Annotated in this window: 42 protein-coding genes (1 of these 42 running past the window's edge); 27 read left to right on the top strand and 15 right to left on the bottom strand. The window is 34.6% G+C overall.

Going from position 1 to position 57,671, the window contains the following annotated elements; genetic code table 11:
• Window positions 1-60: 60 nt before the first annotated feature.
• From bioB to RC62_RS07535, 3 genes are all read right to left on the bottom strand, one after another.
• A complete protein-coding gene (bioB, locus tag RC62_RS07545; protein WP_055094536.1) occupies window positions 61-1,149 on the bottom strand; it encodes a biotin synthase BioB in 1,089 nt (362 codons plus the stop codon).
• Between the two features lie 167 nt (window positions 1,150-1,316).
• A complete protein-coding gene (locus RC62_RS07540) occupies window positions 1,317-1,754 on the bottom strand; it encodes a hypothetical protein (protein WP_055094134.1) in 438 nt (145 codons plus the stop codon).
• 448 nt (window positions 1,755-2,202) lie between these two features.
• On the bottom strand, window positions 2,203-3,132 hold the full coding sequence (locus RC62_RS07535) for a bifunctional riboflavin kinase/FAD synthetase (RefSeq protein ID WP_055094132.1): 930 nt from the start codon (window positions 3,130-3,132) through the stop codon (window positions 2,203-2,205).
• 196 nt (window positions 3,133-3,328) lie between these two features.
• On the opposite strand from RC62_RS07535, the gene RC62_RS07530 reads away from it, so the two are divergent.
• Window positions 3,329-6,013 carry a reprolysin-like metallopeptidase gene (locus RC62_RS07530; protein WP_055094130.1) on the top strand — a complete coding sequence of 895 codons (2,685 nt, stop codon included), beginning with the start codon at window positions 3,329-3,331 and terminating at the stop codon, window positions 6,011-6,013.
• A gap of 94 nt (window positions 6,014-6,107) precedes the next feature.
• Here the strand turns inward: RC62_RS07530 and RC62_RS07525 are convergent, their stop codons facing one another.
• Window positions 6,108-6,791: a ComF family protein gene (locus RC62_RS07525; protein WP_055094128.1), complete on the bottom strand. Its 684-nt coding sequence runs from the start codon at window positions 6,789-6,791 to the stop codon at window positions 6,108-6,110.
• Window positions 6,792-6,889: 98 nt separating this feature from the next.
• On the opposite strand from RC62_RS07525, the gene RC62_RS07520 reads away from it, so the two are divergent.
• From RC62_RS07520 to RC62_RS07500, 5 genes are all read left to right on the top strand, one after another.
• Window positions 6,890-8,428 (top strand): glycine--tRNA ligase, encoded by a 1,539-nt coding sequence (locus RC62_RS07520; protein ID WP_055094126.1) that lies wholly within the window; start codon window positions 6,890-6,892, stop codon window positions 8,426-8,428.
• Between the two features lie 260 nt (window positions 8,429-8,688).
• Complete coding sequence (locus RC62_RS07515; RefSeq protein WP_055094124.1) at window positions 8,689-9,498, top strand: LytR/AlgR family response regulator transcription factor; 810 nt, start codon at window positions 8,689-8,691, stop codon at window positions 9,496-9,498.
• Window positions 9,499-9,672: 174 nt separating this feature from the next.
• On the top strand, window positions 9,673-9,924 hold the full coding sequence (locus tag RC62_RS07510) for a hypothetical protein (RefSeq protein WP_055094122.1): 252 nt from the start codon (window positions 9,673-9,675) through the stop codon (window positions 9,922-9,924).
• A gap of 99 nt (window positions 9,925-10,023) precedes the next feature.
• Window positions 10,024-12,084 carry a tetratricopeptide repeat-containing sensor histidine kinase gene (locus RC62_RS07505; RefSeq protein WP_055094120.1) on the top strand — a complete coding sequence of 687 codons (2,061 nt, stop codon included), beginning with the start codon at window positions 10,024-10,026 and terminating at the stop codon, window positions 12,082-12,084.
• Window positions 12,081-12,779: a response regulator gene (locus RC62_RS07500; protein WP_055094118.1), complete on the top strand. Its 699-nt coding sequence runs from the start codon at window positions 12,081-12,083 to the stop codon at window positions 12,777-12,779. Before RC62_RS07505 ends, RC62_RS07500 begins: the two co-directional genes overlap by 4 nt.
• Before the next feature lie 99 nt (window positions 12,780-12,878).
• Here RC62_RS07500 and thiL read toward each other — a convergent pair whose 3' ends face one another.
• Window positions 12,879-13,925, bottom strand: a complete 1,047-nt coding sequence (gene thiL / locus RC62_RS07495) for a thiamine-phosphate kinase (RefSeq protein ID WP_055094116.1) — start codon at window positions 13,923-13,925, stop codon at window positions 12,879-12,881.
• A 187-nt stretch (window positions 13,926-14,112) separates the two neighbouring features.
• Here thiL and RC62_RS07490 point away from each other — a divergent pair, with 187 nt between their 5' ends.
• Both RC62_RS07490 and RC62_RS07485 read left to right on the top strand, forming a co-directional pair.
• Complete coding sequence (locus RC62_RS07490) at window positions 14,113-15,045, top strand: 1-phosphofructokinase family hexose kinase (protein WP_055094114.1); 933 nt, start codon at window positions 14,113-14,115, stop codon at window positions 15,043-15,045.
• A 303-nt stretch (window positions 15,046-15,348) separates the two neighbouring features.
• Entirely contained in the window at window positions 15,349-15,828 is a 480-nt protein-coding gene (locus RC62_RS07485) for a DinB family protein (RefSeq protein ID WP_055094112.1), read from the top strand.
• Window positions 15,829-15,893: 65 nt separating this feature from the next.
• On the opposite strand, the gene RC62_RS07480 is transcribed toward RC62_RS07485, so the two are convergent.
• The 6 genes from RC62_RS07480 to RC62_RS07455 all read right to left on the bottom strand — a co-directional run bounded on the left by RC62_RS07480 (window position 15,894) and on the right by RC62_RS07455 (window position 22,360).
• Window positions 15,894-16,853: a helix-turn-helix transcriptional regulator gene (locus RC62_RS07480; RefSeq protein ID WP_055094111.1), complete on the bottom strand. Its 960-nt coding sequence runs from the start codon at window positions 16,851-16,853 to the stop codon at window positions 15,894-15,896.
• A 122-nt stretch (window positions 16,854-16,975) separates the two neighbouring features.
• A complete protein-coding gene (locus RC62_RS07475; protein WP_055094534.1) occupies window positions 16,976-17,596 on the bottom strand; it encodes an outer membrane beta-barrel protein in 621 nt (206 codons plus the stop codon).
• A gap of 277 nt (window positions 17,597-17,873) precedes the next feature.
• Window positions 17,874-18,488, bottom strand: a complete 615-nt coding sequence (locus tag RC62_RS07470; RefSeq protein ID WP_055094109.1) for an outer membrane beta-barrel protein — start codon at window positions 18,486-18,488, stop codon at window positions 17,874-17,876.
• A 292-nt stretch (window positions 18,489-18,780) separates the two neighbouring features.
• The gene (gene lepA / locus RC62_RS07465) at window positions 18,781-20,577 is read right to left on the bottom strand and encodes a translation elongation factor 4 (RefSeq protein ID WP_055094106.1); all 1,797 of its coding nucleotides are present in this window, start codon (window positions 20,575-20,577) and stop codon (window positions 18,781-18,783) included.
• A gap of 332 nt (window positions 20,578-20,909) precedes the next feature.
• Window positions 20,910-21,644: an NUDIX hydrolase gene (locus tag RC62_RS07460; protein ID WP_055094103.1), complete on the bottom strand. Its 735-nt coding sequence runs from the start codon at window positions 21,642-21,644 to the stop codon at window positions 20,910-20,912.
• Window positions 21,644-22,360 carry an NUDIX hydrolase gene (locus tag RC62_RS07455; protein WP_055094101.1) on the bottom strand — a complete coding sequence of 239 codons (717 nt, stop codon included), beginning with the start codon at window positions 22,358-22,360 and terminating at the stop codon, window positions 21,644-21,646. The genes RC62_RS07460 and RC62_RS07455 overlap by 1 nt, the downstream gene beginning before the upstream one ends.
• 390 nt (window positions 22,361-22,750) lie before the next feature.
• Between RC62_RS07455 and RC62_RS07450 the strand changes: the two genes are divergently transcribed.
• The 13 genes from RC62_RS07450 to RC62_RS07390 all read left to right on the top strand — a co-directional run bounded on the left by RC62_RS07450 (window position 22,751) and on the right by RC62_RS07390 (window position 48,522).
• A complete protein-coding gene (locus RC62_RS07450; protein WP_055094099.1) occupies window positions 22,751-24,244 on the top strand; it encodes a xylulokinase in 1,494 nt (497 codons plus the stop codon).
• Between the two features lie 2 nt (window positions 24,245-24,246).
• Entirely contained in the window at window positions 24,247-25,566 is a 1,320-nt protein-coding gene (gene xylA, locus RC62_RS07445) for a xylose isomerase (RefSeq protein ID WP_055094097.1), read from the top strand.
• 49 nt (window positions 25,567-25,615) lie between these two features.
• Complete coding sequence (locus RC62_RS07440; protein ID WP_055094532.1) at window positions 25,616-28,729, top strand: SusC/RagA family TonB-linked outer membrane protein; 3,114 nt, start codon at window positions 25,616-25,618, stop codon at window positions 28,727-28,729.
• Window positions 28,730-28,741: 12 nt separating this feature from the next.
• The gene (locus RC62_RS07435) at window positions 28,742-30,319 is read left to right on the top strand and encodes a RagB/SusD family nutrient uptake outer membrane protein (protein ID WP_055094530.1); all 1,578 of its coding nucleotides are present in this window, start codon (window positions 28,742-28,744) and stop codon (window positions 30,317-30,319) included.
• 21 nt (window positions 30,320-30,340) lie between these two features.
• Window positions 30,341-31,201: a hypothetical protein gene (locus RC62_RS07430; RefSeq protein ID WP_055094095.1), complete on the top strand. Its 861-nt coding sequence runs from the start codon at window positions 30,341-30,343 to the stop codon at window positions 31,199-31,201.
• Window positions 31,202-31,294: 93 nt separating this feature from the next.
• Window positions 31,295-33,784 (top strand): glycoside hydrolase family 2 TIM barrel-domain containing protein, encoded by a 2,490-nt coding sequence (locus RC62_RS07425; protein WP_082421238.1) that lies wholly within the window; start codon window positions 31,295-31,297, stop codon window positions 33,782-33,784.
• Window positions 33,785-33,814: 30 nt separating this feature from the next.
• The gene (locus RC62_RS07420) at window positions 33,815-36,214 is read left to right on the top strand and encodes an alpha-xylosidase (RefSeq protein ID WP_055094093.1); all 2,400 of its coding nucleotides are present in this window, start codon (window positions 33,815-33,817) and stop codon (window positions 36,212-36,214) included.
• Window positions 36,215-36,477: 263 nt separating this feature from the next.
• Window positions 36,478-38,481 carry a glycoside hydrolase family 97 protein gene (locus RC62_RS07415; RefSeq protein WP_055094091.1) on the top strand — a complete coding sequence of 668 codons (2,004 nt, stop codon included), beginning with the start codon at window positions 36,478-36,480 and terminating at the stop codon, window positions 38,479-38,481.
• Between the two features lie 100 nt (window positions 38,482-38,581).
• On the top strand, window positions 38,582-40,171 hold the full coding sequence (locus RC62_RS07410) for a GH39 family glycosyl hydrolase (RefSeq protein WP_055094089.1): 1,590 nt from the start codon (window positions 38,582-38,584) through the stop codon (window positions 40,169-40,171).
• A 46-nt stretch (window positions 40,172-40,217) separates the two neighbouring features.
• Window positions 40,218-42,455: a glycoside hydrolase family 3 C-terminal domain-containing protein gene (locus RC62_RS07405; protein WP_055094087.1), complete on the top strand. Its 2,238-nt coding sequence runs from the start codon at window positions 40,218-40,220 to the stop codon at window positions 42,453-42,455.
• 122 nt (window positions 42,456-42,577) lie between these two features.
• Window positions 42,578-43,834, top strand: coding sequence for a glycoside hydrolase family 5 protein (locus tag RC62_RS07400; RefSeq protein ID WP_209435096.1), 1,257 nt, complete (start codon window positions 42,578-42,580; stop codon window positions 43,832-43,834).
• Between the two features lie 110 nt (window positions 43,835-43,944).
• On the top strand, window positions 43,945-45,894 hold the full coding sequence (locus tag RC62_RS07395) for a sialate O-acetylesterase (protein WP_055094084.1): 1,950 nt from the start codon (window positions 43,945-43,947) through the stop codon (window positions 45,892-45,894).
• A gap of 219 nt (window positions 45,895-46,113) precedes the next feature.
• Window positions 46,114-48,522: a glycosyl hydrolase family 95 catalytic domain-containing protein gene (locus RC62_RS07390; protein ID WP_055094523.1), complete on the top strand. Its 2,409-nt coding sequence runs from the start codon at window positions 46,114-46,116 to the stop codon at window positions 48,520-48,522.
• Between the two features lie 205 nt (window positions 48,523-48,727).
• On the opposite strand, the gene RC62_RS07385 is transcribed toward RC62_RS07390, so the two are convergent.
• Window positions 48,728-49,276 (bottom strand): CvpA family protein, encoded by a 549-nt coding sequence (locus RC62_RS07385; protein WP_055094082.1) that lies wholly within the window; start codon window positions 49,274-49,276, stop codon window positions 48,728-48,730.
• 361 nt (window positions 49,277-49,637) lie between these two features.
• Between RC62_RS07385 and RC62_RS07380 the strand changes: the two genes are divergently transcribed.
• The 4 genes from RC62_RS07380 (at window position 49,638) to RC62_RS07365 (ending at window position 52,229) form a co-directional block, all read left to right on the top strand.
• Window positions 49,638-49,994 carry a hypothetical protein gene (locus RC62_RS07380; protein ID WP_055094080.1) on the top strand — a complete coding sequence of 119 codons (357 nt, stop codon included), beginning with the start codon at window positions 49,638-49,640 and terminating at the stop codon, window positions 49,992-49,994.
• Between the two features lie 169 nt (window positions 49,995-50,163).
• Window positions 50,164-50,613, top strand: coding sequence for a hypothetical protein (locus RC62_RS07375; RefSeq protein ID WP_245176800.1), 450 nt, complete (start codon window positions 50,164-50,166; stop codon window positions 50,611-50,613).
• 88 nt (window positions 50,614-50,701) lie between these two features.
• Window positions 50,702-51,721 carry a phenylalanine--tRNA ligase subunit alpha gene (pheS, locus tag RC62_RS07370; RefSeq protein ID WP_055094076.1) on the top strand — a complete coding sequence of 340 codons (1,020 nt, stop codon included), beginning with the start codon at window positions 50,702-50,704 and terminating at the stop codon, window positions 51,719-51,721.
• 100 nt (window positions 51,722-51,821) lie between these two features.
• Window positions 51,822-52,229, top strand: coding sequence for a hypothetical protein (locus tag RC62_RS07365; protein ID WP_055094074.1), 408 nt, complete (start codon window positions 51,822-51,824; stop codon window positions 52,227-52,229).
• A gap of 154 nt (window positions 52,230-52,383) precedes the next feature.
• Here the strand turns inward: RC62_RS07365 and RC62_RS07360 are convergent, their stop codons facing one another.
• The 3 genes from RC62_RS07360 to RC62_RS07350 form a co-directional block, all read right to left on the bottom strand.
• The gene (locus tag RC62_RS07360; RefSeq protein ID WP_055094072.1) at window positions 52,384-53,379 is read right to left on the bottom strand and encodes an NAD(P)H-dependent glycerol-3-phosphate dehydrogenase; all 996 of its coding nucleotides are present in this window, start codon (window positions 53,377-53,379) and stop codon (window positions 52,384-52,386) included.
• 447 nt (window positions 53,380-53,826) lie between these two features.
• Window positions 53,827-54,984, bottom strand: a complete 1,158-nt coding sequence (locus RC62_RS07355) for an iron-containing alcohol dehydrogenase (RefSeq protein ID WP_055094071.1) — start codon at window positions 54,982-54,984, stop codon at window positions 53,827-53,829.
• Window positions 54,985-55,144: 160 nt separating this feature from the next.
• Entirely contained in the window at window positions 55,145-55,909 is a 765-nt protein-coding gene (locus tag RC62_RS07350; protein WP_209435095.1) for a type 1 glutamine amidotransferase domain-containing protein, read from the bottom strand.
• A gap of 85 nt (window positions 55,910-55,994) precedes the next feature.
• Between RC62_RS07350 and RC62_RS07345 the strand changes: the two genes are divergently transcribed.
• On the top strand, window positions 55,995-56,900 hold the full coding sequence (locus RC62_RS07345; protein WP_055094069.1) for a LysR family transcriptional regulator: 906 nt from the start codon (window positions 55,995-55,997) through the stop codon (window positions 56,898-56,900).
• A 115-nt stretch (window positions 56,901-57,015) separates the two neighbouring features.
• A protein-coding gene (locus tag RC62_RS07340; RefSeq protein WP_055094067.1) for an NUDIX hydrolase crosses the window boundary here: on the top strand, window positions 57,016-57,671 show its 5' portion. 37 nt of this gene lie beyond the right edge of the window; the window shows 656 of its 693 coding nt (coding positions 1-656); its start codon is at window positions 57,016-57,018; its stop codon lies off the right edge, out of view.

The raw sequence follows: 57,671 nt of genomic DNA, 5'->3' as shown, positions 1-57,671 counted from the left end.
CTTATAACTCTGGTCATAAGCAATTTAAAAATATTTATTGATATTTATTAACTCTATGAATTAAATTTTTGATTTAATCGATGCCTCTAGATTTTTTTCTATCGTATGTCCCGGCCTTGACCATTTAGGTTTTTCTCCTAACGAAGTAAATTGAGAATCTGCCGCTTCAACAGTTTGTGGCTGAGAAACTTTAACAAATGGTTTTTGCGGGATCAATCCTAATAAGTCAAACATTTTCATGTCTTCCTGTACATCAGGATTTGGTGTTGTAAGTAATTTATCTCCGGCAAAGATTGAATTTGCCCCAGCAAAAAAGCACATAGCTTGTCCTTCACGGCTCATATTTGTTCGTCCCGCTGATAAACGTACTTGCGTATCCGGCATTATAATTCTTGTGGTAGCAACCATACGGATCATTTCCCAAATTTCAACTGGTTTTTCTTCCTCCATTGGCGTTCCCTCAACAGCGACCAAAGCATTAATTGGCACAGATTCCGGTTGTGGATTTAAAGTCGAAAGCGCTACAAGCATTCCTGCTCTGTCTTCGATGCTTTCCCCCATTCCAATAATTCCTCCGCTGCAAACCGTAACATTCGTTTTACGAACATTTTCTATTGTTTGCAAACGATCTTCAAAACCACGGGTCGAAATAACATCTTTATAATATTCCTCAGATGTATCTAAATTATGATTGTAGGCATATAAACCGGCTTCGGCCAAACGCTGCGCCTGATTTTCGGTAATCATACCCAAAGTACAGCAAACCTCCATATCCAGTTTATTAATAGTACGAACCATTTCTAAAACCTGATCAAATTCTTCACCATCTTTTACATTTCTCCAGGCTGCTCCCATGCAAACGCGGGATGATCCGCTGGATTTTGCCCGCAAAGCCTGAGCTTTTACCTGACTTACACTCATTAAATCATTGCCTTCAACCCCAGTATTATAACGGGCAGCCTGAGGGCAATAACCGCAATCTTCCGGACAGCCTCCAGTTTTAATAGAGAGTAATGTAGAAACCTGAACTACATTAGGATCGTGTTTTTGTCTGTGTATTGTTGCTGCTTCATACAGCAAGTCCATCATCGGTTTATTATATATAGCGATTATTTCGTCTTTGGTCCAGTTGTGTTTTGTAATGCTCATGGAAAAATTGTTTTTTGATGCTTCAAAAGTAGTTAAATAGTTGTAATCACCAAATGCAGAATTATGCAAATGAATTTGAGGCGGTTTTCCTAAAAATAAAAAACTCTAAAAACATAGAATTTATTTCATATGATTTTAGAGTTTCAAAGAGTTTATGATTTTAAATATTAATCGGCTATGTATTTGTTATTCCAATACAGCATCATCATTAAAGTAACAATTACCGAAGAGGCAAGTCCTTCAAAAAGTAAGCAAATACAATACGTTGGTACTGATGGATTTCCTCCAAACATAAAAGTTTCAGATAATGTTTTTACATAAGCATCACCGCCTCTTGCATAGCTGTAAACCAATAATCCAAAAACACTTAAAGCTACACCAACTACAGAAGTTGCCATTGCAGAAACAGCATTCGATACAAAATTGGTTTCTCCTTCATGAAGATTCATTTTCATTGTCCTGTTTACGCCGTAAAATATAAAGAATACATTAAGAACACGCAAATAGAATAAATGGGCTAAACCCAATACGTTCATCAATAAAAAATAAATTCCTATTCCTAGGAATATCAAAAAACCGTTGGTTATTTCTTTAGGTAATTTCATAGTGGTTATTTTTAAAGAAGTTAATAGTAAATATTTGATAAACAGAGTTCTATATCAAATTTACTAAAAAAATAACTACGATGATTTAAAAATGGTGAAAAGTATGCTGAGTAGTTTTAATTAAAGAATAAAGAAAAAAGAGGAAAGAGTAAAGAGGAAAGAGTAAAGAGTAAAGAATAGAAAATTAAAAAAATATATTACCACAGAAGTTTAGCCCCTACGGGACATTTGTTTAGGCGGATATGGTTTGTTACCAATATTTAACTCCTAGCGTAGTATGTTTTCTTGCATTTTTTATGTTATCAAATGTAATTTCTAAAAAAAATATCTCGTAGAGATTATATCTTGGTAGAAAAAAAAGTGACGAACGTGATATTTTGTCCCGTAGGGACTACACATTTCATAAACAATATTTAAAATATGTTTTGCTAAAAACTAAAAACAAATTTTAAAGGCTGTTCACAAAAGCCAAAGCATCTTCTTTGTCCTGGTTTAATTGTGCTTTAAGCAAATCTAATGATCCAAATTTTTGTTCCCCGCGAAGATATTGTAATAACGAAACTTCAATTTTCTGACCATAAATATCAGCATCAAAGTCAAATAAGTTTACTTCGATAGTTTGGTTTTGTCCATTTACAGTTGGATTAAAACCAATATTCATCATCCCAAAAACTTCTTTTTCGTCTATTAAAGCTTTAACTACATAAACGCCAGTTTTTGGAATTAACTTATACTCTTCTTCAATTTTGATATTCGCCGTAGGAAAACCAATTGTTCGGCCTAATTGTTTTCCTTTTACAACTTCGCCTGATAAAAAATAAGCATAACCCAAATATTCATTGGCTAAAGCCATATTGCCATCATTCAGAGCTTTTCTGATTTTGGTAGAACTTACAGATACATCCTGAATTTCCTGAGCCGAAATTTGCTCGACTTCAAAACCATATTCTGCTCCAAAAGCAATTAAATCATCAATATTGGCAGTTCTGTTTCTTCCAAAACGGTGATCGTGACCAATAATTATTTTTTGAATATGAAATTGGTCCACTAATATCGAATGCACAAATTCTTCAGCAGTTAATCTTGAGAAACTTTCGTTAAACGGATGAATAACAAGATTTTCAATTCCGGTTGCTTCCAGAAGTTTTGTTTTTTCAGAAATGGTATTCAAAAGTTTTATTTCTGATTTTTCCTGTAAAACCATTCTTGGATGCGGGAAAAAAGTAAGTACTAAACTTTCATATTTTCCGTTTTCTGTGTTTTGAGTAATTCGCTCCAGAATTTTTTTGTGACCAATATGTACGCCGTCAAAGGTACCAAGAGTTAAAATCGTTTTCTTGGTTGACTGAAAATCGCTTATAGAATGAAAGAGCTTCAAAACAAATAATTTAAGATGGTGCAAATTTATACTATCTATTTTAAATTTAATGCTAAGCCCAATTGATTTTTTAATCAGATCGTGTTTCTTTTTATAAAAATGAATCCACTCGTCGACAAAAAAGCATTAATTGTCGTATATATGTAAGAATTTAATTTAATTCACTTAATTTTGATTATTCAATTCCAATTCGAGTATGAAAAAAAATCTACTTTTTTTGTTTTTTATCCTTTGTTGTACCGCTATTCACGCTCAGGGTGATGACTTGTGGCAAAAAGTGAGTTCCAGTTCTGTAAGTAAAAGAATAACTGCATCCGGTTCAGAAAGACTTTATTATAAGTTAAATACAAATTCCTTAAAGTCAAAACTTTCAGGATCAACCGGGAAATCGTCAAAGAATAATACTTCAGAAATTACGATTCCAAATTCAAACGGTATTTTAGAAAGATTTAAAGTTTGGGAATCCTCTAATTTTGAACCTGAATTACAGGCAAAATATCCTGAAATCAGATCTTATGAAGGAATTGGACTAGACGATAAAACGGCCAGAATTAATTTTAGTGTAGCTCCAATAGGATTACAAACAATGGTACTTCGTGCAGATAAACCGTCAGAATATATAGAACAAGACTCTGATAATCAATCACAATATGTATTATATGCTAAAAATGATGATAGTTCAAAGCGATTAAGTTGTAAAACGGCAGAATTAGTTTCTGATAAAAATACACCGTCAACCTCAAAAACGACTGCAAATAATAAAGTTTTCAAAACCATGCGGTTAGCGCTGTCTTGTACGGGAGAATATGCTGCTTTTTTTGGTGGTACAAAAGAAGGGGCATTGGCAGGAATGAATGCTACTTTGACTAGAGTAAACGGACTTTTTAACAGAGATCTGGCAGTAAAATTAGTTTTGATTACCAATACAGAAGATATAATATATACAAATGCTGCAACTGATCCTTATTCTAATGCAAATGCAGGAACAGCTGATTATCAGGACAGATCAGACATTCAGGTTTGGAATGTAGAAACACAAAATAATATAACCAGTGTGATAGGTGAGGCCAATTATGATATTGGTCACTTGTTTGGAGCTTCCGGAGGCGGAGGTAACGCCGGTTGCATAGGATGTGTTTGCAGTAGTCCAACATCATCAAATATTACTGCAAAAGGAAGTGGATATACATCACCTTCAGACGGAAAACCACAAGGAGATACCTTCGACATTGATTTTGTAGCGCATGAAATGGGACATCAATTAGGGGCGACTCATACTTTTTCATATTCTATTGAAGGAACCGGAACAAGCGTTGAGCCTGGGAGTGGTTCTACAATAATGGGGTATGCCGGAATTACAGATTATGATGTTCAGGATAATTCTGATGCTTATTTTGCTTATGCCAGCATATTACAAATTCAAAATAATCTTGTTTTTAAAAGCTGTCCCGTTAATACGGCCATAACAAATAATCCGCCAACGATTAGCGCAGGCTTGGATTATACGATTCCAATAAGTACACCATTTGTTTTAACCGGTACAGGCTCAAACCCTGCAAATGCTGCGGTTACTTATTCCTGGGAACAAAACGACAGTGCAACAACTACGTCAGGTTCTAATAGTATTGCGTATGCAACAAAACCAGACGGACCGTTATTTAGATCTATAGTTCCGGGTAATTCTCCCGTTCGCTATATGCCTGCTTTAAGTACTGTAATTCAAAATACACTTACAACAACCTGGGAATCTGTTTCATCAGTCGCAAGAACATTACATTTTACATTAACAGCAAGAGATAACGGGGCAGAGGCAATGGCGCAAACAAATACAGATGCTATGACAGTAAATGTAGTTGCTAATGCAGGGCCATTTACAGTTACTTCTCAAAACACTAATGATGTTAGCTGGCAATTAGGGTCTTTTCAAACCGTAACCTGGAACGTGAATAACACCAATACTTTGCAGGGTTCTGCAAATGTAAACATCAAATTATCTATAGACGGAGGTTTGACATTTCCTATAATTTTAGCCTCAAACACAGCAAATGATGGTTCTGAAGTTATTCAGATCCCTACAAGTGTTCAGGCTTCAACAAATTGCAGAGTATTAGTTGAGCCAACAGCAAATATATATTACGCCGTAAACAGCAAATCATTTGCAGTAGGTTATACATCAGCAACAACTTGTGATTCTTATAGTTTTGGTAATGCGTATGATATTTCTTTTGGAAACACTTATACGACCAGAACTGTAAATGTACCAGCTTCTACAGGATCAGTTTCTGATGTAAATGTTATGGTTAATGTTACACATGCAAGACTTTCTGATCTGGAACTTCAGATTGTGAGCCCAAAAGGAACCATCGTAAATTTGTATAATAGAAGCTGCGGATCAATATCGTCTACTTTGTCATTGCAATATGACGATGATGGAACGGCTTTGGATTGTTCTAAAACAATAAGCCAAATCGTTGTTCCGGTCGATGCGTTGCGTGTTTTTAATGGCGAAGATCCTAAAGGAACCTGGACTTTTAGAGTTCGTGATGCAGTGGCAGGAAATTTCGGAAAGATCAATTCGGCATCATTAAATGTTTGCAATCAAACTTTTACTTTAGGCGAGCCTAATCTTGATAAGATCGATTTTGCCTTATATCCAAATCCAAATAAAGGAAATTTTACGATTCAGTTTGAAAGTGATTCCATTAATCGAATTCAGATTTTAGTATACGATATTTTAGGAAAAAATATTTATTCGAATTCATTTGATAAAACATTTCACTTTAATCAAAATATTCAGTTATCAAATGTGTCTTCAGGATTTTACTTTGTCACAATTTTAGATGGTGACCGCAGAATCGTTAAGAAAATAATCATCAATTAGAAAAAAAATAAATTTCTTAAATTCCAAATTCCGAATGATATATCATATTCGGAATTTGGAATTTTTCGTTAAGACTTAAATTGAAATTAAAAAGCTATGAATTTGCCATTGCCATACAGGCAATACTAATTTTGGCGCCGGGAATTTTTAATAAAGCCCGTGAACAAGCTTCCAGAGTTGCGCCGGTTGTTAAAACATCATCGACAACTAAAAAATGCTTGTTGTGATTTTCTTCTGTTTCAAATGCGTCAAAGATATCGTCGATACTATCAGATCTCCCCGAGAGATTTTTTTTTGATTGTGTTTTAGAGTATTTCTTTCGATATAATACAGCATCATTATAAGGAATGTTTAAACCTTTGGCTAAAGCTTCTCCAAAAGTAGTAACCTGATTATAACCTCGTTCCTTAAACTTTTTAGGATGCAGCGGAACAGGAATTACAATATCAAAAGGAGTTTCTAAAACTAATTCCTTTAAGTCCTCAACATACCAATTTCCTAAAACGGTACCAATTTCTTCATGTCCTTTGTATTTTAAATTGTGAATGAGTTCCTGAACAATCCCTTTTTTATTAAAATATAATAATGCCGAAGCGTGTTCGATCACAATTTTGCCATAAAATTTCTTTACAGCTTCGTTTTTTGGATCTAAATGATATTGAGTCAAAGGCATTTCATGTCGGCAATTGGTACATAAAACAGATTCACTGATAAGTAAAATAGTGCTGCAACCGGCACAAACCTTAGGGAAAAACAGATTAATAAGATAATTAAACACAAATAGAAAGAATTTAGTTACAAAAATAACGAAATGATTCCTTCAATCTTTACTATTTTTCTTTTTTTTAAACGGACTTTTTATATTTTTGCATCACTATGGCAAAACAAGAAGATATATTTAAGAATGTGGTTTCGCACGCAAAAGAGTACGGATTTATTTTTCCGTCAAGCGAAGTATACGATGGATTGAGTGCAGTGTATGATTATGCACAAAATGGTGTCGAGTTAAAAAAGAATATCCGTGAATATTGGTGGAAATCAATGGTTCAGATGAATGAAAATATTGTAGGCTTAGATGCTGCGATATTAATGCATCCAACGACTTGGAAAGCTTCAGGCCACGTTGATGCTTTCAATGATCCGTTAATTGATAATAAAGATTCGAAAAAGAGATATAGAGCTGACGTTTTAGTAGAAGATTATGCTGAAAAGCTAAATGTAAAAGCTAAAAAAGAAATCGAAAAAGCGAAAGCTCGTTTTGGAGATGCATTCAACGAAGAGGAGTTTGTAACTACAAATGCCCGTGTTGTTGAATATTTGGCAAAAGAAAGAGAAATTCTGGAAAGACTTGCAAAAGGTATGAGCGAAGATCTTCAGGATGTAAAAGCATTAATTGAAGAATTAGAAATTGCTGACCCTGAAACCGGTTCCAGAAACTGGACAGATGTAAAGCAATTCAACTTAATGTTCGGGACTAAATTAGGTGCTTCTGCAGATTCTGCAATGGATTTATATTTACGTCCGGAAACGGCTCAGGGTATTTTTGTGAACTTTTTAAATGTTCAGAAATCTGGTCGTATGAAAGTTCCGTTTGGAATTGCACAAACCGGTAAAGCGTTCAGAAATGAAATCGTTGCAAGACAATTCATTTTCCGTATGCGAGAATTTGAACAAATGGAAATGCAGTTTTTCGTTCGTCCGGGAGAAGAAATGAAATGGTACCACCACTGGAAAGAAACCCGTTTAAACTGGCATTTATCTTTAGGATTAGGAAAAGAAAATTACCGTTTTCACGATCACGAAAAGTTAGCGCATTATGCAAACGCTGCTGCGGATATTGAGTTTAATTTCCCTTTTGGTTTCAAAGAATTAGAAGGAATTCACTCTCGTACAGATTTTGACTTAAAAGCACACGAAAAATTCTCAGGTAGAAAATTACAATATTTTGATGCTGAACTAAATGAAAACTACGTTCCGTATGTAGTAGAAACTTCAGTAGGTTTAGATCGTATGTTCCTGGCTGTTTTTGCAACATCATTGCAGGAAGAAACTCTTGAAGACGGATCAACAAGAACAGTATTAAAATTACCATCAGTTTTAGCGCCAACAAAAGCAGCTGTTTTACCATTAGTTAAAAAAGACGGATTGCCGGAAATTTCTAAAAAAATCATCGAAGATTTAAAATGGGATTTCAACGTAGCTTATGACGAAAAAGATGCAGTAGGACGTCGTTACAGAAGACAAGATGCTCTTGGAACTCCGTTTTGTATCACGGTAGACCATCAAACAATCGAAGACGAAACAGTAACAATTCGTCATAGAGATTCAATGAAACAAGATCGTGTGAAAATTTCTGAATTGAAAGATATTATTGAAAACGAGGTTTCTATGAAAAACTGGTTAATGAAAATGTAATATTTTAAATTACACACCTATATAAATCCCAAATTCCATAAAGGAGTTTGGGATTTTTTAATTCTAAATTGTATTTTGTCATACATATTAGCATTTTTACCATTATGTGTTAACATTTGTTTAGAATGTATTAACAATGAAATAGTAAAATAATTGAAATTCGTAAATTTAATTGCGAATAGAAGACTAAAGAATAAATTTTGAAAAAAAATTAAAGGGAAAAGAATTTCTCAGATCCGGGAAAGTTAATAAAACTACTATTGAAAAAGTATTCCTATATAATCATAGATGATAATGCTGAAAGTATTTTGAAAACCAAAACAATTGCAGAAGGTTTTTCAGGATTAACTTTTGCAGCGTCGGCTACGAATTATGAGAAAGGATTAAATTTAGTTTTAGAACATAAACCATCTGTTATTTTTCTGGAAATTGATCCTGAAGATTCACTAAGTAATTTATCCCTTGCTTTTATAAATGAGCTTCACCGATTTTTATCCCATATTCCTAAAATAATTATTACCACAACAAAAAAAGAACTGGCATTTGAAGCCATTCAGTATAACGTTTTTGATTATTTAATAAAACCTGTTTCGGCAATCGATTTAATTAAGACGCTTTTAAAACTCGAAAAAAGCGTTTTGGATACAAATTCAGCCGAAATAAACAATCAAATCACTTCTTCGGTACTTCCTTTTGTTCGAAGTCCAAAAAATATAACAGAACCACTTATTATCTGTATTAAATCGTACGGTGATTATCGTTACATTACAGCAACAGATATTTGCTATTTTCAAGCTGATAATAATTCTACGGATATCTATCTTAATTCCGGCGAAATGATAACTGCCTTTAAAACACTAAAGCACTTTGAAGGTATTTTATCGCATCCTTTTATCCGAATTCATAATAGTTATATCATCAATAAAAATTACATTTCGAGAATTCATAACGGAAGCTCAGTTTGTTACATAAAAAACTCTTCGAAAAAGATCCCTTTTTCCAAAACTTATAAATCAAATGTTGATCTGATTATTGCTGATTTTTCTATAGGAAATTACTTAGAAGTCTAATAATTAAGAGTTTACATTCATTTGGTACTCATTGACTATCAATTGGGTATGTTCTACCATAAACCTGTTTTTTCGTATATATTTTTTTTGATTTCGGTATTAGTTTTACACCATGATTCGCACAAAGCGATGATTCCCCAAAACAAAAAATCAAACATTTAATACCCTCAGATCATGAAAAAAGCAGCTTTAACATTCGCATTATTCTCTACAGTATTAGTAGCAACTTCATTTACAACTCCGCAAACAAATTCTTCATCAAATTCAAATACTGCAAGTTTTTTTGAAGAAGGTGGTAGTGGTGCTACAACAAACCAAAAAAGAAAACTTGATTTTCATGAAACAGGTAATAAATTTGAAAATAACAATCAATTAAATTTCACCAATGTTAATCAATCATTAGGAGGAAATAAAAAAATAGACTAAAAAATAATTCATTTAGTATTTAATAGCATTTAGGCTGTCAATTTTTTGGCAGCCTTTTTTTTGTATTAATAGTTTTACTATTTTTGGTGAAATTCAAAAATGCAATTGAAAAAAAATTGTCAAATATTATTTTTTTTACTTATTGTTTTATCATTTGCTTGTAATAGAAATAATCAGGTAAATAAAAGTATTGCGTCTTCTGAAGATAGCCTTCCCGTATATCTTAAATTAGCAAATGATATTAATTTGCCTTTAAGTTTTAAGCAAAAATACAATCAAAAATCTCTTGATATTATTTTAAATCAGAAGAACGACTCCGTTAACAGAATAAATTTATTTAAAGTTGCCAATCGATATTACAATATGAGCGATTGGAAAGCGTATCTTAAAACAACCAAATTAATTTTAGAACGTTCGCGTATTACCAAGGATTCTGTAAACATGGCTAAGGCATATACTTATCTTGGTGATTACTATGTGTCTGTATCAATTTCTGATAGTGCCTTTTTGAATTATTTCAAAGCTGAGAAAATTTATATACGAATTGGTGATGAATATAATTTAGCAAAAACATATCTCAGTAAAGCAAGCCTTCAATATAATGAAGGTGATTTTTTTGAAAGTGAAATAGCAGTTTTTAAAGCCTTACGTAACTTAAAAGGACAAAAAAATGTAAACGATCAATATTATGAATGCTATAATCTTTTAGGAATACTATACAACGAAAGAGAAGAATATACTAAAGCTTTAGAATTTCAAAATAAAGCGCTGAAGGCTTTAGAAGATAAATCAATTCCGAAAGAACTTCATTTTACAGCAACTTCATTAAATAATTTGGGTTTTATTTACATGAAAATGCATAATTATAAAGAAGCAAAATTATATTTTCAGAGAGGTTTAAATGAGAAAAAACTGTTCGAAGAAAATACAATTTTATATGCTATGCTATTAGACAATTTAGCGTATTCTAAGTTAAAACTAAAAGAGTCTGAAGACCTGCCAAAACTCTTTTTCAGGTCTTTAAAAATTAGGGACAGTCTGATGTTAAAGTCAGCAATAGTATCAAATAAAATTCACTTATCAGAGTATTATGCTGCAAAAAAAGACACTTTCAAAGCTATCCAGTTTTCAAAGCAAGCCTTGATTTTATCTCGTACTTCAAGTAAGTTAAACGGTACATTAGCGGCACTTAAGCAATTAGCAGTTGTTGATCCTAAAAAAGAATCCATCTATTCAAAAGAATATATAAGCTTAAATGAGAAATTGCAAAAAGCAGAACGCAAGATGGGCGAAAAATTTTCCCGTATTGAATATGAAACCAACGAAATAAAAGATCAAAACTCGAATCTTCAGGAAAAAAACAAAACCCTTATTTACGTTTTTAGTATTTGTACCCTGATAGGTTTGTTTTTCTATGTTTATAAAACACAGCAAGCCAGGAACCGGGAATTGATTTTTAAGCAGCAACAGCAAATTGCAAACGAGGATATTTATAATTTAATGATTTCCCAGCAAAATGATATCGAACTGACCCGTATCAGAGAAAAGAAAAAAGTAGCTCAGGATTTGCACGATGGTGTTCTGGGCAGAATGTTTGGCGTCAGGATTAGTTTAGACAGCCTGGATAAAATAGAAGAAGCAGAAGCAGCTCCTAAACGAAAAAAATACCTGACGGAACTCAAACATATTGAGGAAGATATCCGCGAAATTTCGCATGATTTAAATAGAGAAAAATCAGAATTAATTAATAATTTTATCGCGATTTTAAACAAATTGTTCGAAGATCAACAAAACACCTATGATTCTGAATTAATTACTTCGTTTGATTCTAACATCAAATGGGACCTTGTTAGTAATGCTGTTAAAATTAATTTGTACAGAATTATACAGGAAGCCCTTCAGAATTGTAATAAATATGCAGATGCAAACACTATTACAATTGAATTTAAAAGTGAAATAGATCATTTGGTTTTATCCATTTTTGATGATGGAAATGGATTTAATACCAAAAGAACAAAAAATGGTATAGGTTTGCACAACATTCAATATAGAGCTGCAGAATGTAACGGCACAGTTACTATAAAATCTGCCAAAGGAGAAGGAACTCTTCTTGTGATTAAAGTCCCTATAGATCAGAAAATTAACCTACAGAATACATGACAATTCACCCAAACGCCACAGATCCCCAATTAATTAAAAAGAATATATTAATTGTAGATGATCACCCTTTTATTATCGAAGGATATAAAAATGCAATAACACGCTACAATCCCAAACAATATGAATTCCTAATTTCTCAGGCTCACGATTGTAAATCAGGATACGAGTTAATCAAAGATCCTGAAACCCCTGATTTTGATGTTGCTTTTTTAGACATCAGCATGCCGGCATATGAGGAAAAAGACATTTTTTCAGGCGAGGATCTGGCGAAACTCATCCTGGATAAAATGCCAAACTGCAAAGTTATTTTATTAACGATGTATACAGAATTACTTAAAATCAAAACCATAATAAGAACCATAAAGCCCAATGGTTTAGTGATTAAAAATGATCTCACTTTTGATGAATTGCTCTTTGCGTTTGATAAAGTGATGAAAAATGATAAATATTACAGCCAGTCAGTTCAAAAAATACTGAATCAATCCCCTCACAATTCAATTGAAATTGACGAGTTCGATAAACAAATTTTATTTCATTTGTCAAAAGGAACTCCGGTCGAAGATATGCCACAATATATTCCGATTTCTCTCAATGCTATCGAAAAACGCAGAGTCAGCCTTAAAGAATTGCTTAAAATTAAATCAGGCTCAGATGAAGAATTGTTGAAAGAAGCAAAAAGCAAAGGGCTTTTCTAAGAATTTTAGATTTAAAATTCAGGCACATAAAAAAATCCTAACAGCTTTTAAAGTCTGTTAGGATTTTTTATATGCTAATATTGAATACTGAGACTGAATTTACTCACTCAAAGCATCCCAGCCACGAGCTTTTAATGCAATCTGTGTATTAGCACGCGTAACTAAATGTATTCCTTCACTTTCGTCTGCCATATGACCAATGATAGAGAAATTTGGGTTTCCTTTTATCTTATCAAAATCATTAATATCAATTGTAAAAAGTAACTCATAATCTTCACCACCATTAATAGCAACTGTTGTACTGTCGATATTAAATTCTTCGCAAGTCGAAATAAACTGTGGATCTAACGGAAGTTTGTCTTCATATAAATTACAACCCACTTTAGATTGTTTGCATAAATGGATAATTTCAGACGATAATCCGTCAGAAATATCGATCATCGATGTTGGTTTAATTTCAAGAGCATGCAATAACGTACGGACATCTTTTCTGGCTTCAGGTTTTAACTGGCGTTCAATTAAATAACTGTACATATCAAGATCAGGCTGACTGTTTGGGTTTACCTGAAAAACCTGTTTTTCGCGTTCTAAAACCTGTAGTCCCATATAAGCAGCACCAATATCACCTGTTACAACAAGTAAATCTGTTTGTTTGGCACCATTTCTATAAACAATCTCCTCTTCATCGGCTTCGCCAAGTGCTGTGATGCTAATAATCAATCCTTTTTGTGATGAGGTAGTATCTCCGCCTATTACATCAACTTTATATTCTTTTGCAGCGTGTGTAATTCCTTCAAATAATTCTTCTAAGGCTTCTAATGGAAAACGATTAGAAACAGCCACAGAAACCGTTATTTGAGTTGGTCTGGCATTCATGGCACAAATATCAGACAGGTTAACAACAACTGCCTTGTATCCTAAATGTTTTAAGGGCATATAAGCCAGGTCAAAATGCACGCCTTCAATCAATAAATCAGTAGAAACAACTACTTTTTTATCTTTAAAATCAAGCACTGCTGCATCATCTCCAATACTTTTTAAAGTGGATTCCTGAGTAACATCAAAATTTTTGGTTAAATGTTCAATTAAGCCAAATTCACCTAATTGTGCTATACTGGTACGTTGCGGATTTTTATCTTCGATCATTTCTTTTTAAGTTCCAAAGTTTCTAAGCCGCAAAGGTACAAATTTTAATTGCGTAATAGGATAGAGGTGCAAATGTAGATATGATTTGTATAGGCGCACAGCAGTGCGTCTAAATGTTTCATGAATTTTATTCTTTTGCAAACAATATTTTTTTTCGGATCTTTAAAAGAATTAAAAAGACATAAAAATGAAAACATTCGATATAGTTACCTTAACCGTAAATCCTTCGGTAGATAAAAGCACCCATTTTTCAGGACTAATCGCAGAGCAGAAAATTAGATGTAAGGAACCGCAATTTGATGCCGGTGGTGGCGGAATAAATGTATCTAAAGCTATTGCACGCTTACGCGGAAACTCACTTGCGGTTTTTACATCAGGCGGACCGATTGGTGAAATGCTGAAAGATTTAGTAAAAAATGAATCAGTAGATTTTAAAGCAATTGAAACCAAAACGGCCACCAGAGAAAATTTTATTGCTGTTGACGATAACACAAATTCGCAATATCGATTTGGGTTTTCCGGAGATGTTTTATCTGATTCAGAAGTGAAAGAAGTCCTGGAAACAATTTCTAAATTAAAACCAAAATTCCTGGTTGCAAGCGGAAGCTTAAACGAAGGTTTATCGACAGATTTTTATCAAAAAGTAGCTGAAATTGCCCAGGCATCAAATTCAAAACTAATAGTTGATACTTCCGGAGAAGCTTTAACAAAAGTGCTGGAAACCGGAGCGTATCTCATAAAGCCAAATGTGGGTGAACTAGCAAAATTAGTAGGGGCAGAACGTCTTGAAATGGAAGAAGTGAACGAAGCAGCCAAAAAAATCATTGCAAAAGGCGGAGCCGAAATCGTTGTGGTTTCCCTTGGGCCTCAAGGTGCCGTTTTAGTTACTAAAGACGATTATGAATATGTTCCTGCGCCCAATGTTGCCAAAAAAAGTACTGTTGGAGCCGGAGATAGTATGGTAGGCGGAATAGTTTGGGCGTTGTCTCAAAACAAAAGCCTGAAAGAAGTTATTCGTTGGGGAGTTGCCTGTGGGTCAGCTGCAACAATGAATGAAGGAACACAATTGTTTAAATACGAAGATGCAAACCGTTTGTTTGAATGGTTGAAGAATAAATAATAATCTAAATAAACAAAGATATATTCACAATCTATATCGTAGAGACGCACAGCAGTGCGTCTCCCACAACTATTACACTAGAAATAATATCTTGTAACGTTTAGGTTCCCAACTCTTTTGTTGTATCTCTTTTGTGTTATTTATTTTGTGTATAAAATGGGGTTACTGGGCGTGAGATGCACTGCTGTGCGTCTCTACGTTTGTCAACAGGAAATAAAAAAACTTTTTTATTTCCTGTTGACAAACTGTTGTCACCGACCCTCAATAATTTTGGAGTATTAAAAATATTTAAACTTTAAAATTATGAAAACATTAGCTGCCCAAGTAATTACTCGAGAAGATTTGTTAAAACACTGGCAAGGTCATCGCGCCCTTACACGCCGTGTAATTGAATTGTTTCCTGAAAAGGATTTTTTCGAATTTTCGATAGGAGGAATGAGGCCTTTTTCTAAATTGGCCGATGAACTTTTAGCCATCGCCGTTCCGGGGCTTAAAGGAATTGTAAATAAGGAAGTGAAACCATTTACAGAAGAATCAGATAAACTGATTTTTAAAGCACAATATCTTGAAAAATGGGATGAAGCAACTGCTGAACTTAATCAATATTGGGAAAAATTATCGATTGAAGATTTCAACGAAAACTTTAATCTTTTTGGTCAATACGAATTTCCGGTAATTCAGAATATCCTGTATTTTATTGATAATGAAGTACACCACCGCGGACAAGGTTATGTTTACATGAGAGCACTGGGAATTGAACCTCCTTTTTTCTGGGAAAGATAAAATCTTTGAAGAGTGCTAAATAAAAAAACTCCTAATGATGAATTAATTCAGCTTTAGGAGTTTTTTTATAATAACCTTTTTCGGTTGAGGTCCAGCAATTCGAGTGTTCTTATTTTTAATCTCTCCGGTTCCAGAATTGTAGCGTAATCTCCAAACATAAGGAACCAGCGCGGAAAACCGCTTTCTATATCGCGACACATAAAAGTCATTTCTATTTGTCCGTCTACTTCTTTTTCAGAAACATAACCGTGATATTTTCTTTCGAATTCTAAATATCGGGCAATTTTTTTATCAATTAAAATTCGGACTTTAGTCGTGGGAATTGTTTCGTTTTTATTGAGATACGTTTCTAAAGAATCATGTTCTATTGTAAAATTACATTCCGTTTTTTGAATACCCTGAATTCTATCTGTTCTAAATTGTCTGTAATCTTGTCGCAAATGACAATATCCCAGAAAATACCAATTATTATGATCGTGAAAAACGCCTACAGGTTCAATACTTCTTGTAGTAGGTTCTTCTGCTTCCAGAGTTTTATAGGATAAGATAATCTGTTTTTTTTCTGCAATACTTTCAAAAAGTAATGCCAGTGTATTGGGTGATTTATCATGAAAAAGAGGATCAGCTGTTTGCATTACAACTCTTGATTCAATATTTGAAAGCCAATCCTTATCTGAACTTTTTAAAACCGATTTCAATTTGTACATCGCAGATGCATAATGTGATCCAAGCGACGGATCAGTAAATTTTTGCATCAATTTTTCGGCAGCAATAAAACTGCTTACTTCTTCGCGTGTAAACATTACGGGAGGCAAACGATAACCATCCATCAAAGCATAACCAACTCCTGCTTCGCTGTAAATAGGAACTCCCGAAGCTTCAAGAGTTCTTATGTCTCTGTAAATAGTTCTTAAACTAACTTCAAAGCGATTTGCTAATTCCTGTGCTTTTACAATTTTTTTAGATTGTAATTGAATAAGAATTGCAACAATGCGGTCGAATCGTTTTGGAGTTTCATCAAGCATCTTTTTTCTTTTGAGGTTTTTTGAAAAGTTAAAGGTTCAAAGATACAAAGGTTCAGAGTTTGAAGAAATAAAAAAGCTGTCCCAAATTGAGACAGCTTTTCAATACCTGATTTTATATAAATCTAGAATCTATATAAAAGACCAAATTGTGGCTGATCAAAAATATTTTCAAATAAATTAATATTTAAATTAAAAGTATCTGATGATGCACCATTTTCTGGAGAGACACTATTATATGCTAGCACATTAGCCAATGTAAAAGTTACCGCGATATTTTTAGTAACAAAATAGTTTAAGCCAACAGTAATATCTGCTGTTATACTATTATCAGTGTCGTCTTCGATTCCTTGAATTTTAGTCTTGTTTTGCCCAAACCCTAAACCGGCTTCAGCAAAAGCTTTGAAACGTTTTTTGTCTAATTCTAAAAAGTAGTATCTGGCAAAGGCACCAATCCCGAAAATATTAGTTTTTATTTCTGGAACAGCTTCTTCTTTCTCACTGGAGTAATTTAGTTTTGCTCCAACGGCAAATTTATCATTTAACAAATAACCGAATTTTGGACTAAATCCGTAATAATCTGTTTCTCCGCCTGTACTAATTTTGATGGAACCTTCAAGAAACATATCTCCATTTTGAAAAGTAGCGCCTTTTGCAGAGTTCATTTCAGAGTCTACTTCTTCTTGCTGCGCATTCGCAAATGAAAAAGTCAGCATTGATAAAATAATAAAAAATTTAGTTTTCATAATAATTGCTTTTAAATGTTGTAGGATTAAAATTATGTTTTTCATTTTAAAACTTTAAAAAATACAATCAATAGGATTAAAAATGAAGTTATTGAGTTAATAATCCTACTTTTTTATAAGTATTTACCTGTTTATTTTGCACAATAAATTAATATTTCATTATGATAAAAGTCATATAAATGGAGGGAAAACAAGGTTTTTTCAAATAACAAACCCGACAACTTTCGTCATCGGGTTTGTTTATAGATTACTTTTTATAATTTGTTCTAAATAATTTTTAGAACTTATATAAAAGACCGAACTGAGGCTGATCAAAAATGTTTTCAAATAGATTAATGTTTAAATTAAAAGTATCTGATGAGGAACCATTCTCCGGAGAAACACTATTGTATGCTAGAACATTAGCTAATGTAAAAGTTACCGCAATGTTTTTGGTAACAAAATAGTTCAGACCAACAGTAATATCTGCTGTAACACTATTACTGGTATCGCTGTTTGGGGGAGTTTCGATTTTATTACTTCCGTAACCTAATCCAGCCTCAGCAAAAGCTTTGAAACGTTTTTTGTCTAATTCTAAAAAATAGTAACGTGCAAAAGCGCCCACTCCAAATACATTTGTTTTTACATTCGTAGCCTCTACTTTTTCACTCGAATAATTTAGTTTTCCTCCAATGGCAATTTTTTCATTTAATAAATATCCAAATTTTGGACTGAAACCGTAATAATCCTTCTCGCCTCCCGTACTAATTTTGACAGAACCTTCAATAAACATATCTCCTTTTTTAAACTGAATACCTTTTGCTGAATTTAATTCCTGATCAACTTGTGCTTGCTGTGCATTTGTAAAAGAGAAAGCAAAGAATGCTAAAATTGCTGTAATTTTTGTTTTCATAATAATTGTTTTTATAAGAATTTACTTCGGTAAAAATATGTAAAAACTTATAACATTACTTATTATTGTAAGATTTTTATTGTATTGTTGCGTATTTGTGATTTGTGGCTGTTTTAACTTTGTCAGTCTTTTTAAAACACATTTAGTTATTATGTTTTTTTGCCAAAATGGTAAGAATTTATATTTATTGTTAAATTGATAAAAACAAAAAACCCGATAACTTTCGTCATGGGTTATATCTATATTCTATTCTCTTGATTCTTTATTCTGAAATTCTTTCTTCTAAAAAAATCTAGTCATTCAATTTCAAAACAGCCATAAAAGCTTCTTGCGGAATTTCAACATTTCCAACTTGTCTCATACGTTTTTTACCTTTTTTCTGTTTTTCAAGAAGTTTACGTTTACGTGAAATATCTCCACCATAACATTTTGCGGTAACATCTTTACGAAGCGCTTTAATCGTTTCACGAGCAATAATTTTAGCCCCAATTGCAGCCTGAATCGGAATATCAAATTGTTGTCTTGGAATCAATTCACGTAATTTCTCGGTCATTTTTTTACCAATGTTGTACGCGTTGTCTTCGTGAATCAATGCAGAAAGTGCATCAACAGTTTGAGCATTCAAAAGAACGTCAAGTTTTACCAATTTTGAAGTTCTCATTCCTATCGGAGAGTAATCAAAAGAAGCATAACCTTTAGAAACCGTTTTAAGACGATCATAAAAATCGAATACAATTTCGGCCAAAGGCATATCAAAATTCAATTCAACACGTTCTGTTGTCAAGTATGTTTGGTTCGTGATTTGACCACGTTTTTCGATACATAAACTCATTACGTTTCCAACAAAATCAGATTTGGTAATGATAGTTGCTTTAATAAAAGGTTCCTCAACTCTGTCTAAACGAGAAGGTTCAGGCAAGTCAGAAGGATTGTTTACCACAAATGCAGTTTCAGGGTCTTTTTTGGTATAAGCCAGGTACGAAACGTTAGGAACTGTAGTAATTACCGTCATATCGAATTCACGCTCTAAACGTTCCTGGATAATTTCCATGTGAAGCATTCCTAAGAATCCGCAACGGAAACCAAATCCTAAAGCCGCTGAACTTTCAGGAGTAAAAACTAACGAAGCATCATTAAGTTGCAATTTCTCCATAGAAGAACGCAAATCTTCATAATCTTCTGTATCAACAGGATAAATTCCGGCAAATACCATTGGTTTTACATCCTCAAAACCAGTAATCATATTTGTAGTAGGTGTTTTAGCATCTGTCAGTGTATCACCAACTTTTACTTCTTTGGCTTCTTTAATTCCTGAAATTAAATAACCAACATCACCTGCAGAAATAACATTTTTAGGAACCTGATTCAGTTTTAGAGTTCCAATCTCGTCAGCAAAATATTCATTTCCGGTGGCCATGAATTTAATTTTTTGCCCTTTTTTGATTTCACCATTAACAACTCTAAAGATTACTTCAATTCCACGAAACGGATTGTAAACCGAGTCAAAAATCAAAGCTTGTAATGGTTCCTCTTTATTTCCTTTAGGAGCAGGAATTTTTTCGATAATGGCCGCTAAAATATTTTCAACACCAAAACCTGTTTTCCCTGAAGCATGAATAATATCTTCAAGTTTACATCCTAATAAATCGATGATATCGTCACTAACTTCTTCAGGATTAGCACTTGGTAAATCTACTTTATTCAAAACCGGAATAATTTCCAGATCATTCTCTAAAGCCAGATATAAATTAGAAATTGTTTGTGCCTGAATACTTTGTGCAGCATCAACAATCAAAAGTGCACCTTCGCAGGCAGCAATAGATCTTGAAACTTCGTATGAAAAGTCAACGTGACCAGGAGTATCAATCAAGTTTAAAATATATTCTTCTCCTTTATAAGTATATTCCATTTGAATGGCGTGACTCTTAATGGTGATTCCACGTTCGCGCTCCAGATCCATGTTGTCAAGCAATTGTGCTTTTTCTTCACGAGCTGTAACGGTTTGTGTAGCGCCCAATAAACGGTCTGCCAATGTACTTTTACCGTGGTCAATGTGTGCAATAATGCAAAAGTTACGTATCTTCTTCATTTTAATATATCAATTCTCTAAACGAGTTTTATGTAATTTCAGGGTATAAATTTGCACTGCAGCAATTGCTATAGAGCAGGTTATTAAGGCGCAAAGATAGCGCAAAGTTTTGGATTCTGGAATGTAGTTGTTCGATTTTGAATTTTACGTATAGAAACGGGCTAGTGAAGGCGTAATGTATTTATAATCAATAGTACAGTTAATATCAAAAACTCAAGGAATGTTTTTATTAAAAAGAAGATTAATGTTCGTGATTATAAAAAAAAGAATAAAAACAAACCATGCAGCTATCTCAAATCTCACAAGCTTTTTAATTGATAGTCAAGCTTTTTTTAAAACTCGAAATTAAACCCTCTTTCGGTTAACTTGTTGTAGATCTCGGGATCAAACTTGTATAATTTGGCCGCTCTGTGCGATACGTCTTGTTGCTTTTCGTCCAGCGCAACCAGTAATTTCATGTGCAGTATTTTTCTTCTGAAATTAGATTTATCCAATTCAATTCCTAATATCTCTTCATAAAGATGCATTAATTGCAATAACGTAAATTTTTCAGGCAAGAGATTAAACCCAATTGGTGCTTTGCGAACCCTATTACGCAATTGCTGCAAACTATATTCCAGAATTTCGTTATGGTCAAAAATTAAATCAGGAACATCTTTGATCTTGTGCCATTTAGCTTCAATTACTGAAACGCTTGCCTTAATATTATAATCTTCCCTATTGAGTAAAGTATAGTAGCCAACGGTAATAACTCTTTCACTTTTTACACGATCCGGATCTGTAAATGCTTTTAATTGTTCGAGGAATATATTGTCAAGACCGGTAAGTTCATATAATATTCGAAGAGCTGCATTATCAAGACTTTCTTCTAAATATAAATTTCCTCCCAAAAGTCCCCATTTTCCAATACTTGCTCCTTCAGCATGTTGTACTAAAAGCACCTCAAGGTTTTTTTTATCAAAAGAAAATATGGCACAGTCGAGCGATATACCATCTATAACTGATTTTGAACCTCTGGTTATTATAGTAGTAGTTTGCGGAATATTTTGAGAAGAGGAAAAATGCATTAAAATTCGAAGTTAAATCCTTTTTCGGTCAATTTTTTGTAAATGTCCGGATCAAATTTATACAATTTTGCAGCCCGATGAGAAACGTCCTGTTGTTTTTCATCTAAAGCCACTAATAATTTCATGTGCAGAATTTTTCTTCTGAAATTAGATTTATCCATTTCGATTCCTAAAATTTCTTCGTATAAATGCATCAATTGCAATAAAGTAAATTTTTCAGGCAATAAATTAAATCCTAACGGAGCCTGACGAACCCTGTTTCTAAGATGTTTTAAACTATAAGATAAGATTTCGTTATGGTCATAAATTAAATCCGGAATACTATTGATCTTATACCATTTTGCATCAGAAGCTGTAAAACCGGCTTTAATGTTGTAATCTTCTCTTTTTACCAAAGCATAATAACCAATGGTTATAACACGTCGAAGCGGGAAACGATCCGGATCTCCAAATGCTTTCAATTGCTCCAGATAAATATTGTCAAGACCCGTAAGTTCATTCAATAATCGATGTGCAGCATTATCCGTACTTTCCTTTTTATAAATCCAACCTCCCGGAAGTCCCCATTTTCCTTTACTGATTCCTTCTCCGTGTTGTACTAAAAGCACTTCAAGACTTCCTTTATCAAAACCAAATATAACACAGTCAATCGTGATCGCGTTCATTGCGGTTTGCTCGCTTTTTAAAGCTGAATCGTCAGATACATTTTTAACCATATACTATTAAAATTTTGACAAATTAAATAAATTAAATGAATAGTAGCCTTTATAAAAGCTTTATATTTTTTTTAACGGAACAATTTTCTGACAATCAATCATTTGGAATTCTGCTAAAAATGCCATTCTAAAATATTAATTCTTAATTCGCTGATTGTCAAATTGCTAATTCGTTATTTTTTTGATATTTTTTTATTCCATTTAGAACCATATTTTATTGTATTCATAAAAATGAAGTTCCTATTATCAGAATTGAAAAAAAATAACCCTAATATTTTGTTAATATAGAAAAAATGTTTTACACTTGTAGTCAAATTAACCATAAGATAAGTTCGTTTTGACTATAAGTTTAAAAAGGACAAATCTATAACTAACTTAAAATACCACCAAATGTTTTTTTTAGGAATTGATTTAGGAAGCTCTTCGATAAAATTATCAGTTTTCGATCCTGAAAAAGGAGCGACCATTGGAGCGGTTAGCGTTCCTGATTTTGAAATGCCAATTGTAGCCCTAAAATTTGGCTGGGCAGAACAAGATCCTGAATCTTGGTGGCAATTTGTAAAAGACGGAATCCAACAATTAGGTGCAAAATCTAATATCGACTTAAAAAAGATTGCCGGAATTGGGATTGCCTATCAAATGCACGGTTTGGTTTTAACCGATGAAAATTTAAATCCTGTTCGTTCTTCTATTATTTGGTGTGACAGCCGCGCCGCAATTATTGGAGACGAAATCTATACTAAAATGGGAGCTGAAAATTCTCAGCGACAAATTTTAGGAAGTCCGGGAAATTTTACCGCTTCAAAACTAAAATGGGTAAAAGAAAATCAGCCTGAAGTTTTCGCGAAAGCAAAATATATGATGCTTCCGGGTGATTTTATTGCTGCGAGATTATCAAAAGTGGCCCAAATTAGTACTTCAGGATTGTCTGAAGCTGCTTTGTGGAATTTCTCTGAAGGAAAACTGGCAACCGAAATCCTTTCTCAAATGGGATTATCAGCAGATATTGTTCCTGAAATTGTTTCAAATTTTGGAATTCAGGCAACAATTCATCCTCAAATAGCGCAAGAATTAGGATTAAATCCTGATGCTAAAATTACTTACAGAGCAGGAGATCAACCCAATAATGCTTTGTCACTAAATGTTTTGAAACCAGGAGAAATTGCTACAACCGCCGGAACCTCAGCAGTGGTATACGCTGTTAGCGATCAGGATGCTTACGACAAACAAAACAGAATCAATACTTTTTTACACGTTAATAATACGGAAGTCGAAAAACGAAATGGCGTAATGCTGTGCATTAATGGTTCAGGAATTTTATACCAATGGCTGCGTAAAATCATGTCAGTTGACAGATCCGAGTTAATTGCCTACGAAAAACTAAATGCCGAGGCTGCAAAAGTAGATGCCGGAAGCAACGGGCTTCGTTTTTATCCTTTTGGGAATGGTGTAGAAAGAATCTTCAATAATAAAAATGCAACATCAGGAATCCAGAATTTAAATTTCAATATTCATCAGCCATCACATTTGGTGCGCGCTGCCTGCGAAGGAATCGTCTTTGCCATGAATTATGGTTTTGATGTTATGAAATCTGTAGGAGTTTCCGGAACTGTAGTGAGAGCAGGAAATTCAAACCTGTTTTTAAGTCCTGTTTTCAGGGAAATCTTTACCAATACAACACAAACAACTTTAGAGTTATACAATACTTCCGGTGCCGAAGGTGCCGCAAGAGGAGCTGCTTACGGATTGGGTTTTTACAACTCGCTGGATGAAGCTTTTCAGGGATTGCAATGTTTAGACAGAATTGAGCCCAACAAAATCCTGACCACACAATATCAGGATTTATATCAGGAATGGAAAAATCAAATTAAAATAGAACAATAATAATGAGCACAACCAACCAATATTTTAAAAATATCGATACTATCAAGTTCGAAGGCAGAGAGAGCGATAACCCGTTAGCATTTAAATGGTATGATGAAAATCGTGTCGTTGCAGGGAAAACTTTAAAAGAACATTTGCGTTTTTCGATGGCTTACTGGCATACGCTATGTAATACCGGAGGAGACCCGTTTGGTGCTTCGACTGAAACATTTTCGTGGGATAAAAATGAAAATGCAATTTTAAGAGCTAAAGACAAAATGGATGCGGCTTTTGAATTCATGACCAAGTTAGGTTTGCCATATTACTGTTTTCATGATGTTGATGTGGTTGATGATGCCCCAACATTAGCAGAATTTGAAACCCGTATTCAGACCATGGTTGAATATGCAAAACAAAAACAACAGGAATCAGGTATTAAATTGTTATGGGGAACTTCAAACTTGTTCAGTAATCCACGTTACATGAATGGTGCAGCAACCAATCCTAATTTTGATGTTTTGGCTTATGCCGGTGCTCAGGCAAAAATTGCAATTGATGCAACTATTGCTTTAGGAGGTGAAAATTATGTTTTCTGGGGAGGACGAGAAGGATATATGAGTTTGTTGAACACAGACATGAAAAGAGAATTAGACCATTTAGGAAGATTCTTAAATACTTGTAAAGATTATGCCCGTAAAGAAGGTTTTAAAGGAAACTTCCTGATCGAGCCAAAACCAATGGAACCTACCAAACATCAATATGATTTTGATGCGGCGACTTCATTAGGATTTATCAATAAATACGGACTTCAAAATGATTTTAAATTAAATCTTGAAGTAAACCACGCAACGCTTGCAGGACACTCTTTTGAGCATGAATTGCAAGTAGCTGTTGATGCCGGAATGTTAGGAAGCATTGATGCAAACAGAGGAGATTACCAAAATGGCTGGGATACGGATCAGTTTCCAATTAATCTTCAGGAAGTAACTCAGGCTATGTTAGTAATTCTTGAAGGAGGAGGAATTCAGGGTGGAGGAGTAAACTTTGATGCAAAAGTGAGAAGAAATTCAATCGATTTAGAAGATAAATTCATTGCACACATTTCAGGAATGGATGTTTTTGCAAGAGGATTAATCTGCGCAGATCACATACTACAAAATACAGATTACAGAAAATTACGCACACAGCGTTACAGTTCATTTGACGGTGGAAACGGAGCGAAGTTCGAAAATGGAGAATTAACCCTTGAAGATCTAAGCAAAATTGCACGTGCAAGTGGAGAACCTCAACCATTAAGTGGAAGACAGGAATTATTCGAGCAAATCATTTCGAATGCATACTAAATTAAATTATAAGGTAACTAACTATAAATTTAACCAATTCTTAATTATTATGAAAAGCAAATATTGTATAAAAACAACAATGCTTCCGTTTTGTATGGCGCTGCTGCTAAGCGTTTTTGCAATGCAGTCTGGTTTTGCACAAGAGCAGTCCAAATATGTAAGCGGAAATGTAACATCTGCAGATGACAATATGGGAGTTCCGGGCGCAACTGTTTTGGTCCAGGGAACAAAAACAAGTACAGCAACTGACTTTGATGGATTATATAAGATAGAGGCTAAAGCCGGTGATGTACTGGTATTTAGTTTTATGGGATATAAAACACAAAAAATTACAGTAGGAACACAAACAAAAATAAATGTAACGTTACGTGCTGAAACTGCAGAGCTTAAAGAAATTGTAGTTATAGGTTACGGTACTCAAAAGAAAAAAGTAAATACAGCCGCAACTTCACTGGTATCTGGAAAAGATATTCAGAACGTTGCCAGTCTTGATGTTGTAAATGCATTACAAGGTCAGGCTTCAGGGGTAAATGTTACTTCGACTTCAGGACAGCCGGGCGCAGGAATGGCAGTAAACATTCGTGGGGTTGGTACAGCAGGAAACAGCACACCGCTTTATGTTGTTGATGGTGTAGTGGTTGATAACGGAATTGGATATCTTGATCCGTCAGCGATAGAAAGAATCGACGTTCTTAAAGATGCTTCGGCAGGATCTATTTATGGTGCAAGAGCAGCAAACGGAGTTATTTTGGTTACAACCAAAAAAGGAAAAGAAGGTAAAATAAATGTAGCTTTTAATACTTACACAGGTTTTCAGCAAGTAGCTAAAAAACTGGATTTATTAAACACACAAGAATATACTACTATTATGAATGAAGCTCGTGTAAATTCTGGTTTAACGCCTTTATACTCACAAGCTCAAATTGCAGCTTTTCCAAATCACGATTGGCAGAAAGATCTGTTCAATAATGGTGCAATGAAACAAAATCACTCGCTTACCATTAGCGGAGGAGATAAAAAATCTACCATTTCTACAGGATTATCTTATTATGGACAAGAAGGTTTAATTGGCGGAGTAACAAATCAATCTGATTATAATCGTGTTACTTTCAATGTAAACTCAACTTCGGAAGTAATTGAAAATCATTTAAAAATTGGAGAAAATTTCTCTTTTGCAAATATTAAAAGTTCAGGAGTTGCAGATCAGGGAATTTACAGCAACGGTATCAGAAGCTTCTTAAATGCAGCTCCAATCGATGCGGCTTATGATGAAAACGGAGGTTACGCACATTCTGTTATTTCTGCAGATATCAGCAATCCATTAGGATCTTTATACTATAATAACTTCAACGAAACAAAATCGAACCGTTATGTAGGGAATATTTTTGCAGAATTAAAATTCTTAAAAAACTTTACTTACAGAACAAGTTTTGGTGTTGATATGACAGATAGTAATTACCGTTCATTCAGACCGGTTTATTCTCTTTCTTCAAATGATAATAATACAGTTTCAAGTGTAACACAAAACGCCACTAAATCATTAGGATGGATTTTTGAAAACACAGTTCAGTACAAAGCTACCGTTGCAGGAGCACATAACTTTGATGTATTAGTAGGAACATCTGCTAAAAAGAATACGTCTGACTTTATGGAAGGTACAGGAAGAAACTTAACTTTTGATGATTTTGCACACGCTTATTTAAGCAATGCTACAGATCAAACATCAAATACAGTAAAAGGAAACCGCGCTGATTATGCGATTCAATCGTATTTTGGACGTTTGTTGTATGATTACAATAACAAATATTTATTTACGGCAACGATTAGAAGAGATGGTTCATCAAACTTTGCAGACTCAAACAGATACGGAAATTTCCCATCAGTTTCTGCAGGTTGGAACGTGGATAAAGAAAGCTTCTTTCCGGAAAATAAAGTAGTAAATAACCTTAAGTTAAGAGCAAGCTGGGGACAAAATGGTAACGACCAGATACCTGCTTTCTCTTATATGTCAACCATTAGTTCTTATAATAAAAACTATCATTTTGGTACAACTGACGAAACATTGCAAACAGGTGCGAGCCCGGATCAGCTTTCTAACCGTAACTTAAAATGGGAAACATCAGAGCAGTTAGATTTAGGTTTTGATGCTACATTGTTTACTAATTTTACATTATCGTTTGATTATTACGACAAGAAAACAAAAGACTGGTTAGTTCTTGCTTCTATCCCAACTTATGCAGGTGCAACAGCTCCTTATATTAATGGTGGTGATATTCAGAATAAAGGTGTGGAGCTTTCGCTTGCTTACCGTACTAAGTTTGGAAAAGACTGGAATTTCTCTGTAAACGGAAATATTTCGCATAACGAAAACGAAGTTTTAAGAGTTGCAAACAGCGAAGGAATTATTCACGGAGAAACAAACTTATTGTTTCAGGGAACAGATGAGATGAACCGTGTTGAGGTTGGTCAGCCAATAGGTTATTTCTACGGATTAAAAACAGCAGGAATTTTCCAGAATGCTGCTGAAGTTGCTGCTGGTGTACAACCAAATGCAGTACCTGGAGATGTTCGTTTTGTAGATTTAAACGGTGACGGAAAAATTGATGCAGATGATAAAACTAAAATCGGAAATCCAAATCCTGATTTTACATATGGTTTAAATTTTGATCTTTCATACAAAGCATTTGACTTATCTGTTTACACTTATGGTGTTGCAGGAAGCCAAAACGTTTTTGGTATTCACGATCCAACTCGTGCCTATACAAACAATACAACAGATGTTTTAAACAGATGGACTACAGAAGGAAGTTCTAACAGAGTTCCAAGAGTAACTTACGGAGCAGATACAAATGGTAACTACACTAAATTCTCTGATTTGTATGTTCAAAATGCAGATTTCTACAGAATTAAAAGTGTTACTATTGGATGTGATTTTACGAAATTAACAAACAAGTTGAGTTTCTTTAGCAAATTCAGATTGTATGTTGCGGCAAACAACCTGTTTACGTTTACAAAATACCAGGGAATGGATCCTGAAATTGGTTTTGGAAACACGAACAGAGACAGTAATGGTAACCTGACACAACCATGGGCAAAAGGTATTGATGTAGGATATTATCCGCAGCCAAGAACATACATGATGGGTCTTAATGTTAACTTTTAAATGATGAAAACGATGAAAACATATATAAAATTATTTGCTGTTTCAAGCTTGTTCGTTTTAGGAGCTTGTTCGACTGATTTTTTAGACACAGAACCTTCTACAACTAAGGTTGAAGAAAATTTTTACAAAACTCCAAACGATGCTTACCAGGGGTTAGTATCTATTTATGATGTATTACAGCGTGAAGCTTACGGAGGACCTTTGCTGATTAGCGAGCAGGCTTCTGATGACTGCTTTGGAGGATATGGTGTTGCTGATGCACAGGCCGATGTAGAATGGGACCGTTTTTTATTCGTGACCAATAAAGACATGAATACTGATGTTTGGAAAAACTCTTATTTAGGGATCTACAGAGCTAACATTTTATTGGCAAATCTTGATAAAATAAACTGGGGAACAGACACGGCCCTAAAAACAAGATACGAAGCTGAAGCTCGTTTTTTAAGAGCACATTTTCATTTTCAGGCTGCAAAAATGTTTGGTGACATCGTGCCTTTAGATCACGTAATTACATCAAGTGAGTTTCAATTGCCAAGACAAGGAGCTGAAGTAACCTATGCCTTAATTGCTAATGATTTGAAATTTGCTGCTGATAATTTAAATAATGACAACTACTCTCAAAAAGGGAATGCAAATTACGGACGTATTACAAAATGGGCTGCCGAAGCTTATTTAGCAAGAACATTTTTGTTTTATACAGATTATTACAAAAAAGCTGATTTAGCCGGAGTAGTAACAAAAGCACAAGCAACAACGTATATTAATGATGTAGTGAGCAATAGCGGACACGGTTTGGTGACTGATTTTGCTAATCTTTGGTTAGCAGCTTCTTTTGAAAATTTTGCCGGAGAAGACAATACCGAAATGGTTTGGGCAGTACGTTTTAATGGTTCAGGAAAAGGAAACTGGGCTTTAAACGAAGGAAACCGTTTTCAGGTAAATATTGCACCTCGTGGAGGATCAATAGGAAAATATGCAACAGGTTGGGGTGGAGCAACTGTAAACCCAAAATTGTACAATGCATACGAAACAGGAGATACACGTAGAGATGCAACGATTATAAATTATGCAGGCGAAGGTTTGAATTTTAATGCCGAAGCCAGAGAGCAACGTCAGTACACCGGATATTCATGGAAAAAATATTGTCCAATTACCAATGCAGCAGGAACAGCCATTGTAGAGGTTAACGGAGGAAATTTCCAGATTGACAACTATCAGGATTATGCAATTATTCGTTACGCAGATGTTTTGTTAATGGCTGCTGAATTGAATTTAGGCACAAATAACGCATTGGCTCAAGCCGATTTAGATAAAGTTCGTGACCGTGCTTTTAAAAGTACAACTCATAGAATAACAGTTTCTAAAGCAGTTATTATGGAAGAGCGCCGTTTAGAATTGGCACTTGAAGGACAACGTTATTTTGACTTAATCAGACAAGGTGTAGATGTTGCAAAAGCGGCAATAGACAACACAGGAACTGATGCTCAGTTTAATGTGACTTTTAGAAAAGAAACGTTAGGTTGGCTGCCATTACCACAATCTCAAATTGTACTTTCTAATGGTACTATTCAACAAAATCCAGGTTGGTAATTAACTAAAAAAAAAATGATTATGAAACGTATATTATATATAGTAATAGCTGCAGTAACCATAGGCTCAGGATTGTTTTCATGTGAGCCTGCAGAAGATCGTGACAGCTTACCGGCTGTAAGTTTGACACCGGAAACAATTAAATTTTCGGTAACTCAAAATACAGCCAATGAAAATGAAGTGATTTTAAAAAATCCAGATCCAAATGTTATTGCATATTGGAGATATGTTGATGCAAATGGCAACGAATTAGGGCATTCAAACAAAAGTGATGATCAGATTGTTTTTCCTTTTGCTGGTAAATACACTGTTTATTACACCGCTTATACAAGAGGTGGTTCTGTAGATGCAGCTCCGGTTGTGGTAAATATTTCTAAAAATGATCAAACGTATTTTAGAGATCCAAAATGGAACATGCTTTCTAATGGAGAAGCAGGTAAAACATGGGTATTAGATTTTATTGATCCTGTAGGATGGGCCGGTTTAGATTATCCTAATAATCCAAAAGGAACAGATTATTGGAACTGGTTTCCGGATTATGCAGGAAACTCATGGGTTATGCCAAGTAAAAACTGGGGAGAAATGCATTTTGACCTAAACGGAAATTATAATACAAGTGTAAAACAAACCGCTCTTGAAACTGATGGACAAACCGCAAAATCAGGAACATATTCATTTGATGTTGTAAACAATAAATTAGCCTTTAATGGTGGAGTAGAAATGCTTTACGGAGGAGACTATCATGGTGATGTTACCAACTGGACTAGTGTAAAAGTAGTAGAACTTACTGCGACATCATTACGTTTAGGAGTTATTAGAGATAAAAGTAGAAAAGGTGAAGGAGTTTGTTTGATTGTTTTTCATTACAAGCCAAAACCGTAAGTACTTAAAGATATAAAACTGCCGATAAGGGATTGGTAAAGTCACTTATCGGTATGTTTATATTTGTTTTTAATATAATAAAATCCTCTCGAAATGAAGCATAACAAAAAATATTTAAACAGTGGATTAGCATTATTAATGCTGCTCGCAATTACCTTATTGGGTTCCTGCAGCAAAAAAAAGGATGATTTTAGCGATAGAAAAGTTTCTTTTAATTCAGATTGGAGTTTTCATTTAAATGATAGTATACAAGATAAAGATACTATTGGAGCATCCACAAAATGGAGAACATTAAACGTTCCGCATGATTGGAGTGTCGAAGGAAAATTTGACGAAAAAAGTCCTGCCGGATATGGTGGCGGCGCCCTTAACGGAGGTTTAGGCTGGTATAAAAAAACATTTAAAGTAAATGCTGAAGACAGCACAAAAATAACTTCAATTACTTTTGACGGCGTTTACAAAAATAGTCAGGTTTGGATAAACGGACATTATTTAGGAAAACGTCCAAACGGATATATTGGTTTTCAATATGAAATCTCTCCATACTTGAATTATGGAGACAAAAACAATGAAATTATTGTAAAGGTTGACAATTCAAAACAACCTAACTCACGTTGGTATTCAGGATCAGGAATTTTTAGAAATGTCTGGATCGAAACCACCGATAAATTGCATGTTGCGCAATGGGGAACTTATGTGACAACACCCAAAGTTACTGCCGAAAAAGCATCGGTAAGTTTTGAAACTACCATTCAGAACCAAAATACAGCTTCAAAAAAAGCAACAGTAACCACCACTATTTTTAAAGAAGATACCAAAGTAACCTCGGTTACTCAAAATATAACGATTGCTGCAAATGCCAATCAAACCATTAAACAGCAAACCCAAGTTGAAACACCAATTTTATGGTCAGTCGAAAAACCGGAATTGTACACCGCTGTTACAGAAATTTCGGTAGATGATAAGATTGTCGATCAATATAAAACTGATTTTGGAATCAGGAATTTTAAATTCGATGTAGATAAAGGCTTTATCCTTAACGGAAAACAAGTAAAAATAAAAGGAGTTTGTTTACACCATGATTTAGGTCCGTTAGGTTCAGCAATCAATACACGCGCTATCGAACGTCAGCTTGAAATCATGAAAGAAATGGGCGTGAACGGAATCAGGACTTCACACAATCCTCCCGCTCCGGAACTTTTAGAATTGTGTGATAAAATGGGTTTCATTGTTATGGATGAAGCTTTTGACATGTGGAAACAAACCAAAACCAAATACGATTACGGTAATGATTGGGACAAATGGCACAAGAAGGATTTAATCGATCAATTGCTGCGCGATCGTAATCATGCAAGTATTTTTATGTGGAGTATTGGTAACGAAATTCCTGAACAATGGAACGAAGATGGTGTAACAATCGCAAAGGAATTAGCTGCAATTACACGTCAGTATGATAAAACACGTCCAATTACAGCAGCAATGAATCCGCCTGTGAATATGAATCTTGACGGAGTTAATTTGCAATTTGAAAAAGCAGCTGTTCAATACAATAAAATTGCAAAATCAGGTGCTTTGGATATTATTGGATATAATTATGCGCATCAAACGTATGAATATCACAAACAGAATTTTCCAGGAATTCCTTTTATCGCCACAGAAACTACTTCAGGTTTACAAACCCGCGGATATTATGATGCAGTTTCAGACACCATTAAAAAATGGCCGGTAAGATGGGATCTTAAATTTACCGAAGGAAATCCGGGCAACACCGTTTCAGCTTACGATCAGGTACAAACACCTTGGGGTTCAACGCACGAAGCAACCTGGAAAGTCATTAAAAAACACGATTTCCTTTCCGGAATGTACATCTGGACAGGGTTCGATTATATAGGAGAACCAACTCCGTATGAGTGGCCATCAATAAGTTCGTATTTCGGAATTGTAGATTTGGCAGGTTTCCCAAAAGATGTGTATTATATGTACCAAAGCGAATGGACAGACAAAACTGTTCTTCACATTTTTCCACATTGGAACTGGAAACCAGGACAAACCGTAGATATTTGGGCATATTATAACAATGCAGATGAGGTTGAGCTTTTCCTTAACGGAAAATCAGTTGGAGTTCGCAGTAAAAAAGGAGACGATTTACATGTAATGTGGAGAATTCCTTTTCAACCCGGAACACTAAAAGCAATTTCCCGTAAAAACGGAAAAACAGTTTTAGAAAGCGAAATTAAAACAGCCGAAGATCCATCAAAATTGAAACTTACGGCAGACAGAAGTACCATTAAAGCAGATGGAAATGATTTGTCTTTTGTAACCGTAGATATTCTAGATGCAAAAGGAATTTTGGCGCCAAATGCCAATAACGAAATTAATTTCTCATTAAAAGGAAACGGAAAAATTGTAGGCGTTTGCAGCGGAGATCCCGTTAGTCATGAATCATACAAAGGTTCAAAACATACAGCCCTTAACGGAAAATGTTTAGTCATTGTTCAGTCTGAAACTAAAACAGGAAGATTAGAATTGACCGCTAAGGCAAATGGGCTAAAACAAGCTACAATCGTAATTACAGTAGAATAAACCACTATTAATAAAACTAAAAAACACACAATGAAAAAAATACAGATAGCTTCTTTATCTCTATTCATGGGTTTTGGATTGTTGCTTTCGCCAAAAGCATCAGCACAAATTCAGAACGCAGATGTGCTAAATGCTCCAATAGATATCAGCAAGGATTTTCAGAATTATCTGAATACTTTTTATTTTGCCGATGAACTTACAGCCTTTGATCCTGCAACAGGAAAAGGAACTTTAAAATATTTGAGATACAATTACAAAACACGTCAGGCTTTCAACAATATGATGATGAAGCCTGATACTGTTGCAGCAAATGAATTTCCAACAACAGAATATCAGGCATCTCCTGAATTACCGTTTCAAATTCAGTTTGTTTCAGACAGAACCATTAGAATCAAAACTACTTCAGGGCCACAATTTCACCCTGAAAAAGAATCCTTAATGTTGATAAATGGTGTTGCGCCAAATCATCCTGAATTATGGAAATATTCTAAAATAGAAGGCGGTCACAGTTATACCAGCAAACACGGAAGAGTAGAAATCTTGACCAAACCTTGGCACGTAAAAATTTACGATGAAACCGGAAAATTGTTGACAAGTACACTTCATGATTCTGATTTTAAAAATACCTATACACCAACACTTCCGTTCTCATATGTGCGTAGAAACAGTGATTATTCCAGAAGTATGGGAGCTGCTTTTAGCTTAGAACCGGACGAAAAAATATTTGGTTGTGGAGAATCATTCACACAATTCAACAAACGCGGACAAAAAGTAGTGTTGTGGGCAGATGATGCCAATGGAATTCAGAATGAAACGATGTACAAACCTGTTCCGTTTTATATGAGCAGCCGTGGTTATGGGGTTTTCATGCACCACTCGACACCGATCACAGTAGACTTCGGAAGATATTATTCAAGTGCAAACGAAATGTATATTGGTGATGACGAAGCCGATTTGTTTTTCTTTATCGGGGAACCAAAAGACGTTCTGGATCAATATACAGATTTAACCGGAAAAGCAGCGATGCCACCACTGTGGTCATTTGGTTTCTGGATGAGCAGAATCACTTATTTCTCTGAAAAAGAAGGAAGGGATGTGGCAAGAGATTTGCGTAAATATAAAATTCCAACAGATGTAATTCACTTTGATACCGGTTGGTTCGATGTAGACTGGAGAAACAATTATGAGTTTGCAAAAGCGCGTTTCCCGGATGCTCAAAAAATGATGACCGATTTAAAGAAAGATGGTTTTCAGGTTTGTTTATGGCAATTGCCTTATTTCTCACCAAAGAATTCATTGTTTGATGAAATCATGGATAAAAATTTAGCGGTAAGAGATCGCAAAGGAAATCTTCCGTATGAAGATGCCGTTCTTGATTTCTCAAATCCTGAAACGGTAACCTGGTATCAGGCAAAACTGAAACATTTATTCGATCAGGGAGTAGCGGTTTTCAAAGTAGATTTTGGAGAAGCAGCTCCGCCAGACGGAATTTACCATTCAGGAAGAACAGGTTTTTACGAACACAATTTATACCCGTTAAGATATAATAAGGCTGTTGCCGAAATTACTCAGAAAGAAAAAGGATACACTTTAATCTGGGCAAGAAGTACGTGGGCAGGATCTCAACGTTATCCATTACATTGGGGTGGAGATGCCGAAACTACAAACGGCGCAATGTCAGCAGAATTACGCGGCGGACTTTCATTAGGATTAAGCGGATTCAGTTTCTGGAGTCATGACGTAGGAGGATTTGCAACAAAATCACCGGAGAATTTATACAGAAGATGGGCACCTTTCGGGATGTTTACTTCACACGTAAGAAGTCACGGCGAACCTCCGCGCGAACCTTGGTTGTACAGCAAAGATTTCCTTGAAGGATTTAGAAAAGCCGATAATATGCGTTACGAATTAATGCCATATATCTACGCTCAGGCCAAAGAAAGTTCGCAAAAAGGATTACCAATGATGCGTGCTTTATTTGTAGAATATCCAAATGATCCGGGCGCTTGGTTGGTAGATAATGAATATTTATTTGGTTCAAGTATGTTGGTTGCGCCACTTTTTGAAGAAGTTACAGAAAGAGATGTGTATCTTCCGGAAGGAACCTGGATTGATTACCAAACCAAAAAAGTATACCAATCAGGATGGCATAAAATCAAAGCAGGAGAAGTGCCAATTGTAGTTTTAGTAAAAGACGGAACTGCATTGCCTCACATCGCTTTAGCACAATCTACAAAAGACATGGATTGGAGCAAATTAACTTTGAAAGTTTACGCAAGTGATAAAACAACTTTGGCTACTGCCAAAGTATTTTTACCAGACGGAGATTCAGTAAAAGAAATAAAAGTTACAAAATCCGGAAACAATTTTGACGTAACTTCAAACCCATTACAAGGAAAAACGACTCTAAAAACAGAGTGGATAAAATAGAAAAGTTAGCCACAGATTAAAGAGTTTTGTTCTCGCAGATTTGGCAGATTTTTTTTTAATTTTTAAGATTAGTAAAAAATACAGCTACAGATTAAAATCTGCCAAATTTGCGAGAGAATAAAAAAAATCATTTGAATCTGTGTAATCTGTGGCAAAAAAAATAATCCCAGCAAGGGATAAAAATAAGTTTTTGTTGAGTTTCTAAATCGGGTGAAAGCATAAAGCAACACCCGATTTATTAAAAATGAATTAAGAAAAATATCATGAAAAATTACCTCATTCTTCCCGCTTTAATCCTTTCAGTTTCGATTGGATACAGTCAGAAAAGTAAAAATGCTTATGAATTGGCATCGCCAAACGGGCAAAACAAAATTAAATTCGAATTAGTAAAAAATGCTCCTAAGTATGGGGTATCACACGGAAAAACCGAAGTGATAACACCTTCAGATATGGGATTTTTATTAAAAGGAAATGAAAACTTAAGTTCTGATTTCGAAATTAAAAGCGTGAAAAACTCGACTTTTGATGAAACCTGGGAACAAGTTTGGGGAGAAAAGAAAAACATCAGAAATCACTACAATCAATTATCAGTAGAATTACAGCAAAAAGCAGGAAACAAACGCAAACTGGAAATTCAATTTCGTGCTTTTGATGACGGAATCGCTTTTAGATATGTATATCCAAAACAAAGTGTAAAAGACAGTATTTTCATTATGGATGAAAAAACGACTTTTAACCTAAAAGAAGATGGAAAAGCATGGTGGATTCCGGCAAACAGAGAAAACCGTGACGAATATCTTTTTAAAGATGCGCCCGTAAGTACGCTTGATACTGTTTTGACTCCTTTAACTATCGAAAGCAAAAGCGGATTAGCATTAAGTTTTCATGAAGCAAACTTAACTGATTTTGCCAGTATGACTTTGGTAAACACAACCGGAACACAACTGAAATCTGATTTGGTGCCGTGGTCTGATGGTGTAAAAGTTCGTGTAAAAGATACTTTCACATCTTCATGGAGAACGCTTCAAATTGGGGAGAAACCAGCAGATTTAATTACCTCTTATTTGATTTTAAATCTAAACGAACCAAACAAATTAAAAAATACAAGTTACTTTAAACCATACAAATATTTTGGTATTTGGTGGGGAATGCACATAGGGAAATATACTTTTTGGGAAAGTGACAAACAAGGCGCAACAACAAAACATGCTGAAGAATATATTGATTTTACAGCAAAAGAAGGATTTCATCATTTATTGATCGAAGGCTGGAACAAAGGCTGGACACCACAATGGTATGAAAATCACATGCATATGTTTAGCTTCACAAAAAGTGCAGACAATTTCGATTTAGAAAAAGTGGTTGAATACGGAAACAAAAAAGGCGTTGCACTTATTGGATATCACGAAACGGGATCAAACTTAATTAATTATTTAAAAGAAGTTGATGAAGGTTTTGCATTATACAAAAAACTAGGAATGCATTCTGTTAAAATTGGGCACGTAGGATCTAAATTAAATATGAAAGAAAATCACTTTGGACAATTTGGAGTGAATTATTTCAGATATATTTTAGAAAAAGCAGCACAATATGATTTGGCTGTTTTATATCATGAATCGATAAAAGATACTGGAGAACGCAGAACTTTCCCAAACATGGTTTCGAGAGAAGCAGCACGTGGACAAGAGTATAATGCTTGGAGCGAAGGAAATCCGCCAAATCACTTAACCATTATTCCGTTTACCAGATTGCTTTCAGGACCAATGGATTTTACACCGGGAATTTTTGATGTTGAGGTAAAACAAGGATATCCGGGAAAAAGAGTTCACGGAACAACAGCACAGCAATTAGCATTGTACGTTACCATTTATGCACCAATCCAGATGATGGCAGATCTTCCTGAAAATTATGAAGGAAAACCAGCATTGCAATTCTTAAAAGATGTTCCTACAGATTGGGAAGACACAAAAGTATTAGACGGAAAAATTGGAGAATACATCACAACAGCCCGTAAAGACAGAAATAGTTCCGATTGGTATTTAGGAACTATCACATATGAAAACGCAAGAGATGTAAATGTTTCGTTATCATTCTTAGATCCAGCCGCAACTTACGAAGCACAAATTTATGCTGACGCCGAAGGAACTGACGAAACACACAATCCATCAGCAGTAGCAATTTCTAAGAAAACCGTTAAAGCTTCAGATTCACTAAAATTACATTTAGGCGGCGCTGGCGGAACAGCAATTCGTTTCAAAAAACTATAGATATAGATTGTCAACCCAACAGGTTTTACCCACATGCAGAATCGTAGAGACGCACAGCAGTGCGTCTAATTCAAAGTTGTTCAAAACAAATAGTATTTAAATGAAAAAACTAATAATAACATCTCTGATTTTTATTAATCTAATCAATATTAATTTGTTTGGACAAAATTCGGGTGCGGTAAAATCTGAAAACAGAATCATAAAAGTAGATTACAATAAAACGGCAGGTGCATTAAACACCATGTTCAAGGAATGTATTGGTGCCGGAAGAGCAAATGAAGGTTTGCGTGCCGATTGGCAGCAGCAATTGGCAATGACCAAAAAAGAATGCGATTTTAAATACATTCGTATGCACGGTTTATTGTCTGATGATATGGCTGTTTATCGCGAAGATTCAAAAGGGAATCCCGAATATAATTACCAATATATTGATGCTTTGTATGATTTTATTCTGAGTATTAAGATGAAACCTTTTGTAGAATTGGGTTTTATGCCATCAGCATTGGCAAGCGGAAATCAAACCATTTTTTGGTGGAAAGGAAACGTAACACCTCCAAAAGATTATAAAAAATGGGAAGATTTAATTCGCAACCTTACTCAGCATTTCACGGAACGTTATGGTGTCGAAGAAGTAAAAACCTGGTATTTTGAAGTTTGGAACGAACCCAATTTATCTCCGGGTTTCTGGACAGGAACACAGGCAGAATATTTTAAATTATATGAATATGCAGCACGTGGCATAAAAACTGTAAATCCTGCTTATAAAGTAGGAGGTCCGGCAACAGCAGGAGCGGCCTGGGTTCCGGAAACAATTGATTTTTGTGCTAAAAATAATGTTCCGTTAGATTTTATTTCGACACATACTTACGGAGTAAAACAAGGATTTTTGGATGAATTTGGAACTACGGGAACTGTTCTGAATAAAGAAGAATCGAGTGTGAGTGGAGATGTAATAAATTCCCGTAAACAAATTTCAAATTCGGCTAAGCCAAATCTTGAATTGCATTACACAGAATGGAGTTCTTCTTATACTCCCGCAGATCCTGTTCATGACAGTTATCATTCAGCAGCTTATATTCTTCAAAAATTAAAACAAGTTGGTAATGCCGCAAACTCCATGTCATATTGGGTTTTTACAGATATTTTTGAAGAAGCAGGTCCAAGGTTTACACCGTTTCACGGAGGTTTTGGATTATTGAATACTCAGGGAATCAAAAAACCGGCTTATTTCTCGTATTCATTTCTAAATAAATTGGGAGAAACAGAACTTCAAAATAAAGATACCTCTTCATGGGTGACTAAAAATGCAAAAGGTGATGTGCAATTATTGTTTTGGGATTTCACAAACACACATCCGGGAGATTCCATGAATAATCAGACGTATTATATTAAAGATTTACCATCTAAACCAAAAGGAAGTGTAAAAATCGAAGTTGACGGATTGCAAAAAGGCAACTATACTTTAGAAATATATAAAGTAGGTTATAAAGTAAATGATGCTTACGCCGATTATTTGGCCATGGGAAAACCAGGTCAATTAACACGTGAACAAGTAAAAAGCATAAAAGAAAAAAATAATGGTGCCTTGATCGCAACAGAAAAAGTAACCATTAATGCAAAAGGGACTTATAGTACAGCGTATAAAATCAATGAAAACGACGTGGTTTTATTCAATTTTGTAAAGCAGTAGTTTCTAAGGCTAACGAATTCCAAAAACTAAAATAAATTTATTAAGCATGAAAAACAAAATTATATGCCTATCAGCTGCATTTGCATTCCTGGCATTTGCTTCTTGTAAAAATGATGCAAAAAGCACAAGTTCTGATTCGGCGCAGACAGAAGAATATAAAGGAAAAGAAATAGGATCAGAATTTGACGCAGAAATCGACAAATTGGTTTCTCAAATGACATTGGAAGAAAAAATCGGAATGCTGCACGGTAACAGTATGTTTACTTCTGGTGGTGTAAAACGTTTAGGAATTCCGGAATTAAAAATGGCTGACGGACCATTGGGAGTTCGTGAAGAAATTTCGCGTGACAACTGGGCTCCGGCAGGATTAAAAGATGATTTTGCGACTTATTACCCAGCCGGTGGAGGATTAGCCGCAACTTGGAATGCAGAAATGGCGTATACCTTTGGGAATAGCCTTGGGCAGGAAATGCGCGCACGCGATAAAGATATGTTGCTTTCACCAGCCATAAACATTGTTAGAACGCCACTTGGAGGAAGAACATATGAATATATGTCTGAAGATCCGTTTTTGAACAAAAAAATTGCAGTGCCGTTAATTGTTGGTTTACAGGATAACGATGTTATGGCTTGTGTAAAGCATTATGCAGCAAATAATCAGGAAACAAATCGTGATTTTGTAGATGTACAAATCGATGAACGTACACTTCGTGAAATTTATTTACCGGCATTTGAGGCTTCAATAAAAGAAGCGCATGCTTATAGTGTAATGGGTGCTTACAATAAATTTAGAGGAGAATATTTATGTGAGAACGATTACATGCTAAACAAAATCCTTCGTGACGAATGGGGATTTAAAGGTGTGGTAGTTTCAGATTGGGCTGCGGTTCACTCAACAGTAAAATCCCTAAACAGCGGACTAGATATTGAAATGGGAACACCAAAACCTTTCAATGAATTTTTCCTTGCCGATAAATTAATCGCTGCTGCTAAAAACAAAGAAATTTCAGAAGCAGAATTAGATAAACACGTAAAAAGAATCCTTCGTACCTTATTTCAGGTAAAAGCAATGGGCGGAAAAGACCGTGTAAAAGGAAGCATTGCAACTGAAGCACATTATCAGGACGCTTATAAAATTGCTGCAGAAGCAGTGGTTTTATTGAAAAACGATAATAATGCATTGCCATTAAAATTAGACGGAGTTAAATCTGTTGCCGTAATTGGAAACAATGCTACAAAGAAAAATGCCCTTGGGGGATTTGGAGCGGGAGTAAAAACCAAAAGAGAAGTTACACCACTTGAAGGTTTAAAAAACAGATTGCCATCATCGATTAAAATTAATTATGCCGAAGGATATTTAGAGCGTTACGATGAGAAAAACAAAGGAAATTTAGGAAACATTACCTCAAATGGTCCTGTAACAATCGATCAGCTAGATCCGGCTAAATTGCAGGAAGCAATTGAAACGGCTAAAAAATCTGATGTTGCAATTATTTTCGCAGGTTCAAACCGTGATTACGAAACAGAAGCATCTGACCGTAGAAATTTAAAATTACCATTTGGACAAGAAGAATTAATTCAGAAAGTATTGGCTGTTAATCCAAGAACTATTGTCGTTATGGTTGCAGGGGCACCTTTTGATATCGATGCGATCAGCAAAAAAACTTCGGCTTTAGTATGGACATGGTTTAATGGTTCAGAAGGTGGAAACGCTTTGGCAGATGTACTGTTAGGAAAAGTAAATCCGTCAGGAAAATTACCATGGACAATGCCTAAGCAAATTATGGATTCTCCTGCACATGCAACAAACAGTTTCCCTGGAGGAAAAACAGTAAACTATGGCGAAGGAATTTTGGTAGGCTACCGTTGGTTTGATACCAAAAATATTACACCATTATATCCTTTTGGATACGGATTATCGTACACCACTTTTGCTTTCGATAATGCAAAAACAGACAAAGCATCATACGCACAAAACGAAACAATTACAGTTTCTGTAGAGGTAAAAAACACAGGAAAAGTAGATGGTAAAGAAGTGGTTCAGTTATATACTTCTAAATCAGATTCTAAAATTACACGTGCTGCACAGGAATTAAAAGGGTTCCAGAAAATATTGGTAAAATCAGGAAGTTCTAATACAGTAACCATAAAAGTTCCGGTAAAAGAATTGTCTTATTACGATGTAGCCAATAAAAAATGGACTGTAGAGCCAGGAAAATATACTTTAAAATTAGGAAACTCTTCAAGAGATATCAAGAAAGAAGTTGTCGTAACGATAAAGTAATAAATAGTTTTTACATTAATTGTGTGGGGCTTTAATAGTTTAGATTAACTATTTTTTCAAATACATTTAGTGTTGTTTAAGTTAGAAAGAGAATCACACAATTAATAGTAAAAATCAAAAAAATGAAAAAAAATGTAAAAAGTTATTTGTTTAGTGCCATCTTATCTTTGTCTTTTTTAAGCATTTTGGCATGCAGTTCTGATAAAGAAGCTGAAGCACAAGTAAAAGCCGAAGCAGGAATCGAAAAAGTTGCTGCTGCAGGTTTATATCCAAGTTACAATACCAATCCAATTGCAGCCGATGCAACCGGAATGTCCAGTAATGCAGTACAATTGGCAGCAAAAATAAAACTGGGCTGGAATATTGGGAATACATTAGAAGCAACAGGCGGAGAAACGGCGTGGGGAAATCCAAAAGTGACAAAAGCATTAATAGATGCGGTTAAAGCCAATGGATTCAATGCGATCAGAATTCCGTGTTCCTGGAACCAATACTTAGAAAATTCGACTACAGCCAAATTAAAAACAGACTGGCTGAACAGGGTAAAAGAGGTCGTGCAATATTGTGTTGACAATAATATGTATGTAGTCGTTAACATTCACTGGGACGGTGGCTGGTTAGAAAATAATATTACCGAAGCCAAAAAAGTAGAAAATAACGCCAAACAAAAAGCTTTTTGGGAACAAATAGCCACACATTTAAGAGGTTTCGATGAGCATTTGCTTTTTGCAAGTGCCAATGAACCAGCAGTCGAAGATGCCGCACAAATGGCAGTATTAACTTCTTATCACCAAACATTTATCGATGCAGTTCGTTCAACCGGAGGAAAAAATGCATACAGAACTCTTGTAATTCAGGGGCCAACAACAGATATTGAAAAAACAAATAAATTAATGACGACTTTGCCAACAGATAAAACGGCAAGCCGATTAATGGTTGAAGTTCATTATTATGCACCGTGGAATTTTGGAGGATTAACTAAAGATGAATCCTGGGGTAAAATGTTCTATTATTGGGGAGCAGGATTTCATTCAACAACAGAACTGGATAGAAATGCAAGTTATGGAGAAGAAGCTGATCTAACTAAAAACTTCAAATTAATGAAAACCCAATTTGTCGATAAAGGAATTCCGGTTTTATTAGGCGAGTTTGGCGCAATTCGTCGCACTACTTTAACAGGCAGTTCATTGACTTTGCATTTAAATTCAAGAGCTTACTATTTAAAGACCGTGGTAAAAACAGCGAAAGCAAATGGATTATTACCATTTTATTGGGATGAAGGAAATCTGGGTAATAACGGTTTTGGAATTATCAACAGGACCAATAATGCTGTTTTTGATACACAGGCATTAAATGCAATGAAAGAGGGATTACAGTAAAAAAACTTTTAAAAAACATATAAGTGATATAAGATATTTTAAGTTTAGTTTTATTCTGAATTTATATTTTCTTATATCACTTATGTCGTTTTAATTTAAACAATAGAATAATGAAAAAATATGCAATATTTATTTTGCTGATATTGAGTGCAATTACAAATGCTAATGTAAGAATGCCTTTAGTATTTTCTGACGGAATGGTTTTGCAGCGCAACAAAGAAATTCCGGTTTGGGGTTGGGCAGAAGCAAATGAAAAAATCGAAGTTCATTTTAATAAACAAAGCAAAACCATTCAAGCCGATAAAAACGGAAAATGGATGATAAAACTTGCTGCTGAAAAGGCAGGAGGTCCTTTTGAATTGTCCATTACAGGAAAAAACAAAATCATTATTAAAGATGTTTTGGTTGGAGAAGTATGGATTTGCAGCGGACAATCAAATATGGAATTTCAGATGTACAAAACACTGAATGCTGAAAAAGAAATGGCCGATGCTGATTATCCAATGATTCGTCATTTTGGAGTCGCTCAGGATTTAAGCGGAACTCCAAAAGAAGATTTGAAAGAAGGAAAATGGTTGGTTGCCAACAAAGAGAATATTCGTGATTTTACTGCTGCAGGTTTCTTTTTTGCCAAGAAATTATATGCGGAACTAAAAATCCCAATCGGAATCATAAATACTTCCTGGGGCGGAACCAATGTTGAAACCTGGACAAGCCGCGAAGCTTTCGAAAAAAGCAATGAATTCAAAGCTATGATTGCTGATGTTCCTCAAGTTGATATGGATGCCGTTTTTGAAGTTTATAAAAAGTCGGTTTTAGACAACATAAAGAAAATTCAGGGTTTTGATGTTTCTATGGAAAACGAAAATAAGTTTGCAGCATTTAATTTCGAAGATAAAAACTGGCCGGAAATAAAAGTTCCTTCCTTATGGGAAAACCAACAAATAGGTAATATTGATGGTGTTGTCTGGATGCGTAAAACAATTACATTATCTGCGGAACAAGCCAGAACCGAAGCCGTTTTGCATTTGTCTAAAGTAGACGATGAAGACATTACTTATATAAATGGTGTTCAGGTAGGAACCAATAATATTTGGGAAGCACTTCGTGTTTATAAAATTCCATCAGGAATTCTTAAAGAAGGCAAAAACGTAATCGCGGTCCGTATTGCAGATTATTCCGGCGGTGGCGGAATCTATGGTGATCCAGCTGATTTAAAACTTCAGTTTAAAGACAATAATATAGCACTCGAAGGACTTTGGAAATTTAATGTCGTTCAGGTAAAAATTGCTGTTTCACCAAACAGTTACCCATCGTTATTATACAATGCAATGGTAAATCCGTTAGTTCCGTATGCATTTCAAGGCGTTTTATGGTATCAGGGCGAAGCCAATGTCTGGAGAGCAAAACAGTACAAAAAAGCGTTCCCGTTAATGATTACAGACTGGCGAACAAAATTCAGGCAAGATGATTTTCCTTTTTATTTTGTTCAATTATCCACTTTTGATGAATTCAAAGGAAATAGCAAAGTTGGAAGTCGTTGGGCAGAACTTCGCGAAGCACAACTTGAAACCTTAAAATTACCCAACACCGGAATGGTCGTAACCACTGATATTGGAAATGCAAAAGATATTCACCCAAAAAACAAACAAGATGTAGGTTTGCGTTTGGCGGCAATTGCTTTGAACAATGTTTACGGTAAAAAACAAATTTATAGCGGACCAATTTTTAAATCCCAAGAGATAAAAGGAAACGAAATTATCCTTACTTTCGACAATACTGGAAGTGGATTATCAGCTTCTGATAATTCCGAAAACGTAAGAGGATTTGAAATCGCCGGAGCCGACAAAGTTTTTTATTCTGCTAAAGCCATAATCAAGAATAACAAAGTCATCGTTTCAAGTGACAACGTAAAAAGTCCAGTGGCCGTTCATTATGGCTGGGCAGACGACGATACGGAAATCAATCTTTTCAACAAAGAAAAGTTTCCTGCATCGCCTTTCAGAACTGATAATTGGGAAATGATTACAGCAAACGAAATTTATAAAGTGAGTAAATAATATTAGGGCGTGACCGTATTTGCAAAAGGCGCTATCTAACATATCGGTTATGTGCGCCTTTTGCAAATACGGTCGGGCTATCCGCGCTACTTCGGTAGCTAGCTCCTATCCCTCACGCGCGCAAAGGAGGATAAAAAATTTTCCGTTAGGAACAATTATTTGGTAGTACAAGATTGCAGAAATACCAGATGTGAAAAACATGACCAAAACAATAAGTCTATGAATCCAAAAATCATAAAAAAAACATTTTTCATCTTACTTCTCACATTCTGTTATATAAACATGACGGCACAATCCAGCCATGTTTTATGGTACAACCAACCTGCAGAATTTTTTGAGGAAAGTTTGGTCTTAGGAAACGGAAAAATGGGAGCAACCGTTTTTGGCGGAGCAAATTCAGATAAAATTTATTTGAACGATGCAACACTTTGGTCCGGCGAACCCGTAAATGCAAATATGAATCCCGAAGCATACAAAAACATTCCGGCGATTCGTGAAGCGCTCAAAAATGAAAACTACAAACTAGCCGAAGAACTAAACAAAAAACTCGAAGGTAAAAACTCCGAATCATATGCACCTTTAGGAACACTGGAAATCAATAATTCAGAGAAAGGAAAAGCGGTTAATTACTATCGGGAACTCGATATTTCGAATGCAGTATCAAAAGTGAGTTATGAAATGAACGGCGTAAAATTTACCCGGGAGTATTTCGTTTCGGCACCGGATCAAATCATGGTAATAAAATTGACAAGCAGCGTAAAAGAAGCTTTGAATTTTGATATTAATCTAAGGAGTTTACTAAAATCAAATGTCGAAGTAAGAAATAATATTCTGGTAATGACAGGATCTGCTCCAATTCATGAAAATGCCGGATATACCGTTTTACCAAAATATCAGGAAGTAAAAGAAAGAGGTACACGATTCACAACCTTAATCCAAATCAAGAAAACTGACGGAAAAATTACAAGTTCAAGAGATGCTTTAACATTAAAAGATGCCACCGAAGCTTATATTTATGTTTCTGTTGCTACAAGTTTTAATGGTTTTAACAAAAATCCTGCGATAGAAGGTTTGGATGATGTATCAATTGCATTACAAAATCTAAACAAATCATTCGCAAAAACATTCGATAAATTAAAAGAAGCCCATGTTGATGATTATCAAAAATATTACAACAGAGTAACTTTAGATTTAGGAAAAACAACCGCACCGGATTTAGCCACAGATGAACGTTTATTAAGATATGCTGATGGCAAAGAAGATAAAAACCTTGAAATTCTCTATTTCAATTACGGGCGTTATTTACTAATAAGCAGTTCGAGAACAATGGGAGTTCCGGCAAATTTACAAGGCATCTGGAATCCACATCTAAATCCGCCATGGAGTAGTAATTATACGATGAATATTAATCTCGAAGAAAATTACTGGCTGGCAGAAAACACGAATCTTTCAGAGATGCATTTGCCTCTTTTAAGCTTTATAAAAAATCTCTCGGTAACCGGAAAAGTTACGGCAAAGACTTTTTATGGCGTAAATCAGGGTTGGGCTGCGGCGCATAATTCAGATATTTGGGCAATGACCAATCCGGTAGGGCAATTTGGAAAAGAAGATCCAAGCTGGGCTTGCTGGCCATTATCAGGCGCCTGGTTAAGTACACATATTTGGGAACATTATGTTTTTACGCAGGATAAAAATTACCTGAAAAACGAAGGTTATCCAATCATGAAAGGAGCTTCTCAATTCTTTTTAGGATGGATGGTTGCGGATAAAAACGGAAATCTGATTACTTCACCATCAACTTCACCTGAAAATAAATACCTTGCCCCTGATGGATTCATTGGAGCCACCATGTACGGTGGAACGGCAGACTTAGCGATGATAAGAGAATGTTTTGAGAAAACGATAAAAGCATCAAAAGTTTTAAATATCGATGCAGATTTCAGGACAAAACTAGAAGCCGCACTGTCTAAATTTCATCCGTATCAAATTGGCAAAAAAGGAAATTTGCAGGAATGGTATTTCGATTGGAATGATGAAGACCCTAAACATCGTCATCAGTCACAATTATTCGGACTTTTTCCCGGCGATCATATTACGCCGGAGAAAACACCTGATTTAGCCGAAGCCTCAAAAAAGACTTTAGAAATAAAAGGCGATGAAACGACCGGTTGGTCAAAAGGTTGGAGAATCAATCTTTGGGCAAGACTTTGGGATGGAAATCGTGCCTATAAAATGTTTCGTGAATTATTAAGATATGTTGATCCTGACGGAAAGAAAACCGATAAACCAAGAAGAGGAGGAGGAACGTACCCAAACTTATTCGATGCGCATCCGCCTTTTCAAATCGACGGAAATTTTGGTGGAGCCGCAGCCGTTGCTGAAATGCTCGTACAATCTGATGAAAACGAAATTAGATTATTACCCGCTTTACCAGATGTCTGGGAAACAGGATCAGTAAAAGGAATTTGTGCCCGTGGCGGATTTGAAATTGAAATGAATTGGGAGAATAAAATCCTAAAGAAAGTCACGGTTTCTTCAAAAAATGGAGGTAAAACAATTTTAATTAACGGGGATAAAAAGCAAAATATCATTTTGAAAAAAGGAGAAAAGCTAGAAGTGAACTGGTAAAATAGTTCTAAACGCAATCTTTGTCAAACCCGACAGGTTTTTAAAACCTGTCGGGTTTGTTTTTACAAATAATTGTTTGGTTTGTTTTAAGGGAAAGCTTCGGAGAAGCGAAATATTTATAGCAAATAATGAATATTTACAGTATAAGCTCCAGCGGAGCGATATATAAATGCCGCAAAAACGAAATGTTTTCTCCTGTTAGGATTTATTCTTCTTTAATCGTTTCCTGTTTTGTTTCAGAAGTTTTTTCATGTTCTTCCTTGAAATTCTCGTACCATTTTTCGATAGAAGGATAAACAAAAGCAGCGACTTTTTTTACAGGATTATAAAAAATAGATTTATCCAGAGTTTCTTTTTTAGCAAAAGTCTCATTAAAGTTTATTTTTTCAAACAGGGCAATAAAAATACTCATAATCAAAATCGTTTTAAGGATTCTGAAAAAACCTCCGCCCAGTTTATTTGCCCAGCCCAGAAAAGCAAAATCAGCAATTCCGGTAAGGATTTTTGCTAAGAAATAAACCCCAATTACCACCAGAATAAATGTGAGGATAAAAGCCGTAACCTGTATCGTGTTTGGGTTCCAGGAAACATGTTTCATGATTAGTTCCTTCATGAAAGAAGAGAATTTAATCGCAATATAAATTCCAAGTAGTAAGGAAATGAAAGAAGCTATTTCTACAAAAAGCCCATTTTTAATTCCTTTGTATAAACTAAAAGCCAAAAGAGCTCCAAAAATCATGTCAAAAAGACTCATATTTTCTGTGTTTTATTGAGGCGCAAATATAGATCTTTTTTTAGGTTCAAAGCTCCAGAGATGGAAAGGTTCTAAGGTTTTTAGTAACAGATTATACCGATTTCACTGATTTGCACAGATTAAAATTATTTGGTTGATTTTATGCCTTAAAGTTTTCGTGATTTGCCGTTAAATTATACAGAATAGAAAATAAAATCGGCGCAAATCTTTTAAAAACCTACATTATATGTGTGCTATTATAAGCACTATAAACGGAAGTTTTCGTTTTTTGAGATCTTTGAGTTTGAAGTACGTATCTTTGTAAGCTAAATTTATGGGTTTTGAATTTATAATTCATAATTCATAATTCACAATTATAAAAATGTCCAGAGATACACTACTAAAAGAGCGATGGGAAAAGCTCGTCGATATACTATCTAATCAGTTTTCGCAAGGAGAAGACCTAGATTTAGATGCCATAATTTATCTAATTGGAGTTCAGGAACTTGGTAAAGTACACCGTGAATTCAAAAAAGACGAAAAATTAAACCTGATGCACATCGCCATTTGCCGATTATTAGAGCCTTACGGGTTTTACGAATTCGACTTCTTTGATGCAGAAGGATGGCCACATTACAAAGTAAAAGAAGAATTGCCGCCGCTTAAAGCCGGAGAACAATCGGTTTTGATGAAAGAAGCCATTGTGAATTATTTTTTAGAAAGAGAACTTATTGAGTAGTTTTTTAGTATTCACTCACAGTCACAGTTTTCAGCTTGTGCTAAACTGTAAACTGCGACTGAATACTGCGACTGAAAGTATAAAAAAAGAGATGTGTAGATATGCAATGGTTTCTTATAAACCACATTATGCTTGTTTTAATTGTCGGAAGACATTTAAGAGAAGATTGATGAATGACATAAAAAGAGGCGAAAAATCAATTCTGGAAGCAAAGTGTCCGGAATGTGGAGCGTTAACTGCTAATATGGGACTTGATTTTGAATCGCCAAAAAAGGACGATATTAAAAAATGGGAACATATTAAAAGTCTATATTCTGTTGGGATTGCTTTTCATTCTTGTGGCTGCAGCGGACCAGGTTACATTCCTAATTCTAAAGAAAAAATAATCGAATACTTTGAAGGTATGAAAAATACGTACCTTAAAAATATTGATTTTTGGCGTTCCAGAACAGAGCCGACAGATAAACAGGAAAGAGAAAAAGATTACCAGAAAAATTGGTATGAATTAGGCAAGGTTTCATTGCATGCCAAAAAAGAAATTATTAAGAATCAGGAAGGAATAAATTTTTGGCTGGAAAAAGTGAAACAAATAGAAAGTAAAATTAGCCTGATAAGATAGATTATTTGATTTGAAAGGAAACTTTAAACTTTAAACACCATACTTGGAACAAATTCCTTAAATTTGTTCCCTCAATTATTGAAGGAAAATGATAGACAAGATAAAACAACATATAGAGGAAGCCAAAGCCTTTAATGATAAAAATAAAGAATCTTTAGAGCAATTCCGTGTTAAATATTTAGGTAGTAAAGGGTTGTTAAAAGAACTTTTTACAGAGTTCAAAAATATTCCAAATGACCAGAAAAAAGATTTTGGACAAGTAATAAATACTTTAAAAGCTGTTGCTGAAGAGAAAGTAAGAGTTATTCAGGAAGAACTGGAAAGTAAAGAAGAAGTAAAAGGATTGTTTGGTGATTTAACACGTGCTGCAGAACCTGTAATTATAGGTTCCCGTCACCCAATTTCTATCGTTAAAAATCAAATTATAGATATTTTTGCCAATATTGGTTTCAACGTTTCCGAAGGTCCGGAAATCGAAGACGACTGGCATAATTTTACAGCGCTGAATTTACCGGAATATCATCCGGCGCGTGATATGCAGGATACATTTTTTATTCAGACAAATCCTGATGTGTTGTTGCGCACGCATACTTCATCTGTTCAGGTGCGTTATATGGAAAATCACAAACCGCCAATTCGTACTATTTCTCCGGGGCGTGTGTTTCGTAATGAAGCAGTTTCGTCAAGATCGCACTGTATTTTTCATCAGGTTGAAGGATTATACATTGACAAAGATGTATCATTTGCTGATTTGAAACAGACGTTACTTTATTTTACTAAAGAAATGTTCGGAAAATCAAAGATTCGTTTACGTCCGTCATATTTCCCTTTTACAGAACCAAGTGCCGAAATTGATATTTATTGGGGTTTAAAAACCGAAACTGATTACCGTATCACTAAAGGAACTGGTTGGTTAGAAATTGGAGGTTGCGGAATGGTAGATCCAAACGTTCTTAAAAATTGCGATATCAATCCCGAAGAATTCAACGGTTTTGCTTTCGGAATGGGAGTAGAGCGTATTGCAATGTTATTATACCAAATTGGCGATATTCGTATGTTTTACGAAAACGACGTTCGTTTCTTAGAGCAATTCAAAGCAAATATATAATTTTAAGTCAAAAGTCATAAAGTCGAAAGTCGAAGGTCTCATAGTAATGACTTTATGACTTTCGACTTTATGACTTTCGATTTTTAAACTTTTGATAAATATGAAAGCAGATATAACAATCCCCGAAGTAGAAAACGTATTTCTTGCCGCTGTTCAGGAATGGAGCGACGATTTTATGGAAAAAGTCTGGTACGCTTATCTTGTAAACGACAGCGATTTTAATTTAGACAGTGTAATGGTAGTTTCTAAAGCATTTGGAACTATTGATGGCGAAATGAAAAAAACATCAGTTCTTCGTCATGCATTTGTTGAAGTTCCAGCTGTTTCGGTAGTAAAAATAGAAATGATCGAAAAGAGTTTGTTGGTTTTAAACAATGAATTCATGGTAACATTCTTCATTGGAAACACTTTATACGATAAGAAATTCATTTTTAAATCAAATCTAATCAACGAAAATAAAACAGAAGAAGTGCCTATTTTGTTTGTTGAAGGTGTGATGGTGAAGTAAGATGCTAGATTTGTAGATGCAAGAAATAGAAGCAAGAAAATAGAATAAAGAAAAAAGAGTCAAGACGAAATTTAATTAGTCTTGGCTCTTTTTTTATTCTCAAAGTATAGAAGTCTATTTTCTTTACTCTTGGTTGTATTTTCTAAAAAAAACTTTAATCCAGAGACTCGGTAAGTTTTTTAAAGACAGTTTTCGCGTCTTTTCCTTCGTATAAAATGGCATAAACAGCATCAATAATTGGAGTCTTTGCTCCATAACCCTGATTTAATTTGTAAGCACTTTTTGTAGCATAATAACCTTCGGCAACCATACTCATTTCCATCATCGCACTTTTTACAGTGTAACCTTTTCCTATCATATTCCCAAACATTCTGTTTCTGGAGAATACGGAATATCCTGTAACCAATAAATCGCCTAAGTAAGCCGAATCATTAATGTTACGTTTCATTTTGTGTACTTTTTTAATGAATTTTTTCATCTCGCGAATTCCGTTACTCATCATAACCGACTGGAAATTATCTCCGTAACCTAAACCGTGAGCAATTCCGGCAGCAATGGCATAAATGTTTTTAAGCATTGCAGCATATTCAGTACCAATAATATCATCAGAAATTTTTGCTTTGATGTAATTTCCTGATAATGTTTTAGCAACAACCTTGGCTTTGTCTGGATCGCCACAAGCAATTGTCAAGTACGAAAGTCTTTCTAATGCTACTTCTTCAGCATGACAAGGACCAGTAATAACACCAATGTTATAATACGGAATGTCATATTGAATATGAAAATGTTCTCCAACAATTAAACTCGTCTCAGGAACAATTCCTTTGATCGCTGAAAAAATAATTTTATTGCTCAAAGAAACCGTTAAGTTTTTTAATTCAGCATCTAAGAAAGCAGATGGAATTGCAAAAATTACATAATCGGCATATTCAATTGCTTCGTTTATATTATTAGTCAGTTTAAGTTTATTGGTGTCAAATTCAACAGAACTTAAATAATTTGGATTGTGCTTATATTTCTGAATGTGCTCTATCGCAGCATCATTACGCATATACCAGGCAATTTCTGAAAGATTCACGCATAACATCTTTGCAATTGCCGTTGCCCAGCTTCCTCCTCCAATTACCGCAAATTTTAAATTTTCGCTCATTATTTTAATAATTTAAAACAAAAGTACTTAATAATGTAGTAATAATACAAAATCTCATTTAAGAAAATTTGTAAAATGAACTTTAAGGTTCTTGTAAAGCATTAAAAAGAAATAGATAAATGCAACTTATTAAGTTTCATATAATATAACACATCAAAAAAGATCTTTTTATAAAGAAATAAATGAATTAAAAATAATATACTTAAAAATGTTCCCGAATAAAAAAAAATAAGAAATATTTTATACTAAACACAATAAAAATAAAAACTCAACGTTATAAGTGATTATAAATTAGAATTTTAATGAGTTTAGCAAAAATTGAGTTAGTTAGTTTTGTTTTAGTATTGTAAAAAGGCGTTCCTAAAAATTAAGAACGCCTTTTTTTTTAGTTTTCAGTTTACCGTCACAGTTTTCAGTTTCAACTGCGACTAAATACTGCGACTGTGACTAATAGCTAAGCTCGACAATCGATTTTACTTTATCTAAAGTTATTAATTGTTTTTCTCCTAAGCCTTTCCATCCTCTCTTATCGAAACGATTTACTATAAAATCAGCTGTTTTACTATAATCTTCTATATATTGAGAAAGTTTGGTATCCATTCCCATTGTATGGAAAAACGCAACAGTTTTATCGATGGCACCTTTCGCTACTTCATCATCAGAACCTGTTAAGTTGAAGATTCGGCGACCGTATTGTGCTAGTTTTTCTTTTTTAGTATCAAACATTACCTCGTATAAACTTGGTCCTATAATTGCCAAAGTTCTCGCGTGATCAATGCCGTATAAAGCTGTTAATTCATGACCAATCATATGTGTTGCCCAGTCAGACGGAACTCCTTTTTGAATCAATCCGTTTAGCGCCATCGTACAGCTCCACATAAAGTTAGAAGCCAAAGCATAATCTGTTGGGTTTTCAACCACTTTTGGACCAACTTCGATTAAAGTTTGTAAAATTCCCTCAGCAATTCGATCTTGTAAATACCCTTCGTGCGGATACGTTAAATATTGCTCCATTACGTGTGTATAAGCATCTACAACACCATTTTGCAATTGTCTTTTTGGTAAAGATGCAATTACAGTTGGATCACAAATTGAGAATTTCGGAAACATCGCACTTCCGCCAAACGCCAGTTTTTCCTGAGTTTCTGTAATCGTAACTACAGCTCCGGAATTCATTTCACTTCCTGTTGCAGGCAAAGTCAAAACAGTTCCAAAAGGCATTGCATTTTCTTTAATCAACAAACGTTTTTGCAAAATATCAATCGGATTTCCGTCAAAATGAACCGCCGCCGAAATAAATTTTACTCCATCGATAACAGATCCGCCGCCAACAGCCAGAATAAAATCGATCTTTTCTTTTTTGATCACTTCAACCGCTTTCATCAACGTTTCGAAATGAGGATTTGGTTCAATTCCGCCAAATTCAACAATTTCAAAACCTTTTAAATTTTTGATTACCTGTTCATGAATTCCATTATTAAAGATACTTCCGCCACCATAAGCCAAAAGAATTTTTGCGTCTTTTGGAACTAAAGTTGAAAGTTTTTCAATCTGTCCTTTTCCGAAAATTAAATTCGTCGGATTATATAATTCGAAGTTTAGCATTTTTTTTAAAGTTTCTGAGATACTAAGTTGCTAAGGTTCTAAGTTTTTGATCCTAGCAACTTGATATCTTTTTATTAATATTCATTGTGATACTAAGTTTTTAAGTTTTCTTTAAAGATATTCCAATCTTAGTAACTTAGAAGCTTAGCAACTTAGAACCTTATTTAGTTAATTTTTCCAATAATTTTCCAGCTACTAATTTAGATGAAGCCGGATTTTGTCCTGTAATTAAAAGTCCGTCTTCAACAGAATAAGGTGCCCAATTTGGTCCTTTTGAGAATTTAGCACCATTTTGAGTCAAAGCATCTTCTAATAAAAATGGAACAACTTTAGTTAAACCTACAGCTTCTTCCTCTTCATTTGTAAAACCGGTTACTTTTTTATCTTTTACTAAAAATTCACCGTTTACTTTCACGTTTTTCAAAACTGCCGGAGCATGACAAACAAAAGCTACGGGTTTTTTATGTGTATAAAAAGATTCAATTAAAGCAATTGAATTTTTGTCTTCGACTAAATCCCAAAGTGGTCCGTGACCACCGGGATAGAAAACTGCATCGTAATCTTTTTGATTAATAGTCGATAGTTTATGTGTGTGCTTTAATTTTTCCTGTAATGTTTTATCAGCATCAAAGCGTTTAGTATCTTCTGTTGCAGATGCCGGATCAGCACTTTTTGGATCAATTGGCGGTTGACCTCCAAGCGGGGTCGCAATTGTGATTTCTACTCCCTGATCTAATAATTCATAATAAGGTGCAGCAAGTTCTTCTGACCAAAATCCTGTTTTTTCTCCTGTATTGCCCAGTTTATCGTTACTGGTCACAACAAATAACACTTTTTTCATACTTTTTTTATTTGTTTTTTGAGCTATAGCCGTTGTGCTAAAAGCTGTTAATGTTATAATCGCGAGTAATGCTATCTTTTTCATAAGTTTAAATTTTTATCAAATTTACGGCTTAAGTGATATTTGTAAAAATAAAATAAACTATGTTTGTTATAAATAAATTTATGTCATGGTAAATCTCGAATGGTACAGAACATTTAAAGCGGTTTATAAAAACGGAAATTTTTCTATCGCTGCAAAAGAGTTATTTATGAGTCAGCCTGCAGTTAGCCAGCAAATATCTATGCTGGAAGCTCATGTTGGAAACAAATTGTTTAACCGAAAGTCAAAGGGCGTAGAACCAACGGAATACGCTAAGTTACTGAATAATTTGATAATAGATGCGCTCGACAGACTCGAAAGTGTCGAAGCCGGTTTTCGGGCTAAAGCAGAAGATGCCAACAGATTAATTTCTGTGGGAATTTCAAAACATCTTTTTAATTGTGTGGGTGATCTTTTAATTTCTAAGTTTGATTTAATTGATTTTACTTTTGCAGAAAATGATGAACTTTTTGCTTTGGTCGATGCTAAAAAACTTGACTTTGCCATTACCACAAAAAGGTTTGATACTTTTGATACTACTTATGAAATTGTTGGAAAAATTAAACTAATAATGGTTGCGCCAACAAGTTTAGACATAACAGAATTTCGTCAGAAATTAAAAGCAGATAATTACACTGAAATAGAACAATGGCTCAACAGTCAAAAATGGTACAGTCATGACGCACGAATTCCGCACATAAAATTGTTCTGGCTTCATGCTTTTAATAAAAAAAGGCCATCTATGGTTCCTAATTATATCATTCCTTCAGAATCTGACATGCTGAGGCTCTTATCCAAAAATGAAGGAGTTGCCATAACCTGGAATTGTAATGCGAGAAATTATATTAAAGAAAATAAATTGCAGTTATTATGGAATAGTTTTCACGTTCCGGAAGAATTTGTGTATTTATTAGCACCAAAAAATAATAATTTAAATTCGTTTTTTGATATTGTTGCTAAAGAATTGAAATTGTTTTTTGGTAATAGATTATAAATTGTTTTTAGCCAAAAAATCTTTTTTTGGCGACGAATTCTACGAATTGACACTAATTTTTGCTGATCAATTAAATTTTAATTAGTGCAATTCGTGACAAATCCTTTTTTAAATTATGGAAAATTTACAAAATATTAGAATTGCAGTTGATGCCATTGTTTTTGGTTACAAGAACAACAATTTGTATGTGCTTTTAATTGAGCAGAAATTTGGCTCCGCAGATAAATATTGGGCATTACCAGGCGGATTAGTAAAAAACGATGAATCTTTGAGCGATGCAGTAATTAGAGAATTGCACGAAGAAACGAATGTCCAGCTCACTTTTATGGAACAATTATATACGTTTGGAGATGATATTTACAGGGATTCCAGAAACCGCGTAATTTCTGTAGCATATTATGCTTTAGTAGATGCTTCGAATCTTGAAATTAAAGCAGATACTGATGCAGAAAAAGTACAATGGTTTAAAATTGATGAAATTCCGGCTTTGGCTTTCGATCATAATTTAATTCTTAAAAGTGCCATTGCAAGATTAAAATCAAAACTGACTTATGAGCCAATTGGTTTCGACTTGCTTCCTGAGGAATTTTTGTTTTCGGATCTTGAAAACCTTTATTGTACGATTCTTGAAAAGGAAATTGACCGACGAAATTTTAGAAAAAAAATACTCAGTTATGGATTTTTAGATCAAACTGAACATTTTTCGCCTATAAAAAGTGGTCGTCCGGCAAAACTTTTTAAGTTTAATGACTTGAAATATAATGAGTTAAT

It is taken from the genome of Flavobacterium aquidurense (assembly GCF_001404985.1).
In the GTDB taxonomy this organism is placed as follows: Bacteria; Bacteroidota; Bacteroidia; order Flavobacteriales; family Flavobacteriaceae; genus Flavobacterium; species Flavobacterium aquidurense_B.
This window is presented reverse-complemented; position numbering and strand designations above follow the sequence as displayed.

Excerpts from the sequence above, each read along its gene's own strand:
- bioB (WP_055094536.1), bottom strand. The coding sequence starts at position 1,149 with ATGAGCATTACAAAACACAACTGGACCAAAGACGAAATAATCGCTATA.
- RC62_RS07540 (WP_055094134.1), bottom strand. The coding sequence starts at position 1,754 with ATGAAATTACCTAAAGAAATAACCAACGGTTTTTTGATATTCCTAGGA.
- RC62_RS07530 (WP_055094130.1), top strand. The coding sequence starts at position 3,329 with ATGAAAAAAAATCTACTTTTTTTGTTTTTTATCCTTTGTTGTACCGCT.
- RC62_RS07520 (WP_055094126.1), top strand. The coding sequence starts at position 6,890 with ATGGCAAAACAAGAAGATATATTTAAGAATGTGGTTTCGCACGCAAAA.
- RC62_RS07510 (WP_055094122.1), top strand. The coding sequence starts at position 9,673 with ATGAAAAAAGCAGCTTTAACATTCGCATTATTCTCTACAGTATTAGTA.
- RC62_RS07505 (WP_055094120.1), top strand. The coding sequence starts at position 10,024 with ATGCAATTGAAAAAAAATTGTCAAATATTATTTTTTTTACTTATTGTT.
- RC62_RS07500 (WP_055094118.1), top strand. The coding sequence starts at position 12,081 with ATGACAATTCACCCAAACGCCACAGATCCCCAATTAATTAAAAAGAAT.
- thiL (WP_055094116.1), bottom strand. The coding sequence starts at position 13,925 with ATGATCGAAGATAAAAATCCGCAACGTACCAGTATAGCACAATTAGGT.
- RC62_RS07490 (WP_055094114.1), top strand. The coding sequence starts at position 14,113 with ATGAAAACATTCGATATAGTTACCTTAACCGTAAATCCTTCGGTAGAT.
- RC62_RS07485 (WP_055094112.1), top strand. The coding sequence starts at position 15,349 with ATGAAAACATTAGCTGCCCAAGTAATTACTCGAGAAGATTTGTTAAAA.
- RC62_RS07480 (WP_055094111.1), bottom strand. The coding sequence starts at position 16,853 with ATGCTTGATGAAACTCCAAAACGATTCGACCGCATTGTTGCAATTCTT.
- RC62_RS07475 (WP_055094534.1), bottom strand. The coding sequence starts at position 17,596 with ATGAAAACTAAATTTTTTATTATTTTATCAATGCTGACTTTTTCATTT.
- RC62_RS07470 (WP_055094109.1), bottom strand. The coding sequence starts at position 18,488 with ATGAAAACAAAAATTACAGCAATTTTAGCATTCTTTGCTTTCTCTTTT.
- lepA (WP_055094106.1), bottom strand. The coding sequence starts at position 20,577 with ATGAAGAAGATACGTAACTTTTGCATTATTGCACACATTGACCACGGT.
- RC62_RS07460 (WP_055094103.1), bottom strand. The coding sequence starts at position 21,644 with ATGCATTTTTCCTCTTCTCAAAATATTCCGCAAACTACTACTATAATA.
- RC62_RS07455 (WP_055094101.1), bottom strand. The coding sequence starts at position 22,360 with ATGGTTAAAAATGTATCTGACGATTCAGCTTTAAAAAGCGAGCAAACC.
- RC62_RS07450 (WP_055094099.1), top strand. The coding sequence starts at position 22,751 with ATGTTTTTTTTAGGAATTGATTTAGGAAGCTCTTCGATAAAATTATCA.
- xylA (WP_055094097.1), top strand. The coding sequence starts at position 24,247 with ATGAGCACAACCAACCAATATTTTAAAAATATCGATACTATCAAGTTC.
- RC62_RS07440 (WP_055094532.1), top strand. The coding sequence starts at position 25,616 with ATGAAAAGCAAATATTGTATAAAAACAACAATGCTTCCGTTTTGTATG.
- RC62_RS07435 (WP_055094530.1), top strand. The coding sequence starts at position 28,742 with ATGAAAACATATATAAAATTATTTGCTGTTTCAAGCTTGTTCGTTTTA.
- RC62_RS07430 (WP_055094095.1), top strand. The coding sequence starts at position 30,341 with ATGAAACGTATATTATATATAGTAATAGCTGCAGTAACCATAGGCTCA.
- RC62_RS07425 (WP_082421238.1), top strand. The coding sequence starts at position 31,295 with ATGAAGCATAACAAAAAATATTTAAACAGTGGATTAGCATTATTAATG.
- RC62_RS07420 (WP_055094093.1), top strand. The coding sequence starts at position 33,815 with ATGAAAAAAATACAGATAGCTTCTTTATCTCTATTCATGGGTTTTGGA.
- RC62_RS07415 (WP_055094091.1), top strand. The coding sequence starts at position 36,478 with ATGAAAAATTACCTCATTCTTCCCGCTTTAATCCTTTCAGTTTCGATT.
- RC62_RS07410 (WP_055094089.1), top strand. The coding sequence starts at position 38,582 with ATGAAAAAACTAATAATAACATCTCTGATTTTTATTAATCTAATCAAT.
- RC62_RS07405 (WP_055094087.1), top strand. The coding sequence starts at position 40,218 with ATGAAAAACAAAATTATATGCCTATCAGCTGCATTTGCATTCCTGGCA.
- RC62_RS07400 (WP_209435096.1), top strand. The coding sequence starts at position 42,578 with ATGAAAAAAAATGTAAAAAGTTATTTGTTTAGTGCCATCTTATCTTTG.
- RC62_RS07395 (WP_055094084.1), top strand. The coding sequence starts at position 43,945 with ATGAAAAAATATGCAATATTTATTTTGCTGATATTGAGTGCAATTACA.
- RC62_RS07390 (WP_055094523.1), top strand. The coding sequence starts at position 46,114 with ATGAATCCAAAAATCATAAAAAAAACATTTTTCATCTTACTTCTCACA.
- RC62_RS07385 (WP_055094082.1), bottom strand. The coding sequence starts at position 49,276 with ATGAGTCTTTTTGACATGATTTTTGGAGCTCTTTTGGCTTTTAGTTTA.
- RC62_RS07380 (WP_055094080.1), top strand. The coding sequence starts at position 49,638 with ATGTCCAGAGATACACTACTAAAAGAGCGATGGGAAAAGCTCGTCGAT.
- RC62_RS07375 (WP_245176800.1), top strand. The coding sequence starts at position 50,164 with ATGAATGACATAAAAAGAGGCGAAAAATCAATTCTGGAAGCAAAGTGT.
- pheS (WP_055094076.1), top strand. The coding sequence starts at position 50,702 with ATGATAGACAAGATAAAACAACATATAGAGGAAGCCAAAGCCTTTAAT.
- RC62_RS07365 (WP_055094074.1), top strand. The coding sequence starts at position 51,822 with ATGAAAGCAGATATAACAATCCCCGAAGTAGAAAACGTATTTCTTGCC.
- RC62_RS07360 (WP_055094072.1), bottom strand. The coding sequence starts at position 53,379 with ATGAGCGAAAATTTAAAATTTGCGGTAATTGGAGGAGGAAGCTGGGCA.
- RC62_RS07355 (WP_055094071.1), bottom strand. The coding sequence starts at position 54,984 with ATGCTAAACTTCGAATTATATAATCCGACGAATTTAATTTTCGGAAAA.
- RC62_RS07350 (WP_209435095.1), bottom strand. The coding sequence starts at position 55,909 with ATGAAAAAGATAGCATTACTCGCGATTATAACATTAACAGCTTTTAGC.
- RC62_RS07345 (WP_055094069.1), top strand. The coding sequence starts at position 55,995 with ATGGTAAATCTCGAATGGTACAGAACATTTAAAGCGGTTTATAAAAAC.